Source organism: Nocardioides marmoraquaticus (assembly GCF_054777915.1).
In genome coordinates this window covers 169,077-224,373 of sequence record NZ_BAAHAA010000002.1, presented here as the reverse complement: position 1 = coordinate 224,373, position 55,297 = coordinate 169,077, and the positions used below count along the sequence as shown (strand labels likewise).

57 protein-coding genes (2 of these 57 only partly in view) are annotated in these 55,297 nt (G+C 74.3%); 39 read left to right on the top strand and 18 right to left on the bottom strand.

Translation table 11 applies throughout. The annotated features are described in order from the left end of the window. Positions 1-2,089 carry the 3' portion of an ATP-dependent Clp protease ATP-binding subunit gene (locus ACYU8I_RS02680; protein ID WP_460837149.1) on the top strand. 461 nt of this gene lie to the left of the window's left edge, so 2,089 of the gene's 2,550 nt are visible here — the last part of the coding sequence; the start codon falls outside the window, past its left edge; the stop codon is at positions 2,087-2,089. 74 nt (positions 2,090-2,163) lie between these two features. On the opposite strand, the gene ACYU8I_RS02675 is transcribed toward ACYU8I_RS02680, so the two are convergent. Both ACYU8I_RS02675 and ACYU8I_RS02670 read right to left on the bottom strand, forming a co-directional pair. Beyond that, positions 2,164-2,820 carry a hypothetical protein gene (locus tag ACYU8I_RS02675; RefSeq protein WP_460837146.1) on the bottom strand — a complete coding sequence of 219 codons (657 nt, stop codon included), beginning with the start codon at positions 2,818-2,820 and terminating at the stop codon, positions 2,164-2,166. After that, positions 2,817-3,701: an HhH-GPD family protein gene (locus tag ACYU8I_RS02670; protein ID WP_460837142.1), complete on the bottom strand. Its 885-nt coding sequence runs from the start codon at positions 3,699-3,701 to the stop codon at positions 2,817-2,819. The genes ACYU8I_RS02675 and ACYU8I_RS02670 overlap by 4 nt, the downstream gene beginning before the upstream one ends. Before the next feature lie 66 nt (positions 3,702-3,767). Here ACYU8I_RS02670 and ACYU8I_RS02665 point away from each other — a divergent pair, with 66 nt between their 5' ends. After that, complete coding sequence (locus ACYU8I_RS02665) at positions 3,768-4,511, top strand: hypothetical protein (protein ID WP_460837139.1); 744 nt, start codon at positions 3,768-3,770, stop codon at positions 4,509-4,511. A gap of 185 nt (positions 4,512-4,696) precedes the next feature. Here ACYU8I_RS02665 and disA read toward each other — a convergent pair whose 3' ends face one another. Together disA and radA are read right to left on the bottom strand one after the other, a co-directional pair. Next, positions 4,697-5,782, bottom strand: a complete 1,086-nt coding sequence (gene disA, locus ACYU8I_RS02660) for a DNA integrity scanning diadenylate cyclase DisA (protein WP_460837137.1) — start codon at positions 5,780-5,782, stop codon at positions 4,697-4,699. A gap of 21 nt (positions 5,783-5,803) precedes the next feature. Beyond that, positions 5,804-7,246, bottom strand: coding sequence for a DNA repair protein RadA (gene radA / locus ACYU8I_RS02655; RefSeq protein ID WP_460837135.1), 1,443 nt, complete (start codon positions 7,244-7,246; stop codon positions 5,804-5,806). 101 nt (positions 7,247-7,347) lie between these two features. On the opposite strand from radA, the gene ACYU8I_RS02650 reads away from it, so the two are divergent. Then, positions 7,348-8,442, top strand: a complete 1,095-nt coding sequence (locus ACYU8I_RS02650) for a LacI family DNA-binding transcriptional regulator (protein ID WP_460837132.1) — start codon at positions 7,348-7,350, stop codon at positions 8,440-8,442. Here ACYU8I_RS02650 and ACYU8I_RS02645 read toward each other — a convergent pair. Next, a complete protein-coding gene (locus ACYU8I_RS02645; protein ID WP_460837129.1) occupies positions 8,439-9,305 on the bottom strand; it encodes an alpha/beta fold hydrolase in 867 nt (288 codons plus the stop codon). The two genes, ACYU8I_RS02650 and ACYU8I_RS02645, sit on opposite strands and share 4 nt — an antisense overlap. A gap of 56 nt (positions 9,306-9,361) precedes the next feature. Between ACYU8I_RS02645 and ACYU8I_RS02640 the strand changes: the two genes are divergently transcribed. After that, entirely contained in the window at positions 9,362-9,754 is a 393-nt protein-coding gene (locus tag ACYU8I_RS02640) for a MerR family transcriptional regulator (RefSeq protein ID WP_460837127.1), read from the top strand. Here ACYU8I_RS02640 and ACYU8I_RS02635 read toward each other — a convergent pair. The 3 genes from ACYU8I_RS02635 to ACYU8I_RS02625 all read right to left on the bottom strand — a co-directional run bounded on the left by ACYU8I_RS02635 (position 9,721) and on the right by ACYU8I_RS02625 (position 11,931). Continuing rightward, positions 9,721-10,308 carry a class I SAM-dependent methyltransferase gene (locus ACYU8I_RS02635; RefSeq protein ID WP_460837232.1) on the bottom strand — a complete coding sequence of 196 codons (588 nt, stop codon included), beginning with the start codon at positions 10,306-10,308 and terminating at the stop codon, positions 9,721-9,723. The two genes, ACYU8I_RS02640 and ACYU8I_RS02635, sit on opposite strands and share 34 nt — an antisense overlap. A gap of 124 nt (positions 10,309-10,432) precedes the next feature. Continuing rightward, entirely contained in the window at positions 10,433-11,071 is a 639-nt protein-coding gene (locus ACYU8I_RS02630) for a VOC family protein (RefSeq protein WP_460837126.1), read from the bottom strand. Between the two features lie 89 nt (positions 11,072-11,160). Further along, positions 11,161-11,931 carry a hypothetical protein gene (locus ACYU8I_RS02625; protein ID WP_460837124.1) on the bottom strand — a complete coding sequence of 257 codons (771 nt, stop codon included), beginning with the start codon at positions 11,929-11,931 and terminating at the stop codon, positions 11,161-11,163. Between the two features lie 44 nt (positions 11,932-11,975). Here ACYU8I_RS02625 and ACYU8I_RS02620 point away from each other — a divergent pair, with 44 nt between their 5' ends. The 3 genes from ACYU8I_RS02620 to ACYU8I_RS02610 are packed head-to-tail and all read left to right on the top strand — an operon-like array spanning position 11,976 to position 15,421. After that, positions 11,976-12,917, top strand: coding sequence for a Ppx/GppA phosphatase family protein (locus ACYU8I_RS02620; RefSeq protein WP_460837122.1), 942 nt, complete (start codon positions 11,976-11,978; stop codon positions 12,915-12,917). Beyond that, complete coding sequence (locus ACYU8I_RS02615) at positions 12,914-13,705, top strand: sugar phosphate isomerase/epimerase family protein (RefSeq protein WP_460837120.1); 792 nt, start codon at positions 12,914-12,916, stop codon at positions 13,703-13,705. The genes ACYU8I_RS02620 and ACYU8I_RS02615 overlap by 4 nt, the downstream gene beginning before the upstream one ends. 9 nt (positions 13,706-13,714) lie before the next feature. After that, a complete protein-coding gene (locus ACYU8I_RS02610; protein WP_460837118.1) occupies positions 13,715-15,421 on the top strand; it encodes a dihydroxyacetone kinase family protein in 1,707 nt (568 codons plus the stop codon). Here ACYU8I_RS02610 and ACYU8I_RS02605 read toward each other — a convergent pair. After that, a complete protein-coding gene (locus ACYU8I_RS02605) occupies positions 15,418-16,329 on the bottom strand; it encodes an aldo/keto reductase (protein ID WP_460837117.1) in 912 nt (303 codons plus the stop codon). The genes ACYU8I_RS02610 and ACYU8I_RS02605 overlap by 4 nt on opposite strands. A 92-nt stretch (positions 16,330-16,421) precedes the next feature. On the opposite strand from ACYU8I_RS02605, the gene ACYU8I_RS02600 reads away from it, so the two are divergent. The 7 genes from ACYU8I_RS02600 (at position 16,422) to ACYU8I_RS02570 (ending at position 22,297) form a co-directional block, all read left to right on the top strand. Then, positions 16,422-17,351: a proline dehydrogenase family protein gene (locus tag ACYU8I_RS02600; protein WP_460837115.1), complete on the top strand. Its 930-nt coding sequence runs from the start codon at positions 16,422-16,424 to the stop codon at positions 17,349-17,351. 22 nt (positions 17,352-17,373) lie between these two features. Then, positions 17,374-18,177 carry a pyrroline-5-carboxylate reductase gene (gene proC / locus ACYU8I_RS02595; RefSeq protein ID WP_460837113.1) on the top strand — a complete coding sequence of 268 codons (804 nt, stop codon included), beginning with the start codon at positions 17,374-17,376 and terminating at the stop codon, positions 18,175-18,177. Positions 18,178-18,184: 7 nt separating this feature from the next. Beyond that, the gene (locus tag ACYU8I_RS02590; RefSeq protein ID WP_460837110.1) at positions 18,185-19,372 is read left to right on the top strand and encodes an acetoin utilization protein AcuC; all 1,188 of its coding nucleotides are present in this window, start codon (positions 18,185-18,187) and stop codon (positions 19,370-19,372) included. Between the two features lie 182 nt (positions 19,373-19,554). Next, positions 19,555-19,761 carry a helix-turn-helix domain-containing protein gene (locus ACYU8I_RS02585; protein ID WP_460837107.1) on the top strand — a complete coding sequence of 69 codons (207 nt, stop codon included), beginning with the start codon at positions 19,555-19,557 and terminating at the stop codon, positions 19,759-19,761. Positions 19,762-19,889: 128 nt separating this feature from the next. Then, positions 19,890-19,991 carry a 30S ribosomal protein bS22 gene (locus ACYU8I_RS02580; protein ID WP_081683056.1) on the top strand — a complete coding sequence of 34 codons (102 nt, stop codon included), beginning with the start codon at positions 19,890-19,892 and terminating at the stop codon, positions 19,989-19,991. A 12-nt stretch (positions 19,992-20,003) separates the two neighbouring features. After that, on the top strand, positions 20,004-21,149 hold the full coding sequence (locus ACYU8I_RS02575) for an NAD-dependent epimerase/dehydratase family protein (protein WP_460837103.1): 1,146 nt from the start codon (positions 20,004-20,006) through the stop codon (positions 21,147-21,149). After that, positions 21,146-22,297 (top strand): lysophospholipid acyltransferase family protein, encoded by a 1,152-nt coding sequence (locus ACYU8I_RS02570; RefSeq protein ID WP_460837101.1) that lies wholly within the window; start codon positions 21,146-21,148, stop codon positions 22,295-22,297. Before ACYU8I_RS02575 ends, ACYU8I_RS02570 begins: the two co-directional genes overlap by 4 nt. 177 nt (positions 22,298-22,474) lie before the next feature. On the opposite strand, the gene ACYU8I_RS02565 is transcribed toward ACYU8I_RS02570, so the two are convergent. The 3 genes from ACYU8I_RS02565 to ACYU8I_RS02555 form a co-directional block, all read right to left on the bottom strand. Beyond that, positions 22,475-23,689, bottom strand: a complete 1,215-nt coding sequence (locus ACYU8I_RS02565; RefSeq protein WP_460837099.1) for a DUF5667 domain-containing protein — start codon at positions 23,687-23,689, stop codon at positions 22,475-22,477. 127 nt (positions 23,690-23,816) lie between these two features. Next, positions 23,817-24,560: a sigma-70 family RNA polymerase sigma factor gene (locus tag ACYU8I_RS02560; protein ID WP_460837097.1), complete on the bottom strand. Its 744-nt coding sequence runs from the start codon at positions 24,558-24,560 to the stop codon at positions 23,817-23,819. Between the two features lie 122 nt (positions 24,561-24,682). Beyond that, positions 24,683-25,603, bottom strand: a complete 921-nt coding sequence (locus ACYU8I_RS02555) for an HAD family hydrolase (RefSeq protein WP_460837094.1) — start codon at positions 25,601-25,603, stop codon at positions 24,683-24,685. Between the two features lie 27 nt (positions 25,604-25,630). On the opposite strand from ACYU8I_RS02555, the gene ACYU8I_RS02550 reads away from it, so the two are divergent. From ACYU8I_RS02550 to hemB, 7 genes are all read left to right on the top strand, one after another. Then, entirely contained in the window at positions 25,631-27,250 is a 1,620-nt protein-coding gene (locus ACYU8I_RS02550; protein ID WP_460837092.1) for a class I adenylate-forming enzyme family protein, read from the top strand. Beyond that, complete coding sequence (locus tag ACYU8I_RS02545) at positions 27,247-27,483, top strand: glutaredoxin family protein (protein WP_460837091.1); 237 nt, start codon at positions 27,247-27,249, stop codon at positions 27,481-27,483. The genes ACYU8I_RS02550 and ACYU8I_RS02545 overlap by 4 nt, the downstream gene beginning before the upstream one ends. A 96-nt stretch (positions 27,484-27,579) precedes the next feature. Then, entirely contained in the window at positions 27,580-28,296 is a 717-nt protein-coding gene (locus ACYU8I_RS02540) for a redox-sensing transcriptional repressor Rex (RefSeq protein WP_460837088.1), read from the top strand. Next, a complete protein-coding gene (locus ACYU8I_RS02535; protein WP_460837086.1) occupies positions 28,293-29,588 on the top strand; it encodes a glutamyl-tRNA reductase in 1,296 nt (431 codons plus the stop codon). Before ACYU8I_RS02540 ends, ACYU8I_RS02535 begins: the two co-directional genes overlap by 4 nt. Continuing rightward, the gene (hemC, locus tag ACYU8I_RS02530; RefSeq protein WP_460837084.1) at positions 29,585-30,538 is read left to right on the top strand and encodes a hydroxymethylbilane synthase; all 954 of its coding nucleotides are present in this window, start codon (positions 29,585-29,587) and stop codon (positions 30,536-30,538) included. The genes ACYU8I_RS02535 and hemC overlap by 4 nt, the downstream gene beginning before the upstream one ends. Before the next feature lie 66 nt (positions 30,539-30,604). Continuing rightward, on the top strand, positions 30,605-32,275 hold the full coding sequence (locus tag ACYU8I_RS02525) for a bifunctional uroporphyrinogen-III C-methyltransferase/uroporphyrinogen-III synthase (protein WP_460837082.1): 1,671 nt from the start codon (positions 30,605-30,607) through the stop codon (positions 32,273-32,275). A gap of 8 nt (positions 32,276-32,283) precedes the next feature. Next, positions 32,284-33,270: a porphobilinogen synthase gene (gene hemB, locus ACYU8I_RS02520; RefSeq protein WP_460837080.1), complete on the top strand. Its 987-nt coding sequence runs from the start codon at positions 32,284-32,286 to the stop codon at positions 33,268-33,270. Between the two features lie 66 nt (positions 33,271-33,336). On the opposite strand, the gene ACYU8I_RS02515 is transcribed toward hemB, so the two are convergent. After that, positions 33,337-34,569: a lytic transglycosylase domain-containing protein gene (locus ACYU8I_RS02515; RefSeq protein ID WP_460837078.1), complete on the bottom strand. Its 1,233-nt coding sequence runs from the start codon at positions 34,567-34,569 to the stop codon at positions 33,337-33,339. A 302-nt stretch (positions 34,570-34,871) separates the two neighbouring features. Here ACYU8I_RS02515 and hemL point away from each other — a divergent pair, with 302 nt between their 5' ends. Genes hemL through ACYU8I_RS02480 form a run of 7 tightly spaced genes read left to right on the top strand, consistent with a single transcriptional unit; the run spans position 34,872 to position 41,088 of the window. After that, on the top strand, positions 34,872-36,230 hold the full coding sequence (gene hemL, locus ACYU8I_RS02510) for a glutamate-1-semialdehyde 2,1-aminomutase (protein ID WP_460837077.1): 1,359 nt from the start codon (positions 34,872-34,874) through the stop codon (positions 36,228-36,230). Continuing rightward, entirely contained in the window at positions 36,227-36,937 is a 711-nt protein-coding gene (locus ACYU8I_RS02505) for a histidine phosphatase family protein (RefSeq protein ID WP_460837075.1), read from the top strand. Before hemL ends, ACYU8I_RS02505 begins: the two co-directional genes overlap by 4 nt. Continuing rightward, the gene (locus tag ACYU8I_RS02500) at positions 36,934-37,512 is read left to right on the top strand and encodes a TlpA disulfide reductase family protein (protein WP_460837072.1); all 579 of its coding nucleotides are present in this window, start codon (positions 36,934-36,936) and stop codon (positions 37,510-37,512) included. The genes ACYU8I_RS02505 and ACYU8I_RS02500 overlap by 4 nt, the downstream gene beginning before the upstream one ends. Further along, entirely contained in the window at positions 37,509-38,279 is a 771-nt protein-coding gene (locus ACYU8I_RS02495; protein ID WP_460837070.1) for a cytochrome c biogenesis CcdA family protein, read from the top strand. The genes ACYU8I_RS02500 and ACYU8I_RS02495 overlap by 4 nt, the downstream gene beginning before the upstream one ends. Beyond that, a complete protein-coding gene (resB, locus tag ACYU8I_RS02490) occupies positions 38,276-39,910 on the top strand; it encodes a cytochrome c biogenesis protein ResB (protein WP_460837067.1) in 1,635 nt (544 codons plus the stop codon). The genes ACYU8I_RS02495 and resB overlap by 4 nt, the downstream gene beginning before the upstream one ends. Beyond that, entirely contained in the window at positions 39,907-40,896 is a 990-nt protein-coding gene (ccsB, locus tag ACYU8I_RS02485; protein WP_460837065.1) for a c-type cytochrome biogenesis protein CcsB, read from the top strand. The genes resB and ccsB overlap by 4 nt, the downstream gene beginning before the upstream one ends. Before the next feature lie 57 nt (positions 40,897-40,953). After that, entirely contained in the window at positions 40,954-41,088 is a 135-nt protein-coding gene (locus ACYU8I_RS02480) for a hypothetical protein (protein WP_460837064.1), read from the top strand. Between the two features lie 40 nt (positions 41,089-41,128). Here ACYU8I_RS02480 and ACYU8I_RS02475 read toward each other — a convergent pair whose 3' ends face one another. Beyond that, positions 41,129-41,389 carry a DUF4229 domain-containing protein gene (locus ACYU8I_RS02475; RefSeq protein WP_460837062.1) on the bottom strand — a complete coding sequence of 87 codons (261 nt, stop codon included), beginning with the start codon at positions 41,387-41,389 and terminating at the stop codon, positions 41,129-41,131. A gap of 62 nt (positions 41,390-41,451) precedes the next feature. On the opposite strand from ACYU8I_RS02475, the gene ACYU8I_RS02470 reads away from it, so the two are divergent. Further along, positions 41,452-41,766: a hypothetical protein gene (locus tag ACYU8I_RS02470; RefSeq protein WP_460837060.1), complete on the top strand. Its 315-nt coding sequence runs from the start codon at positions 41,452-41,454 to the stop codon at positions 41,764-41,766. A gap of 45 nt (positions 41,767-41,811) precedes the next feature. On the opposite strand, the gene ACYU8I_RS02465 is transcribed toward ACYU8I_RS02470, so the two are convergent. Next, the gene (locus ACYU8I_RS02465) at positions 41,812-42,708 is read right to left on the bottom strand and encodes a 1,4-dihydroxy-2-naphthoate polyprenyltransferase (RefSeq protein ID WP_460837057.1); all 897 of its coding nucleotides are present in this window, start codon (positions 42,706-42,708) and stop codon (positions 41,812-41,814) included. Positions 42,709-42,750: 42 nt separating this feature from the next. On the opposite strand from ACYU8I_RS02465, the gene ACYU8I_RS02460 reads away from it, so the two are divergent. Genes ACYU8I_RS02460 through ACYU8I_RS02435 form a run of 6 tightly spaced genes read left to right on the top strand, consistent with a single transcriptional unit; the run spans position 42,751 to position 49,544 of the window. Continuing rightward, on the top strand, positions 42,751-43,704 hold the full coding sequence (locus tag ACYU8I_RS02460; protein ID WP_460837055.1) for an AMP-binding protein: 954 nt from the start codon (positions 42,751-42,753) through the stop codon (positions 43,702-43,704). Then, positions 43,694-44,725, top strand: a complete 1,032-nt coding sequence (locus ACYU8I_RS02455) for an enolase C-terminal domain-like protein (RefSeq protein ID WP_460837054.1) — start codon at positions 43,694-43,696, stop codon at positions 44,723-44,725. Before ACYU8I_RS02460 ends, ACYU8I_RS02455 begins: the two co-directional genes overlap by 11 nt. Further along, positions 44,725-46,311 (top strand): 2-succinyl-5-enolpyruvyl-6-hydroxy-3-cyclohexene-1-carboxylic-acid synthase, encoded by a 1,587-nt coding sequence (gene menD / locus ACYU8I_RS02450; protein ID WP_460837051.1) that lies wholly within the window; start codon positions 44,725-44,727, stop codon positions 46,309-46,311. Before ACYU8I_RS02455 ends, menD begins: the two co-directional genes overlap by 1 nt. Before the next feature lie 6 nt (positions 46,312-46,317). Continuing rightward, positions 46,318-48,210: a Na+/H+ antiporter gene (locus ACYU8I_RS02445; RefSeq protein ID WP_460837048.1), complete on the top strand. Its 1,893-nt coding sequence runs from the start codon at positions 46,318-46,320 to the stop codon at positions 48,208-48,210. A gap of 25 nt (positions 48,211-48,235) precedes the next feature. Continuing rightward, positions 48,236-48,874, top strand: coding sequence for an MBL fold metallo-hydrolase (locus tag ACYU8I_RS02440; protein ID WP_460837046.1), 639 nt, complete (start codon positions 48,236-48,238; stop codon positions 48,872-48,874). 28 nt (positions 48,875-48,902) lie between these two features. Beyond that, entirely contained in the window at positions 48,903-49,544 is a 642-nt protein-coding gene (locus tag ACYU8I_RS02435) for a hypothetical protein (protein WP_460837045.1), read from the top strand. A gap of 4 nt (positions 49,545-49,548) precedes the next feature. Here the strand turns inward: ACYU8I_RS02435 and ACYU8I_RS02430 are convergent, their stop codons facing one another. The 3 genes from ACYU8I_RS02430 to ACYU8I_RS02420 form a co-directional block, all read right to left on the bottom strand. Continuing rightward, positions 49,549-50,847: an isochorismate synthase gene (locus ACYU8I_RS02430; protein ID WP_460837043.1), complete on the bottom strand. Its 1,299-nt coding sequence runs from the start codon at positions 50,845-50,847 to the stop codon at positions 49,549-49,551. Between the two features lie 75 nt (positions 50,848-50,922). Then, entirely contained in the window at positions 50,923-51,840 is a 918-nt protein-coding gene (locus ACYU8I_RS02425; protein WP_460837042.1) for a L,D-transpeptidase family protein, read from the bottom strand. Between the two features lie 306 nt (positions 51,841-52,146). Then, positions 52,147-52,836, bottom strand: coding sequence for a demethylmenaquinone methyltransferase (locus tag ACYU8I_RS02420; protein ID WP_460837039.1), 690 nt, complete (start codon positions 52,834-52,836; stop codon positions 52,147-52,149). Between the two features lie 225 nt (positions 52,837-53,061). On the opposite strand from ACYU8I_RS02420, the gene ACYU8I_RS02415 reads away from it, so the two are divergent. The 4 genes from ACYU8I_RS02415 to ACYU8I_RS02400 form a co-directional block, all read left to right on the top strand. Then, entirely contained in the window at positions 53,062-53,421 is a 360-nt protein-coding gene (locus tag ACYU8I_RS02415; RefSeq protein WP_460837037.1) for an NADH-quinone oxidoreductase subunit A, read from the top strand. 60 nt (positions 53,422-53,481) lie between these two features. Next, a complete protein-coding gene (locus ACYU8I_RS02410; RefSeq protein ID WP_460837035.1) occupies positions 53,482-54,036 on the top strand; it encodes a NuoB/complex I 20 kDa subunit family protein in 555 nt (184 codons plus the stop codon). A 77-nt stretch (positions 54,037-54,113) separates the two neighbouring features. Continuing rightward, the gene (locus ACYU8I_RS02405) at positions 54,114-54,812 is read left to right on the top strand and encodes an NADH-quinone oxidoreductase subunit C (protein WP_460837231.1); all 699 of its coding nucleotides are present in this window, start codon (positions 54,114-54,116) and stop codon (positions 54,810-54,812) included. A 76-nt stretch (positions 54,813-54,888) separates the two neighbouring features. Beyond that, on the top strand, positions 54,889-55,297 hold the beginning of the coding sequence (locus ACYU8I_RS02400) for an NADH-quinone oxidoreductase subunit D (RefSeq protein ID WP_460837033.1). The gene runs 932 nt beyond the window's last position; 409 of the gene's 1,341 nt are visible here — the first part of the coding sequence; its start codon is at positions 54,889-54,891; the stop codon falls past the right edge of the window.

Sequence of the window (55,297 nt, the reverse complement as noted above, 5' to 3'; positions counted from 1 at the left end):
CACCGCCCCCGAGGCGACGCCGTCGAGCTCGCTCGTGCTCGACCAGTTCGGCCGCAACCTGACCCAGGCGGCCAAGGAGGGCAAGCTCGACCCGGTCATCGGTCGCGCGCAGGAGATCGAGCGGGTCATGCAGATCCTCTCCCGCCGCACGAAGAACAACCCGGTGCTCATCGGTGAGCCCGGCGTCGGCAAGACCACCATCGTCGAGGGTCTGGCCCAGGACATCGTCAAGGGCGACGTGCCGGAGACGCTCAAGGACAAGCAGATCTACACCCTCGACCTCGGCGCGCTCGTCGCCGGCTCCCGCTACCGCGGTGACTTCGAGGAGCGGCTGAAGAAGGTCCTCAAGGAGATCCGCACCCGCGGCGACATCGTGCTGTTCATCGACGAGATCCACACCCTCGTCGGCGCCGGCGCGGCCGAGGGCGCCATCGACGCCGCCAGCATCCTCAAGCCGATGCTGGCCCGCGGCGAGCTCCAGACCATCGGCGCCACCACGCTCGACGAGTACCGCAAGCACCTGGAGAAGGACGCCGCGCTCGAGCGCCGCTTCCAGCCGATCCAGGTCAACGAGCCGTCGATCGCGCACACCATCGAGATGCTCAAGGGCCTGCGCGACCGCTACGAGGCGCACCACCGGGTCACCATCACCGACGACGCGCTGGTCTCGGCGGCGACGCTGGCCGACCGCTACATCTCCGACCGGTTCCTGCCGGACAAGGCGATCGACCTCATCGACGAGGCCGGCTCGCGGCTGCGGATCCGCCGCATGACCGCGCCGCCGGACCTGCGCGAGTTCGACGACAAGATCAGCGACGTCCGCAAGCGCAAGGAGGGCGCGATCGACGGCCAGGACTTCGAGGCCGCCGCCCGTCTGCGCGACGAGGAGAAGCAGCTGATCCTGGCCAAGGGCGAGCGCGAGAAGCAGTGGCGCGCCGGCGACATGGACGTCGTGGCCGAGGTCGACGAGGAGCTGATCGCCGAGGTGCTCGCCGTGGCGACCGGCATCCCGATCGTCAAGCTCTCCGAGGAGGAGTCCTCGCGACTGCTCAAGATGGAGGACGAGCTGCACAAGCGGGTCATCGGCCAGGAGGAGGCCGTCAAGGCCCTCAGCCGCGCCATCCGGCGCACGCGTGCCGGCCTGAAGGACCCCAAGCGTCCCGGCGGCTCGTTCATCTTCGCCGGCCCCTCGGGCGTCGGGAAGACCTGGCTGTCCAAGACGCTCGCCGAGTTCCTCTTCGGCGACGAGGACGCCCTGATCCAGCTCGACATGTCGGAGTTCAGCGAGAAGCACACCGTCTCGCGGCTCTTCGGCTCGCCCCCCGGCTACGTCGGCTACGAGGAGGGTGGCCAGCTCACCGAGAAGGTGCGGCGCAAGCCGTTCTCGGTCGTGCTGTTCGACGAGGTCGAGAAGGCCCACCCCGACATCTTCAACAGCCTGCTGCAGATCCTGGAGGAAGGTCGCCTGACCGACTCCCAGGGCCGGGTCGTGGACTTCAAGAACACCGTCATCATCATGACGACCAACCTCGGCACGCGAGACATCTCCAAGGGCGTCTCGCTGGGCTTCGGCAACGCCAACGACGCCCTCGGCACCTACGAGCGGATGAAGACCAAGGTCTCGGAGGAGCTCAAGCAGCACTTCCGGCCCGAGTTCCTCAACCGCGTCGACGAGATCATCGTGTTCCCGCCGCTGACGCAGGAGCAGATCATCTCGATGGTCGACAACATGATCGCCTCCGTGGAGCTCCGGCTCCGCGACCGCGACATGTCGCTGGAGCTCACCCAGAACGCCAAGGACCTGCTCGCCAAGCGGGGCTTCGACCCGGTGCTCGGCGCGCGGCCGCTGCGCCGCACGGTGCAGCGCGAGATCGAGGACGTCCTGGCCGAGAAGATGCTCTTCGGCGAGGTCGGCCCGGGCCAGATCGTCCTGGTCGACGTGGAGGGCGAGGGTCAGGGCGCGAGCTTCACCTTCTCCGGCACCAGCAAGGGCGAGCTGCCCGACTCCCCGCCGCTCGAGCCCGTCGGCGGTCCCGACGACTCCGACGGCCCGGTCGACGTGCCCAAGGGCGACGCCCCGACCGAGTAGTCCCGCACCACCCACGAGGAGCCACGCCGCGCCAGCGGCGTGGCCCCTCGTCGCGTCTGCGCGGCGACCCTGGCTCAGCGCCAGGGGCGGTCGACGGTGGTGCGCGCCGGCGGCAGGCTGGGGTCGTCGTACGTCACCCGGACCAGGTCGTCGGGACCCACCGCGAGCTGCCGCGGGCTGCGGGCCAGCTCGACGCGGGCCCGGCTGAGGTCGTGGTCGACCCGGTCGAGGTCGGCCTCGGTGCGCAGCGTGCCGAGGACGAGGTGGGCGTCGGGGTCGGCGTGCTCGGCGTCGAGCGGGTAGCGGTGCCGGCCCCCGGCCGCGACCAGCTCGCGGCGCAGCCGGTCGAGGCGGGTGGTGGGTGAGCCGTCGTCGTCGACCGGCCAGGCCAGCAGCACCACGGTCCGCCCGAAGCGGCTCAGGGTCCGCTCGTGCAGCCGCCGGTCGCGGCTGCTCACCGGCAGGTCGGCGTCGGGCCAGCCACCCGCCTGCAGCACCAGCGGGTCGTCGGCGAGGTGGTCGCGCACCAGCCGCCCGAGCCGGGCGTGGGCGTCGGCCGGGGTGTCGTCGAGGCCGAGCACCGTCGAGTGCACCGTAGCGGGGTCGCGCGGCTCGAAGACCGTCCCGAGCGCATCGACCACCTCGCGCTGGACCGACTCCGCCAGCTGCCACAGCGGCGACCCGGGCGCCGAGCCGTAGTGCACGACGAGGGCGGACGTCGGGGCGCTCACGACGTGATCCCGGGCAGGGCGAAGCGCTCGCCGTGGCGCACCACGAGCCCGTCGTCGAGCAGCCCGGCCAGCGCTCGCTCGCGCTGCACGGGCTCGTGCCAGGCCCGCGCCAGCCGCTCGGCCGACACCGAGCCCTCGGCCTCGCGCAGCACCGCCATCAGCCGGCCCCGCACCTGGCGGTCGGTGCCGGCCCAGGCCTGGCCGCGGCGGGGCGGGCCGTCGTACGCCGGCTTGCCCGCCGCCACCCACGCGCACGCGTCGACGACCGGGCAGTCGGCGCACCTCGGCGCGCGGGCCGTGCAGACCAGGGCGCCGAGCTCCATCACCGCGACCGCCCAGGTCGGCGCGTCGTCCTCGTCGGGGAGCAGCGCCTCGGCGCGGTCGCGCTCGGCCCGCGTCACCGACGTCCCCGGCTGCTCCTCGCCCCCCACGGCGCGGGCGAGGACCCGGCGCACGTTGGTGTCGAGCACGGCGTGCCGCGCGCCGAAGGCGAACGAGGCGACCGCGCTCGCGGTGTAGTCACCGACCCCGGGCAGCGCGATCAGCTCGTCGTAGGTCGCCGGCACCTCGCCCCCGTGCCGCTGCACGATGGCGGTGGCCGCGGCGTGCAGCCGCAGCGCGCGGCGGGGGTAGCCGAGTCGGCCCCACTCCCGGACCGCCTCCCCGCTGGGGGCGGCCGCGAGGTCGGCGGGGGTCGGCCACCGCTCGAGCCAGGCCTCGAAGACCGGCAGCACCCGGGCGACGGGGGTCTGCTGCAGCATCAGCTCGCTGACCACGACCCGCCACGGGGTCGCGCCCGGCCCGCGCCACGGCAGCTCGCGGGCGTGGTCGGCGTACCACTGCAGGACGGGCGCGTGCAGCGTGCTGGCGGCGTCGTTCATCGCGCCCGATGATGCCCCGGCGTTGCTCCCGGGGCAGGGCCGGGTCGGCCACTAGCGTGGGGCCACATGGGTGCCGTACGTCGACCTCGGGGCCGGCTGCCCCGTCGCGTGTACTGGGTCAGGCGCGCTCTCGTGCTGCTCGTCGTCGCCGGCGTGGTGCTGGGGGTGGCCCGGCTCGTCGGTGGCACCGGCAGCGACGAGCCGGCCGAGCAGGCCGCCCCGGCCGCCGCCCAGGCCGTGCCCCAGGTCGACCAGCGCACCTACGGCCCGCTGCGCGCGGTGCCGGTCAAGCCGCGCAAGGTCAGGGGCGCCGCGCCTGCCGAGCCCAACGGCCCCTGCGCCGTGCAGGACATCTCGGCGGTCCCGGTGCTCGACGAGCCAGAGGCCGGCAGCCGCGTCAAGATCGGCGTCGAGCTGACCGGCACCCAGCCCGCCTGCACCTTCGAGGTCACCCCCGACACGCTCGTGGTGAAGGTCGTCGACGACAAGGGCCGCGACTTCTGGCTCTCCGCCGACTGCGAGGACGTCGTGCCGGAGCAGACCGTCGTCGTGCGCAGCGGCGAGCCGACCACGGTCGCCGTCCGGTGGAACGCCCGCGCCTCCGACCGCGGTTGCGACGTCTACTCCCGCTGGGCCATGCCCGGCTTCTACGACGCCCTCGCCTCCGTGCCGGGCTCGCTGCCCGGCGAGACCCGTTTCGAGCTGCTGCCGCCCGGCGTCCAGTACGTCACCGAGACCCCGTCTCCCACCGCGACCCCCACCAAGAAGTCGACCGCCGAGCCTTCCGAGTCCCCCTCGCCGCAGGGCTGAGCGCCTCGCCGGTCGAGCCTGTCGATCTCGCGGGTCGAGCCTGTCGCTCTCGCTGGTCGAGCCTGTCGAGACCTCGGCGGCCGCCTCACCGGGTCTCGACCCGCGGTCGCGACCTCGTGCCTCGGTCGCGCGCTCGCTCGACCTCTTCGCGTTCGTGGTGCGCTCGTGCCTCGCGCGCCACGAGCTCAGACGTAGCGCTCGAGGATGCTCGACTCGGCGAGCCGGGACAGGCCCTCGCGGACGCTGCGGGCGCGCAGCTCGCCGACGCCGTCGACGGCCTGCAGGTCCTCGACGGTGGCCGACAGCAGCTTCTGCAGGCTGCCGAAGTGGTCGACGAGCCGGTCGACGACCGTGGCCGGGAGCCGCGGCACCTTGGCCAGCAGCCGGAAGCCGCGCGGGGCGACAGCGCCGTCGAGGTGCTCGCCCTGACCGAGCCCCAGCGCCCGGGCGACCTGGCCGATGTCGACGAGGTCGGCAGGCGAGAGCGCCTCGAGGTCGGCGAGCACGGTGCCCACCTCTGCGGAGCGCCGGCCGCCGGCCTGGTAGTCGCGGACGACGAGCGCACGGTCGGCGTCGACGCCGGTGACGAGCTCCTCGAGCTGCAGCGACAGCAGCCGGCCGTCGGTGCCGAGCTCGTTGACGTAGTCGTCGATCTCGCGGGCGATGCGGCTGACCATCTCGAGGCGCTGCGCGACGACCGCGACATCGCGGACGGTGACGAGGTCCTCGATCTCCAGCGCCGACAGCGTGCTGGAGACCTCGTCGAGGCGCACCTTGTAGCGCTCCAGCGTCGCGAGCGCCTGGTTGGCGCGAGCCAGGATCGACCCGGAGTCCTCCAGGGTGTAGCGGATCGCGCCGACGTAGATCGCGATGATCTGCATCGACTGCGACACCGAGATCACGGGGGCGCCGGTCTGCTTGGCGACCCGGTCGGCGGTGCGGTGGCGGGTGCCGGTCTCCTCGCTGGGGATGGTGTGGTCGGGCATCAGGTGCACGTTGGCGCGGTGGATGCGGGTGATGCCGCCGTCGAGCACGATCGCGCCGTCCATCTTGGCCAGCTCGCGCAGCGCCGTGGGGGAGAAGGGCACGTCGAGGGTGAAGCCGCCCGTCAGGAGGTTCTCGACCTCCTTGTCGAGGCCGAGCACGATCAGCGCGCCGGTGCGGCCGCGCAGGATCCGCTCGAGGCCGTCGCGCAGGGTGGTGCCCGGCGCGATGCGCGCGAGAGTCGTGCGCAGCCGCGCGGCGTCGTCGGCTCGGTCGGGGGAGGCCACGGGCCCCAGCCTAGTGGCAGGTCAGCGCCCGGCCGGCGCCTCGAGGCCGGCGAGCGGCGTGCCCTGGTCGACCTTGAGCGCCGACAGTGCCGCGCGCAGGTCACCGACCTCGAGCACCCGCAGCCCGTCGACGACCATGCTGGCGCCCTCGGCCCGGCGCTCGGTGCTGCGCTCGACCGGCACCAGGGCGGAGCGGAAGCCCATGCGCGACGCCTCACCGAGCCGGGCACCGAGGTCGCGCACCCGGCGCACCTCGCCCGAGAGCCCGACCTCGCCGACCGCCACGGCCTGCCGGGACAGCGGGCGGTCCCACCACGCCGAGACCACCGCGAGCGCGATGGCGAGGTCGTTGCCGGGGTCGGTCAGGCGGGCCCCGCCGACGCTGGAGACGAAGACGTCGTGCGCGTGCAGGCGTACGCCGCACCGCTGCTGCAGCACGGCGAGGATCATCGCGAGCCGTGACCCGTCGACGCCGGAGGTCGCGCGCCGGGGCCGCTCGGCCGCGCTCGCGGTCACCAGCGCCTGCACCTCGCCGAGCATCGCGCGACGGCCCTCCATGCTGACGGTCACGCAGCTGCCCGGGACAGGGCTGGTGCGGTCGTCGAGGAACAGGCCGGTCGGGTCGGTGATCGGCACGATGCCGCCGGCCGAGAGGTCGAAGCAGCCGATCTCGTCGACGGGACCGAAGCGGTTCTTGACGGCGCGGACCAGCCGCAGCCGCGAGGTGCGCTCGCCCTCGAAGTGCAGCACCACGTCGACGAGGTGCTCGAGCACGCGGGGCCCGGCGATGCCGCCGTCCTTGGTGACGTGGCCGACCATGACCACGGTGGTGGCGTGGAGCTTGGCCATGCGCACCAGCGCGCTCGCCACCTCCTTGACCTGGGTGACGCCGCCGGGGACCCCCTCGACGTCGGCGGCGCCGATGGTCTGCACGGAGTCGACGACGACCAGGGTGGGCCGCACCTGCTCCACGTGACCGAGCACGGCGGCGAGGTCGGTCTCGGCGGCGAGGTAGAGCTCGTCGTGGATGCCGCCCGTGCGGTCGGCGCGCAGCCGCACCTGCGCGGCGGACTCCTCGCCGCTGACGTAGAGGACGCGTTGCCCCCGGCGCGCCGTCTGCGCAGCCACCTCGAGCAGCAGCGTCGACTTGCCGACGCCGGGCTCGCCCGCGAGCAGGACCGCGGCGCCGGGGACCAGGCCGCCGCCGAGCACGCGGTCGAGCTCCTCGACGCCGCTCGTGCGCGAGCGGGTGTCCTCCACCGGCACCTCGCCGATCGGCCGGGCCGGGCTGGTCACCGGACCCGCCTGCACGCGGCTGCGCGGCGCGCCCTGCTCGACGACGCTGCCCCACGCCTGGCACTCGCCGCAGCGCCCGACCCACTTGGCGGTCTGCCAGCCGCACTCGGCGCACTGGTAGGTCGATCGGGAGCCTGACCGGGTGCCGGGACGAGCGCTGGGAGCCATGGGGGAAACGTAGGCGCGAGCACCGACAAGACCCCTGAGCGACAGGCGGCGGGGAGCAGATGGCCTATGGTTTGGATCGTTCCAGTCCGACGAGGTCGCCCATGTCCAGCATCAGTGGTCGTACGCCGCTGGGTCGCCGCGCGCGCGGCGGCGAGCCGCGTCGCGCCGTGCCCGAGGGCCCGCCCACGCTCGCGACCGTCGCCGACGAGGCGGGGGTGTCGCGGCAGACGGTGTCCAACGCGCTGAACAACCCCGAGCTGCTCCGGCCCGAGACGCTGGTGCGGGTCCAGGCGGTCATCGACCGGCTCGGCTACTCGCCCAACCGCGCCGCCCGACAGCTGCGCACCCGCTCGTCCCACCTGGTGGGGCTGCGCTTCGAGCCCGCGCAGGAGGGCACCAGCAACGCGCTGATGGACCGCTTCCTGCACAGCGTGGTCGAGGCGGCCTCGGCGACCGGCCACCACGTGCTGCTGTTCTCGGGCGACCCGGCCGACCCGCTCGACGGCTACGACGACCTGCTGCGCTCGACCGCGGTCGACGCCTTCGTCGTCACCGACACCTACGCCGGCACGCCGCAGGCGGGGTTCCTGCAGGAGCGCGACGCGCCGTTCGTCGCCTTCGGGCGGCCGTGGGACGACCCGCGGGCCGACCACGCGTGGGTCGACGTCGACGGCGCCGCGGGTGCCCGGCTGGCGACCGAGCACCTGATCGAGCAGGACCACCGCCGGGTCGCCTGGATGGGCTGGGAGCGCTCGTCGCGCATCAGCCAGGACCGACGCTCCGGCTGGCAGGAGGCGATGCGGGCGGCCGGCCACGACACCGACGGCCTGACGATCCGCACGACCGACAACGTCGACGCCGCCCGCATGGCCGCGCACCGTGCGCTGGAGGATCCCGCGGTCACGGGCTTCGTGTGCGCCAGCGACACCCTCGGCATCGGCGTGCTCCACGCCCTGGCCGAGCGGGGGCTGCGGCCCGGCACCGACGTGGGCGTGGTGGGCTTCGACGACTCGGCCGCCGCCCAGGTGACGTGGCCGGGCCTGACCTCGGTGCGCCAGCCGCTCGAGCAGGTCGCGCGCGAGCTGGTCGACCTGCTGGTGCGGGTGCTGGCGCACAAGCCGGTGGAGGAGCCGGGCCTCATGCTCGAGCCGTCGCTCGTCGTGCGCCGCTCCAGCCGTCGCGACCAGACGCCCTAGCCACCGCTCGCGCGGTCCTGCGTGCGGGTGAGCCAGCGCTCGACGGCGGCCGCCACCTCGTCGGGCCGCTCCACCATCGCCAGGTGGCCGGCGGCTGCCACGACCTCGACCTCGGTGCCGTCGGGGAGCGCCTCGCGCAGTCGTGCCGCCTGCTCCACCGGCAGCCAGGGGTCCTGTGCACCCCAGCCCACCCGCACCGGGCAGCGGACGTCGGGGAGCAGCGGCACGAGCGGCCGGGTGTGCGCGGGCGAGAGCGAGGCGACCTGCCGGTAGAAACGCTGGGCGCCATGGTGGCCGAGCCACGGGGCGACGAGCTCGTCGACCCGGTCGGCCGGCAGCGGGGCGACGGCCGCACCGCTGACGTACTCGCGGACCAGCGCCCGGTGCAGCGGGGCGGGCAGCGCCGCGAGCACGTCGCCGTGCTCGGCGGCGTGGGCGAAGAACGGCGAGCCCCAGGGGTCGAGGACGACCGCGTCCCACAGGAACAGGCTGGCCAGGTCGCGGCCGTGGAGCAGGTGCGCCCCCAGCGCCACGGCCGCACCGACGTCGTGCGCCACCACGTGGGGCGGCGGGCCGTCCCACTGCTCGAGCAGCCGGGCGAACCGCGCCGCCTGGCTCGCCAGGTCGAGGTCGGGGTGCGACGGCGAGGCGCCGTACCCGGGCATGTCCCACAGCCGCACCCGGTGGCGGACCGCCAACCGCCGGGCGACGGGTGACCACGTGGCGGCCGACCACGGGGTGCCGTGGCAGAGCACCACGTCGACGGCCGGTCGGTCTCCGGGCGGACCGACCTCCCACGTCGCCACGTCGACGCCGTCGCACCCGACGACCACAGGAGGCGGAAGGACGAGGACTTCGCTCATGGCGTGGACGCTAGGACCTCAGGTCGACCTGAGGTCAAGGTGGCAGCATGGGCGCGGTGAGGATCGGGGAGGTCGCCGACCGGCTCGGGGTCGCCGTGCACGTGCTGCGCCACTGGGAGGACGTGGGTGCCGTCGTCCCGGACCGCACGGCCGGCGGCCAGCGCGACTACACCGAGGAGCACCTCCACCGGCTGCGGGTGCTGCGCGCCTGCCAGGCGGTCGGGATGACCCTGGCGGAGGTGCGCCAGGTGCTGCACCGCAGCGCCCCGGGTCGCGCGGAGGTGATCGAGCACCGGCTGGCCGCGGTCCGCGAGCAGCGCGAGGCGCTCGTGGCCGTCGAGGCCTTCCTCGGCCACGTCGTCGACTGCCGCCACGACCTGCTCACCCGCTGCCCGGACTGTGCCGGGTTCGCGGCTCACCAGGCCCGGCTGCGCACCACGACCGCGTAGTCGACCTCGAGACCGTCGTGCTCGGCGAGCACCTCCTCGGCGACGGCGGTCGGCAGCTCGATGCGCACGACGGCCTCGAGGTCGTCGCGGGTGTCGAAGGTCCAGGCGGTGACGACCCGGTGCTCCTCCCACCCCTGCGTCCGCCAGAACGCCTCGATGCCGGCCTGGTCGACCTCGGGGTAGCCGCGTCGGAACCACGCCCCGAAGGTGGAACGGGACGGGTCGTTGTCGATGACGAACGCCCGGCCGCCCGGTCGCACCACCCGCTCCAGCTCGGCGAGCCCGGGCTCGCAGCCGGGCCCGAAGAAGTAGGCCCACCTGGCGTGCACCACGTCGACCGACGCGTCGTCGAGGGGCAGGGACTGGGCGGTGCCCTGGAGCACCTCGACGCGCTGGTGCCGACGGGTACGCCGCCTCGCCAGGCGCACGAGGTCGGGGTGCGGCTCGACGCCGACCACCGAGCGCGCCTCGGCGGCGAAGAAGGGCAGGTGGAAGCCGGTGCCGCAGCCGACGTCGAGCACGTCGCGGTCGGTCCAGCCGCCGAGGGAGCGCATCACGGCCGCCAGGTGGCCGGCGCGGTCGACGGCCTTGTTCTCGGTCTCGTAGACGCCCGGGTGGTGCCAGATGTTGGGGCTGGGGCGCGCCCCGTCGGGGAGGTCCAGGTCGCTCAGGAGGCGCTCAGAGCCGGACGGGACCGTTGGCGGTCAGCAGCTGCGCCGCGACGATGCCGGGCGTGCCGTGGGGGGCGACCCAGTCGACCTTGACGCCACCGAGCGGCTGGTCGACCGACTGGCCGAGCCACTCCGAGACGCGCGCCGGGTCGCCGGCGATCTCGAGGCACTCGAGCGCGAGCGACCCGGACGGGCCGGCGCTCGGGTGGTCGCCGTTCGGGCTGTCCCACTGCACGAAGAACGGCAGCTGCGGGTCGGCCTGCAGGCCCTTGACGCCCAGCTGGCGCCAGCGCAGCTCGACGCCGTCGGGGCGGTGACGGTTGCCGTTGACGGCCTCGCGGCCCAGGCGCTGCTCGTGGGGGGAGATGTCGTCGACCGCCACGACCCAGCCCATCCAGCCGCCGCCCAGCGCGGAGCGGGCACGGACGGCCTGCCCGAAGGGTGCCTTGTCGGAGGCGGGGTGGTCGAGCACCTCGACGACCTCGAGGTAGACCTGGTCGAGCAGCGGCATGATCGCGTTGCGGGTGCCGAAGCGGGGGTGGATGCCCCCGGCGCGGAACTCCTCGCCCAGCACGGCGGCGAGGCGCTCGGTGGTCGCCGTGAGCCCGTCGGGTCCGGCCGCGAAGACGAGGTGGTCGAGACGCATGAGGCATTCTGACCCGTGTCGGGTATCCGTCACGTCACCGGGGTGCGACCGGGCCCGGGTGGTTGAAACCGATCGTTCTCCGCGGCGGCTCAGTCGGTGTGGCGCGACGCGGGATGGATGGCCAGCGCGGAGCGCGAGCGCAGGTGCTCGGCGCAGGCGCCGGCCAGGGCGTCGTACGCCGCTCGGCCCATGAGCTCGACGAGCTCGCGTTCGTTGGTGACGTAGAGGGGCTCGGGGGCGACGTGGGCCTCGGTGTTGCCCGAGCAGTACCAGTCGAGGTCGTGACCGCCCGGGCCCCAGCCGCGCCGGTCGTACTCGCCGATGGTGGTCTCGAGGTAGGTGGTGCCGTCGGGGCGCTCGACGTCGCGGTAGGTGCGTCGCAGCGGCAGCTGCCAGCACACGTCGGGCTTGGTCTCGACGAAGTGCACGTCCTCGTCGAGCGCCAGCGAGTGCAGGGCGCAGCCGTAGCCGGCGGCCGAGCCGGCGGGGTTGTGGAAGATGCAGGCGCCGTCGACGACGCGGGTCTTGCGCTCGCCGTCGGCGTCGGTGTCGACCCAGCCGCGGCGGCGCACCTGACCGCGCTTGCCGAGCGCGGCGTCGCGGTGGTGCCAGCGCTCTGGGCCGAGCCGCTCGACCCAGGCGGCCACCCGCTCCTCGTCGTCGCGGTCGGAGAAGTGGGCGCCGAGGGTGCAGCAGCCGGCGTCGGGAGCGGTGTCGTAGATGCCCTGGCACCCGGAGCCGAAGATGCACGTCCAGGCCGACGTCAGCCAGGTCAGGTCGCAGCGGAAGACCTGGTCGGGGTCGGCGGGGTCGGCGAGCTCGAGCCAGGCGCGGGGGAAGACGAGGTCGACCTCGGGCACGTCGGCCAGGGTAGGTGGTGCGGCGCGACCGGTAGCCTCGGGCCATGCGCCTGGGCGTCCTGGACATCGGCTCGAACACCGGGCACCTGCTGGTGGTCGACGCCTACCGGGGCGCCGCCCCGCTCCCGGCCTCCTCGGTCAAGGAGCCGCTGCGCCTCGCCGAGCACCTCGACGCCGACGGCGCCGTGACCACGGCCGGCGTCGACGCCCTCACCGACTTCGTCGCCCGGGCGCTCGAGCTCGCCGAGGGCAAGGGCTGCGAGGAGGTCTACTCCTTCGCGACCTCGGCCGTCCGCGAGGCCGTCAACGGCGACGCCGTGCTCCAGCACGTGCTCGACGCGACCGGCGTCGAGATCCAGGTGCTGCCGGGCGAGGACGAGGCGCGCCTGACCTTCCTGGCCGTGCGCCGCTGGTTCGGCTGGTCGTCGGGGCGGCTGGCCGTCTTCGACATCGGCGGCGGGTCGCTCGAGGTCGCGGCGGGTGACGACGAGGCGCCCGCGGTCGCCTGGAGCGTGCCGCTGGGCGCCGGTCGGCTGGCCCGGCGCCACTTCGCCGACGGGGCCCCCTCCGACAAGCGGCTGCGCACCCTCAAGGCCGAGCTCCGCACCGAGATCGCCCGCGACGCCGGTGCCGTGCTGCGCGGCGGGGCGCCCGACCACGCCGTCGCGACCTCCAAGACCTTCCGGTCGCTGGCCCGCATCTGCGGGGCGGCGCCCTCCTCCGAGGGCCCCTTCGTACGACGGGTGCTGCCGGCGGCCGAGCTGTCGGGCTGGGTGCCCAAGCTCGTGACGATGGACCGCGACGAGGTCGCCGACCTGCCCGGTGTCTCCTCCGGCCGCGCCCACCAGGTGCTCGCGGGGGCGCTCGTGGCCGAGGCGGTGCTCGACGTCTTCGACCTCGCCGAGCTCGAGATCTGCCCCTGGGCGCTGCGCGAGGGCGTCATCCTCGACCGGCTCGACGCGTTGAGCGCGGCCCGCCCGTCGTGACGGGGCCGCTGTTCGGGCTCTCGACGGCGTCGGTCTACCCCGAGCCGACCGCGCACGCCTTCGACTACGCCGAGCGGCTCGGCTACGACGCGGTCGAGGTGATGGTCGGCATCGACGTGGTCAGCCAGGACACCGAGCGGCTGCTGTCGCTGCGCGACCACCACGGCGTGCGCGTGTGCGCCGTCCACGCGCCGACGCTGCTCATCACCCAGCGCGTCTGGGGCACCGACCCGTGGGTCAAGCTCGAGCGCAGCGCCGAGATGGCCGGGGCGCTCGGGGCCGACGTCGTGGTGGTGCACCCGCCCTTCCGCTGGCAGCGCGAGTACGCCGCCGGGTTCGTCGAGGGGGTGGCCGAGCTGGAGCGGCGCACCGGGCTCGCGTTCGCGGTGGAGAACATGTACCCGTGGCGGGCCACGTCGCGGCGCGGCATGGTCGTCTACCAGCCCGGGTGGGACCCCTCCGAGGAGACCTACGCCAACACGACCATCGACCTGTCGCACGCCGCGACCGCCCAGTCCGACCCCGTCGACATGGCCCGGCGCCTCGGTGACCGGCTGCGCCACGTGCACATGACCGACGGCAGCGGGTCGGCCAAGGACGAGCACCTGGTGCCGGGTCACGGCGTCATGCCGTGCGGGCCGTTCCTCGAGCACCTCGCCGCGACCGGGTTCGCCGGCCACGTCGTGGCCGAGGTCAACACCCGCCGGGCCGCCGACCCCGAGGAGCGCGAGCGCGACCTCCTCGAGACGCTGGCCTTCTCCCGGCTGCACCTCGCCGCGCCCGACTAGGCTCCGGTCATGAAGAAGCTGCTCAACGACGTCGGCGCCGTGGTCCCCGAGATGCTGGAGGGCCTGGTCGCGGGTGACCCCGGACTGGTGCTGCTCGAGGGGCAGACGGTGGTGCTGCGCCGCGACCACGCCGCGCTCGACGGTGCGGTCGCGATCGTCTCGGGCGGCGGTGCCGGGCACGAGCCCGCCCACGGCGGCTACGTCGGGCCCGGCATGCTGACCGGCGCCGTGGTCGGCGACGTCTTCACCTCGCCCTCGACCGACGCCGTGCTCGCCGCGGTGCGGGCCATCAGCCAGGGCGACGCGGCGGGCGTGCTGCTCGTCGTCAAGAACTACACCGGCGACCGGCTCAACTTCGGCCTCGCCGCCGAGATCGCCCGCGCCGAGGGCACCGACGTCGAGATGGTCGTCGTCGGCGACGACGTCGCGCTGGCCGCGGAGGGCGAGCACGCCGGTCGCCGCGGCATCGCCGGCACGGTGCTGGTGCACAAGGCCGCCGGCGCCGCCGCGGCGCGTGGCGACGACCTCGCCGGCGTCACCGCGGTCGCGCGCCGGGTCGCCGAGGGTGTGCGCTCGATGGGGGTCGCGCTGGGCGCCTGCACGGTGCCGGCCGTGGGCGAGCCCGGCTTCGAGCTCGGCGACGACGAGGTCGAGTGGGGCCTCGGCATCCACGGCGAGGCCGGGGTCGAGCGGGGCCGGTTGGTCAGCGCCGACGACTCCGCGGCACGACTGGTCGACGCGGTCGCCGACGACGCCGGGCTCGGCGAGGGCGACCGTGCGGTGCTGCTCGTCAACGACCTCGGCACCACACCGCCCAGCGAGCTCGACGTCGTGGCCCGCGGCGCCCTGGCCCACCTGCGCGGCCGCGGCGTGACGGTCGAGCGGAGGTGGGTCGGCCGCTTCCTGACCGCCCTCGACATGCCCGGCTGCTCGGTCTCGGTGCTGGCCGTCGACGACGAGCTCCTCGCGCTGCTCGACGCGCCGACCGAGACACCGGCCTGGCCCGCCGCCCACCGCGGCCGGGTCGCTCCCCAGGACGCGCCGACCGAGGTGGCCGCCGTCGACGACGACGAGCCGGTCGGTGAGCGCCTCGCCGGGGGGAGCGTCGTACGACGCGCGCTGGAGGCCGCCACCGCGGCCCTGGTCGAGGCCGAGCCCGAGCTGACCCGGATGGACTCCCAGGTCGGCGACGGCGACCTCGGCACCGGTCTCGAGCGCGGTGCCACCGCGGTGCGCGACGAGCTCGACGGCTACCCCGCCGACGCGCCCGACGCGCTGCGGGCCACCTCCGCGACGGTCCGCCGGGCCATCGGCGGCACCTCGGGCCCGCTCTACGCCGTGCTGCTGCTCCGGGCCGCCGCCTCGCTCGACGAGTCGGGCGCGCAGGACGCCGCCGCGTGGGCCGCGGCGCTGCGGGCCGGCACCGACGGCATCGCCGAGATCGGTGGTGCCTCGGTCGGCGACCGCACGATGCTCGACGCCCTGGTGCCGCTGGCCGACACCGTCCGGGAGCGCCTCGAGGCGGGCGACCCCGCGGCCGAGGCGTTCGCCGCTGGCGTCGAGGCCGCCCGCGAGGGCACCGCCGCGACCGCCGACCGGGTGGCCCGCATGGGTCGCTCGAGCTACCTGGGCGAGCGCGCCAAGGGCACGCCCGACCCCGGCGCCCACGCCGTGGTGCTGTGGGCCGAGGCCGTGCTCCGCGAGCTGGGGGGCTAGGTCCAGCCGAGCCCCTTGCGGGTCCTCCAGTACGCCGCCGGCGCCTCGGGCTGGAGGTGTGGCACCTCGGCGACGTCGAGCGCGCCGAGGTTGGAGCGCAGCTGTGCGACCGAGCTGGCGCCGCTGAGCACGACGTCGGCCCACGGCTGCGCCAGCACGCCGGCGATCGCGAGCGCGTCGGGCGTGGTGCCCAGACGCTCGGCGTCGGCCGCCAGCGGCGAGCCCGGGCCGGCGAGCCGACCGTTGGCGACGGCCTCCTTCACCACGACCGACCAGCCCGCGTCGTGCGCCTCGGCCAGCGCGGGGCCGGCGGAGGGCTCGAGCAGGTTCCACGTCGACTGCACGGTCGAGAAGGGCGAGCCGTCGAGGTGCAGCGCGCGGCGCAGCACCTCGCCCTGGGTCGGCCCGCTCGTCGACAGCCCGACCCGCACCCCGTCGGCGGCCAGTCCGCGCAGCCGGTCGAGCAGCACCGGGTCGTCGAGGGCCGGCGAGTCGTCGGTGAGGCTGTGCACCAGGTAGAGGTCGGGCGGCCCGCCGAGCGCCGCCATCGTCTCCTGCCACTGCCGGTCGAGGGTGGCGACGCCGTGGTCCTTGACCTCGTGCTCCTCGGCGCCCGGGCGGAAGTCGGCGACGTAGGTGTAGCCCCACTTGGAGCCGACCCGCACCTCCTCGCGCCGCCCGGGGGTCGCGGCGAGCCACCGGCCGACGAACTCCTCGCCGGCGCCGTAGGAGCGGGCCGCGTCGAGGTGCCGCACGCCCGCGGCGTACGCCGCGTCGAGCACGGCGTGCGCGTGCTCGCGCAGCCGGTCGCGGTCGTAGCGCGCGTCGCCCAGCTCGGGGGCGAGGTCGCGGTGGAGGTTGAGGTACTCCGGGCGACCCAGCGCCGCCGTGCCCAGTCCGATCCGCATGCCCGGGGAGTGCCCCGCCCGGCGGTCCGCCACCCGGGGATACCGTGGCGGACGACACACCCCGGCACCCACCCGGTCGAGAGAGGTCGTTCGTGCTCCGCCAACCCATCCTGCTGCTCGCCCGCAGCCCGCACGCCGAGCGGCTGGTCAGCAACCTGCCGCTGAGCCGGGCCGTCGTACGCCGCTTCGTCCCCGGCACGCAGACCGACGAGGCGGTGCGCGCGACGCGGGAGCTGGTGGGCGACGGGCTGCTGGTCACCCTCGACCACCTCGGCGAGGACACCCTCGACCGGGCGCAGGCCGACGCGACGGTGGCGGCGTACCTCGACCTGCTCGAGGCGCTCGGAGCCGCCGGGCTGGCCCGCTCGGCGGAGGTGAGCGTCAAGCTCTCGGCGATCGGCCAGGCCCTCGACGACGACGGTCCCGCCCTCGCGACCGCCAACGCCCGCCGCATCTGCGAGGCCGCCCGCACCGTCGGCACCACGGTCACCCTCGACATGGAGGACCACACCACCGTCGACCTGACCCTGGCGACGCTGCGCGAGCTGCGCCGCGACTTCCCCGAGACGGGCGCGGTGGTGCAGGCCTACCTGCACCGCACCGAGGCCGACTGCCGGGAGCTCGCGCACGAGGGCAGCCGGGTGCGGCTGTGCAAGGGCGCCTACGACGAGCCCGAGTCGGTCGCCTTCCAGTCGCGCGAGGAGGTCGACAAGTCCTACGTGCGCTGCCTCAAGGTGCTGATGGCGGGCTCCGGCTACCCGATGGTGGCCAGCCACGACCCGCGCATGATCAAGATCGCCTCGGCGCTGGCCGTGCGCGCCGGCCGGGTCGCGGGCACCTACGAGTTCCAGATGCTCTACGGCGTGCGGCCCGACGAGCAGCGCCGGCTGGCCGAGGCCGGCGAGCAGGTCCGCGTCTACCTCCCGTACGGCGAGCAGTGGTACGGCTACCTCATGCGCCGGCTGGCCGAGCGCCCGCAGAACCTCGCCTTCTTCGCCCGCGCCCTGGTGTCGCGGTCCTAGGCCCCGAGACAGGAGACCGAGCATGACGGTGGCGATCATCGGGGCCGGGGTGATGGGGGAGACCCTCCTCTCCGGCCTGGTCCGGGGCGGCCACGACCCCGCGGAGCTGCTCGTGGTCGAGAAGCGGCCCGACCGCGCGCTCGAGCTGACCGAGCGCTACGGCGTCGCCGTGGTGCACGACGTCGCCCTCGTGGCCGACGCCGACACCGTCGCGCTCGTGGTCAAGCCGCAGGACATGGCCGACGTGCTGGCCGAGGTCGCGCCCCACCTGCGCCCGGGCCGCCTCGTGGTGAGCCTGGCCGCCGGCATCACCACCGGCTTCATCGAGTCGCTGCTGCCCGAGGGCGTCGCCGTCGTGCGGGTGATGCCGAACACCCCGGCCCTCGTCGACGAGGGCATGGCCGCGATCTCGCCCGGCAGCCACTGCGACGCCGACCACCTCGCCCGCGCCGAGTCGATGCTGGCCGCGACCGGCCGCGTGGTGCAGGTGCCCGAGAAGCAGCAGGACGCCGTCACGGCGATCTCCGGGTCGGGTCCGGCCTACCTGTTCTTCGTGGTGGAGTCGATGATCGAGGCCGGCGTGCACCTCGGCCTGCCGCGCAGCACCGCCACCGAGCTGGTCGTGCAGACGGTGGTCGGCTCGGCCAAGCTGCTGCGCGAGACCGGCGACCACCCGACGGTGCTCCGCGAGCGGGTCACCTCCCCGGGCGGCACCACGGCCGCGGCGATCCGCCAGCTCGAGGACCACAAGGTGCGCGCCGCCTTCATCACCGCCATGGAGGCCGCGCGCGACCGCTCCCGCGCGCTCGCCTCCGAGGACCAGTGAGCCGGCGGTGACCGAGCCTGCCGGCTGCCGCTCCGCGCTGGTCTTCGACGACTCGCTGACGGCCTACGACTTCGGACCGACGCACCCGATGAGCCCGATCCGCGTCGACCTCACCGTCGCCCTCGCGCGCGCCACCGGCACCCTCGACCGGATGCTGGTCGTGCCCGCGCCCGACGCCACCGAGGACGACCTGCTGACCGTCCACGAGGAGCGGCTCGTCGAGGCCGTGCGCCAGGCGGGCACGCCCGGCGGGCGCGTCGACGCGGCGTACGGCCTCGGCGGCGACGACAACCCGGTCTTCGCCCACATGCACGAGGCCGGGCGCCACGTCGTGGGCGCCAGCCTCGAGGCCGCGCGACGGGTCTGGCGCGGCGAGGTCGACCACGCCGCCAACGTCGCCGGCGGCCTGCACCACGCGATGCCCGACCGGGTCAGCGGCTTCTGCGTCTACAACGACGTGGCCGTCGCGATCCGCTGGCTGCTGGCCAACGGGGCGCGCCGCGTGGCGTACGTCGACGTCGACGTGCACCACGGCGACGGGGTCGAGCGGGTCTTCTACGACGACCCCCGGGTGCTGACGGTGTCGCTGCACGAGACCGGGCAGATGCTCTTCCCCGGCACCGGCTTCCCGGCCGACAACGGCGGGCCCGACGCCCTCGGTACGGCGGTCAACGTCGCGCTGCCGCCGGGCACGGGCGACGCCGGGTGGCTGCGGGCCTTCCACGCGGTCGTGCCCGACCTCGTGCGGGCGTTCGCACCCGACGTGCTGATCACCCAGGGCGGCTGCGACAGCCACCGCGACGACCCGCTCGCGCACCTCTCGCTCAGCGTCGACGGGCAGCGCGCCGCCCACCTCGCGCTGCACGACCTGGCCCACGAGGCGGCCGGCGGCCGCTGGGTGGCGCTGGGCGGTGGCGGCTACGCCGTGGTCGACGTCGTGCCCCGCTCGTGGACCCACCTGCTGGCCGCCGTCTCCGGGCAGCCCCTCGAGGCCGACGTCGAGGCCCCGGCGGCCTGGCGTGACGACGTGCTCTCCCGCTACGACGTGCGGGCGCCGTCGCGCATGACCGACGGCCGGCCCCCGGTCTTCCGGTCGTGGGAGGAGGGCTACGACCCCGGCACGTGGCTCGACCGAGCGGTCCAGGCGACCCGCGAGGCGGTCTTCCCCGAGCACGGTCTGGACCCGTTCGGATAGGGCACACGGGCAGGGGTCGAGTGCGTCCGAGTGGCTCGGATCAAGCGGACACGCCGATTCACATGCGTCACTTTGGGGGAAACATGGCCCACTGGTCACAGTGAGCCCTATATTTCTGCCAGCGCGCGCGGAGGGTCAGGGGACCCGCCTGGGGGGCGTGCCACGAGAAAGCTTGGTGTGACATGCCGACCGACATTCCCGGAGACATCTCCGAGGTCAAGTTCCTCACCGTCGCCGAGGTCGCCGCGATCATGCGCGTCTCGAAGATGACCGTCTACCGCCTGGTCCACAACGGCGACCTCGACGCCGTGCGGGTCGGTCGCTCCTTCCGGGTCAAGGAGGACGACGTGCACGCCTACCTGCGCAAGAGCTTCTTCGACGCCGGCTGACGCCTGCGAGCGCCCGTCGGTCCGGGCCCCGACCACGATTCGGTCGGGTGCCTACCTGCCGGTTAGGCTGATCCTTCGGACCGGGACTCCCCGGTCCTCACCAGTCTCCCAGCAGGAAGCAGGCCGACGTGGGTTCTGTCATCAAGAAGCGCCGCAAGCGGATGGCGAAGAAGAAGCACCGCAAGCTGCTCAAGAAGACGCGCGTGCAGCGTCGTCGTCTGGGCAAGTAAGGACCCTCCCCGATGGGGCAGGTCGTGCTGGTCACCGGTGTCGCCGGTGATCTCGGGCGTCGCGTCGCGGCGCAGCTGTCCACCGCCCCCGGTGTCGACCGGGTCGTCGGTGTCGACGTGCTGCCCCCACGCGGCGACCTCGGCGCGGCCGACTTCGTGCGTGCCGACATCCGCAACCCGGTGATCGCCAAGGTCATGGTGCGCGAGCGGGTCGACACGGTCGTGCACACGAGCGTCAACGCGACGGCGGCCGCCGCCGGTGGTCGGGCCTCCACCAAGGAGCTCAACGTCATCGGCACGATGCAGCTGCTCGCTGCCTGCCAGCAGTCGCCCGAGGTGCGCAAGCTGGTGCTGAAGTCGAGCGCGTCCTTCTACGGCGCCTCGCACCGCGACCCGGCGATGTTCACCGAGCAGATGACCGCCAAGCGGCTGCCCGGCGGCGGCTACGCCAAGGACGTCACCGAGGTCGAGTCCTACACCCGCGGCTTCGCGCGTCGGCGACCCGACGTCGGTGTCACCACGCTGCGCCTGGCCAACGTCATCGGCCCGACCATCACCTCGGGCATGAGCGGCTACTTCGGCCTGGCCGTCGTGCCGACCGTGCTGGGGTTCAACCCCCGCATGCAGTTCCTGCACGAGCAGGACGCCCTCGACGTGCTCCAGCACGCCACCACCCGCGACGTGACCGGCACCTACAACGTCGCCGGCGACGGCATGCTCACCCTGTCCCAGGCCGTACGCCGCCTCGGCCGCCCGACGCTGCCCCTGCCCGGTGCGCTGGTGCCGACCTTCGGGCAGACCCTCCGCCAGACCAAGGTCGCCGACTTCTCGCCGGACGCGGTGGCCTTCCTGACCTACGGCCGCGGCCTCGACACCACCCGCATGCGGAGCATGCTGGGCTTCGAGCCGGCCCACACCAGCGCGGAGGCGTTCGAGAGCTTCGTGGCCTCGCTGCGCCCGGGCCCCCTGGCGCCCCCGCGGGTGCGCGCGGTCGAGCAGGGGCTCGTGGGGGCGATGCGTGGTCTCGGCCCCCAGCCCGGCCCCGAGGCCCTGCCGGCCTGGCGCGACGACGAGGCCGACGAGCGACCGGCCCACGAACCGGCCGACGAACCGGCCGGGCGGGCCGACGTGCCCCGTGACGTGGAGGAGCTGCGATGAGCGGCGACGCCGAGATCATCCCGCTGGGCACGCGCGGGCGTCCCGGACGTGGGTCCGGGTCGAGCCGGCCGTCGAGCGGCTCACGAGGGCTCGCCCCGGGCCGGGCCGCGCGCCGTGAGCCCGCGGAGCAGGCCGTCGCCGAGCCCGCCGAGGGTGCACCCGCCCTCGAGGCCGCGGCCTTCGCACCGCCGGCACCGGAGCCGGCCGAGCCCACCCGGGCCCCCGCCCGCACCGAGCACCGCCAGCCCGGCCCGTCGATCTCGCCGGCCGAGTGGCTCTCCGCGATCACGCAGGGTGCCCGCGAGGTCTTCGGCGAGCAGTGGGAGCCGCGCCTGGCCGAGCTGCTGGCGTTCCTGCGGCGGCGCATCACGGGTGACTACGAGGTCGACGACTTCGGCTTCGACCCCGAGCTGACCGACAGTCTGCTGCTGGCGATCGTGCGACCGCTCGCCGAGAAGTGGTTCCGCGTCGAGGTGCTCGGGCTCGACAACGTGCCCACCCACGGCGGCGCGCTCGTGGTCTCCAACCACTCCGGCACCGTCCCGATCGACGGCGTCATCACCGCCTTCAGCGTCCGCGAGCACACCGGCCGCCACCTGCGCGCCCTGGGCGCCGACCTGGTCTTCCGGCTGCCCGTCGTCAGCGACGTCTTCCGACGCGGCGGCGCCACCCTGGCCTGCCACGAGGACGCCGAGCGGATGCTGCGCAGCGGCGAGCTGGTCGGGGTCTGGCCCGAGGGCTTCAAGGGGATCGGCAAGCCCTTCAGCGAGCGATACAAGCTGCAGCGCTTCGGTCGCGGCGGCTTCGTCTCGGCCGCGATCCGCACCGGCGTCCCGATCGTCCCCGTCTCCGTCGTCGGCGCCGAGGAGATCTACCCACTGATCGGCAACGTGCCGTCACTGGCCCGCCTGCTCGGCCTGCCGTACCTGCCGATCACGCCGCTGTTCCCGCTGCTCGGCCCGCTGGGCGCCGTACCCCTGCCCTCGAAGTGGCTGATCGAGTTCGGCGAGCCCATCCGCACCGACGACTACGAGCCGGGTGCCGCCGACGACCCCATGCTGGTCTTCAACGTCACCGACCAGGTCCGCGAGTCGATCCAGCAGACTCTCTACACCCTGCTGATGAAGCGCCGCTCCGTCTTCTCCTGAGCCGAACCGCCTGGGGACGCGTCTTCTCGTCGCGCACGAGCGGAAGTGCCAGCCGCGGTTCCTCGTGCGACGAGCCTCCGGGCTGGCTCTCGCGTGAGACCGGGACGTCGAGTCGCCGGGGGTCTGATCTCGCGGAAACAGCCGACGACCAGGCCGTGCCGAACCGGGCGGGGAGGGTCAGCGCGTGAGGCCGCTGACGCCGTCGATCGCCTCGTCGACGGTGTCGGTGAGGCCGCCGACGGTGCCGCCGAGGGCGGTGTCGCGCGGCACCACGGAGCGCACGGTGCCGGTGAGGCCGCCGACGAGACCGTCGACGGCGTCGGTGGCGCCCTTGACGGTGCCGCCGACCGCACCTCCGACGGCACCTCCGACCGCGTCGGTCGTGGTCAGCAGGGTGCTGGCGACGGGGCCGCGCGGTGACTCGGTGAGGACCGGCCACGCCTCGCCGCTCGGCAGCACGGGCGTGGTGTCGGCCTGCGACTCCGCGGCGCGCCCGAGGGCGCGCACCTGGGCGGGGTCGAGCCCCGACAGGGCGTCGGCGTCGATGCGGGCCTGCTGCGCGGGCGCGACGAGGAGGCTGGCCAGGCTGGCGGCCGCGGCGCCGTCGCCGAGGGAGGCCGGCAGCGAGACCGCGGAGCCGGGGCCGCAGGCCGGGCAGACGCGAAGGGCCTCGGCGTCGATGGCCCCGAGGCTGTCGGCCACCTGCACCAGCGTGCCCTCGAGGTCGGCGTCGCCCCGGGCGAGGTCGTCGAGGCGGGGCATCGAGGTGGCGGTGAAGTCGCGGACGTCGCTGACGGCCGCCGGGTCGCCCGACGCGGCGTAGTCGGCCAGCAGCTCGGTCGAGCCCTGCTCGGAGAAGCTGCGGAACTCCTCGATCGTGCGCGCCACCAGCGCGGTGTCGGCGCCGCGCTCCTGCAGCGCCAGCGCCTCGTCGAGCCGGGTGGTGGCCCGGCGCAGGTCGGAGGAGCCGTCGGACCCGGGCTGCACCGCCGCGACGACGGCCTCGCCGCCGCGCTTGATCGGGTAGAGCGGGTCGCCGGGCAGCGCGCCCTGGGCCGCGGCGGCCATGCCGGCGGTGCCGCCGACGACGACGAGCGACGCGGCCACGGTGGCCAGGCGACGCCGCACGGGCGACGACGACGGAGCGGTGGCGGGCGACGTGAGCCGCTGCGGTGCCGGGGCGGCGACCAGCTCGGTCTCGGCCGCGGCCATGAGGCGCTCGCGCAGGTCGGCGGAGAAGTCGGGACGGGGCGAGACAGCGGGATGGGAGGTCAGCAGGGACACCGTGCGCACCAGCTCGGCGTGGCGCTCGGCCACGTCGGGCGCGGCCCGGCCGGTGAGGGCGTCGTGCAGCTCGTCGGCGTGCTGCCGCGAGCGGAAGAGGGAGGTCATGCGCCTGGTCCTGAGGTCGAGAGGGTCGAGACGAGGGAAGACCCGCTGCTGGAGAACCACCCCGTCAGCTGCACCAACGACTCCGAGCACCGACGGGTCATGCCCGTCTCACATTCCGACATCCCGGTCATCGCAGCTCCTCCGGGATGGCCTTGGCGAGGTTGCGCACGCCGCGCAGCTGCAGCTGCTTGACGGCCCCCGCGGAGCGACCGAGCACCTCCGCGGTCTCGGCGATCGACAACCCCTGCAGGAACCGCATCACCAGGCACTCGCGCTGCTCGGTCGGCAGTCCCTCGAGCGCCTCGAGCAGCACCTCGTTGGTGAGCGAGGCCAGCACCTCGGTCTCGGGCCCCTCGGTGCTGCTGTCGAGCGTGCGGGTGTCCTCGGTGGTGTGCTCGAGCCGGGTGCGGCTCGCCTTGAAGTGGTCGGTGGCGAGGTTGCGGGCGATGGTGGTCAGCCAGGCGCCGAAGTCCTTGCCCTGCCACCGGAACGACGACATCGAGCGCAGCGCGCGGAAGAACGTCTCCGAGGTGAGGTCCTCCGCCAGCGTCACCGACCCGACGCGGTAGTAGAGGAAGCGGTAGACGCTGCCGTGGTAGTGGTCGTAGAGCGCGCCGAACGCCGCGGAGTCACCGCCGCGGGCCAGCTCGACCAGGGCGATGAGCCGCCGGCCCTCCGCCTCGTCGTCGGCCGACGACGCCGCCTGGTCGTGGTCGTCGGGCCGGGTCCCACCGCCGCTGCCGGGGCCGCTACCGGGGGTGACGCGGGCGGTGGTGCCGCCGGAGGCCTGGCTGAGCAGCCACGCCGCGTCGAGCACGGCGACGCGCAGCGCGTCCAGGCCGCTGCTGCGCAGCCCCTGCTCGACAGCCATGTGGTCTCCCCGCCGGCGGGGTGCCGGCTCCCTCGTCTCCTCCGCGAGGATACGTCGTCGGTGCACGCCCGTGGACCCGAACGTGAACCTGGACACATCGGACCCTCACGCAGGTCAGGGCGCTACTGCACCTTGCGTCGTACGGCGGCTCCGGCCGCAGCGGTGCCCGCGAGGGCCCCGGCCAGGCCGGCGGCGACCATGCCCGCGCGGGCCGCCTTGCGGCCGGTGCGGTAGTCGCGGACGCGCCAGCCCTCCTTGCGGGCGTGCTCGCGCAGCCGGGCGTCGGGGTTGATGGCGCAGGGGTCGCCGACGATCGTGAGCATCGGGAGGTCGTTGTAGGAGTCGGAGTACGCCGAGCAGCGCTCGAGGTCGAGGTCGAAGCGGTCGGCGAGCTCCTGCACCGCGACCGCCTTGGCCGAGCCGTGCAGCATCTCGCCGACGAGGCGGCCGGTGTAGACGCCGTCCTCGTGCTCGGCGACGGTGCCGAGCGCGCCGGTCAGGCCGAGCCGCTTGGCGATGATGGTGGCGATCTCGATCGGCGCCGCGGTCACGAGCCAGACCCGCTGTCCCTGGTCGAGGTGCAGCTGGGCGAGCGCCCGGGTGCCCGGCCAGATCCGGTGCGCCATCCGCTCGTCGAAGATCTCCTCACCGAGCGCCTCGAGCTCGGAGACGGTGTGGCCGGCGATGAAGGCCAGCGCCGAGGCCCGGGCGTCGGCGACGTGCTCGGGGTCCTCGACGCCGACGACGCGGAAGTAGGCCTGCTTCCAGGCGGCGCCCAGGATGTCGCGGGTGGTGAAGAACTCGCGGCGGTGCAGGCCACGGGCGAGGTGGAAGATCGATGCACCCTGCATGACGGTGTTGTCGACGTCGAAGAAGGCGGCGGCGTCCGGGTCGGGGGCGACGGTGAGCGCGCTCTCGACCTCGGCGACGGCCGCGGCGGCCTCGCCCGCGAGCTGCGAGCGGCGCTGCAGGTCGGGCGGTCGGGCCGGTCGCTTCGGGGAGCGGGACCGGCGACCGCCTGCTCGATCGCGCGGGGGTGTCACGCGGGCCACTGTGACAGACTCCGGCGGATGGAGCCGAACCTGGCCGAGCTGCTGACCAGGGCGCGGGGCGAGGAGCCGCACAAGACCGCCCTCTCGGAGGCTGCGACCGGCCGCAGCGCCACCTGGCTCGAGCTCGACGAGCTCGCCTGGGGCGTCGCTCGCGGGCTGTACGCCGCCGGGTTGGTCGCCGGGGTCCGGGTCGCGCTCCTGGTCACCCCGTGCGTCGAGTCCGTGGCGGCGTACCTCGGCACGCTGCGCGCCGGGATGGTGGCCGTGCCGGTCGACCCCGCGGCGCCGACCGGCGAGCTGGTGCGGGTGCTGGTCGACTCGGGCGCGCGCCTCGTGGTCTGCGACGGCGTCGGCGCCGACACCGTGCGGGCGGCGGTGCAGGGGCTGGGCGAGGCGCTCACGGCCGCGGGCCGCGACGCGACGAGCCGGCCGCGGGTCGTCACGGTCGGGGTCGAGCACGACGCCGGCGAGCGCTCCTGGGACGACCTCGTCGGCTCCGGCGCCGACCAGGCCGTGCCGTTGCGCGCCGACCCCGAGGCGCTCGCCGCGCTGCTCTACACCAGTGGGGCCTCCGGCCGGCCGCGCGCGGCGATGCTGACCCACCGCGCGCTGGTGACCAACGTCGACCAGGTCGCTCGGGGCGGGCCCTTCCTGCACGGCAACGACGTGGTGCTCGGCGTGGTGCCGCTGCACCACACCTACGGCCTGTGCGCCGTGCTGGGCCAGGTGCTGCGCCAGCACGCGCGACTGGTGCTCGTGCCGGAGTTCCACGCGGAGGGCTCGCTCGACATCGTCGAGGACGAGGCCGTCACCGTGGCGCCGCTGACGCCGTGGGCCGTCGAGGCGTGGCTGGGCGTGCCGGGGCTCGACGACCGGGTGGGTCCGCTGCGCCACGTCGTCAGCAGCGCGGCGGCGCTCGCCCCCGAGGCGGCCGCCGCCTTCACCGCCCGCACCGGCCTCCCGGTCCACCAGGGCTACGGCCTGACCGAGTGCGGACCGGTGGTGACCTCCACCCTGGTGCCCCCGCCCGGCGACCGGCCCGACGGCAGTCCCGACAGTGTCTCGAGGTCGGTCGGACGCGCGCTGCCCGGCGTCGAGCTCCGGCTGGTCGACGAGCGGGGCCACGACGCGGCACCCGGTGACCCGGGCGGGCTGCTCGTGCGAGGCCCGCAGCTGTTCTCGGGCTACTGGCCCGACGGGCGCGGCGGGCCGCGTGACGACGGGTGGTGGCCGACCGGCGACGTCGGGCTGCTCGACGAGTCCGGCGAGCTCCACCTGGTCGACCGCGAGCGCGACACCGTGCTGGTGGCCGGCTTCACCGTCTTCCCGGTCGAGGTCGAGGAGGTGGTCGGCGAGCTGGCGGAGGTCGGCGCCGTCGCCGTGGTCGGCGCGGAGGACCCCGACGGCCCGGGCGAGGTGGTGGTCGCCTTCGTCTGCCGCGCCGACGGCACCGAGCTGCTCGACGGCGCCGACCTCGCGCAGCAGGTGGTGCGCCACTGCGAGCAGCGGCTGGCCGGGTTCAAGGTGCCCGTCGCCGTCCACGTCGTCGACGACCTCCCCCGCACCGCGACCGGCAAGGTCCAGAAGGGCCGGCTGCGCGCCTGGGCCCGGGGCCGCGACGCGGAGCCGCTGCCGTGAGCGCGCGGGTGCTGGTCTACTCGCGGCAGGGCTGCCACCTGTGCGAGGTGGCCCTGGAGACGGTGGCGCGGGTCTGCGCCGACGTCGGGGCGACGTACGAGGTGGTCGACGTCGACACCGACCCTGCCCTGCAGCAGGAGCACGGCGAGCAGGTGCCGGTCACGCTGGTCGACGGACGGCGCCACGACTTCTGGCGCGTCGACGAGCGACGCCTCCGAGCCGCCCTCGCCTGAAGGGTCGGGGCCGCGTCGCGTGTGACTTCTCACATGTGCTAGCGCACCTCGGCCGCTGGTTTGTTCGCACGTTCACAAACTCCTACAGTCGGCCTGGTGAGCGGTTCGAGGATCCCCGAGGCGACGGTCGCCCGGCTCCCGGTCTACCTGCGGGCGCTCAACGCGATGCACGACGCCGGCACCGCCACCTGCTCGAGCCTCGAGCTCGCTCGAGCAGCCGGCGTCAACAGCGCCAAGCTGCGCAAGGACCTCTCGCACCTCGGCTCCTACGGCACCCGCGGCGTGGGCTACGACGTCGGCTACCTGCGCTACCAGATCGCGCGCGAGATCGGCCTGACGCAGGACTGGCCCGTGGTCGTCGTCGGCATCGGCAACCTCGGCCACGCGCTGGCCAACTACTCCGGCTTCAGCTCGCGCGGGTTCCGCACCGTCGCACTGCTCGACGCCGACCCCGCCCGGCGGGGCGAGCAGGTCGCGGGCCTGGCCATCCGGGGCTTCGACGAGCTCGACGACGTCGTCGCCGAGCACGGCGTCGTCATCGGCGTCATCGCCACGCCGGCCGCCGGGGCGCAGGAGGTGGCCGACCGGATGGTCGGTCTCGGCGTGCGCAGCATCCTCAACTTCGCCCCGACCATCCTCACGGTGCCCGAGGGCGTCGACGTGCGCCGCGTCGACCTGTCGAGCGAGCTGCAGATCCTCGCCTACCACGAGCAGCGCAAGGCCGGGCAGACGCCGGTGCCGGTGCCTGCGGCGGAGTCGCTGGCCGGGCCGGTTCCGGGGCCCGTCTCCGCCGGTGTCGGGGGTGGCGCATGAGCGTCCTCGTGGTCGGCATGTCCCACAAGACCGCGCCGCTGCCGCTGCTCGAGCGGGTCGCCCTCGACGGCGACGGCGCCGCCAAGCTGATCCGCGAGGTCAGCGACCTCGAGCACGTCACCGAGGCCACCGTGCTCTCGACCTGCAACCGCACCGAGGTCTACGCCGACGTCGACCGCTTCCACGGCAGCGTGGAGGAGATCAGCCGGCTCCTCGGCGAGCGCACGGGCCTCGACGTCGACCTCGTCAGCCACCTCTACGTGCTCTACGAGGACGGCGCGGTCTCCCACCTGTTCAACGTCGCCGCGGGCCTCGACAGCATGGTGGTGGGCGAGAGCCAGATCCTCGGCCAGGCCCGCGAGGCGCTGCGTGCGGGCCAGGAGGCCGGCACCATCGGCCCCGCCCTCAACGTGCTCTTCCAGCAGGCGCTGCGCGTCGGCAAGCGCTCGCACGCCGAGACCGACATCGACCGGGTCGCCCCCAGCGTGGTCGCCGCCGCGCTGGAGCGTGCGGAGCGGCACGTCGGGACCGTCGCCGGCAAGCACGTGCTGGTCGTCGGGGCCGGCTCCATGGCCGGGCTCACGGTCGCCACGGTCAGCCGCGCCGGCGCCGCCTCGGTGACCGTCGCCAACCGCACCCCCGAGCGCGCCGAGCGGCTCGCCCGGCAGTACGCCGCCCGCGCGATCTCGCTCGCCGAGCTCGGCTCCTACGACGGTCCGGTCGACGTGCTCGTCTCGTGCACCGGCGCGGCCGGCCAGGTGATCAGCGCGGCGGCTCTGGCCGAGCGGCGTACCCCCGCCTCCACGCCGACCGCCGTGCTCGACCTGGCGCTGCCGCGCGACGTCGACCCGGCCGTGGCGGCGCTCCCGGGCGTCCTGCTGGTCAGCCTCGAGACGCTCGCGGCCGAGCTGGGCGAGGCGCCCGGCGCGACCGACGTCGACGGGGTGAGGGAGATCGTGGGCCAGGAGCTCGCGGCCTTCCTCACCGCGCGTCGCAGCCGCAGCGTCACGCCGACCGTGGTCGCGCTGCGCACCATGGCCACCGGCGTGATGCAGCAGGAGCTCGCCCGGCTCGAGAGCCGGCTGCCCGGGCTCGACGCGACCTCGCGCGCCGAGGTCGAGGCGTCGCTGCGCCGCGTGGTCGAGAAGCTGCTCCACCAGCCGACCGTGCGGGTCAAGGAGCTCGCCAACGAGTCCGGCGCGATCTCGTACGCCGCTGCGCTCGCCGAGCTCTTCGCCCTCGACCCCGAGGCCGTGCAGGCCGTGACCCGGGCGGAGGTGGAGCGACCGTGACCGCCACGACCAGCCCCACCACGACCGGCACCCGCACCGTCCGGGTCGGCACCCGCGCCTCGGCGCTGGCGCGCACCCAGAGCGGCTGGGTGGCCGACCTGATCACCGAGCGCACCGGCCTGGCCACCGAGCTCGTCCACGTGCGCACCGAGGGCGACGTCAACGCCGCCCCGCTGGCCCAGATCGGCGGCACCGGCGTCTTCGTCAGCGCGCTGCGCGACGCGCTCCTGCACGGCGACGTCGACCTCGCCGTGCACTCGCTGAAGGACCTCCCGACCGGCGTCGCCGAGGGCATCGAGCTCGCCGCGGTGCCGGTGCGCGAGGACCCCCGCGACGTCGTGGTCGCCCGCGACGGCCTGACGCTCGGCGAGCTGCCGGCCGGCGCCCGCGTCGCCACCGGCTCCCCACGCCGCGTCGCCCAGATCGAGGCGCTCGGCCTCGGCGTCGCGCTCGTCGGCATCCGCGGCAACGTCGACAGCCGCATCGGCAAGGTCCGCTCGGGCGCGGTCGACGCCGTCGTGCTCGCCCGCGCCGGCCTGTCGCGGCTCGACCGGCTCGACGACGTCACCGAGGTGCTCGACCCGATCCAGGTGCTGCCGGCCCCCGGCCAGGGCGCCCTGGCGATCGAGTGCCGCACGGGCGACGACCTCGCCGCCCTGGTGCGCGACGCGCTCGACGACGCCGACTCCCGGGCCTGCGTCACCGCCGAGCGCACGCTGCTCGCGACGCTCGAGGCGGGCTGCTCCGCCCCGGTCGGCGCGCTCGCCGAAGTTGCGATGGGCGAGGTCGATGACGAACTCTGGGTGCGTGCAGTGGCGCTCGCGCCCGACGGCGGCGTCGCCGTGCGCCGCTCGGCCTCCGGGCCCCTGACCGAGCCCGAACGGCTCGGTCGGACCCTCGCCGAGGAGATGTTGGCCGAGGGCGCGGCCGACCTCATCCGGTCGGCCTGAGGCCCCCGGACCCGCCCCGCCCGAGATCCACCAGCCCCACCGAAGCTCCACCAGAAGAAGGCGATTGTGACCAAGCAGAAGACGTCCCGCTCGACCGGCACCGACCCCGCGTCGGGGCGCCCGGCGACCTGGGTCTCGTTCGTCGGCAGCGGCCCCGGTGACCCGGGCCTGCTGACCGTGCGTGCCCTCGAGCTGCTCCAGGCCGCCGAGGTGGTCGTCACCGAGGTGCCCGACCACGAGCCGCTGGTGCGTGCCCTGCTCGCGACGCCGGGCGACGACACGGCCGACGACACGGCCGGCCCGGTCTTCGTCGACGGTGGCTTCGGCGAGGACGGCCAGCCGCTGACCCACGCCGCCCGCGCCAAGGTCGTGGTCAAGCAGGCCAAGACCGGCAAGCGCGTGGTCCGGCTGATGGCGGGCGACCCCTTCCTCTACGCCTCCGGCCCCGAGGAGGCGCAGGCCTGCGTCAAGGCCGGTGTCGGCTTCGAGCTCGTGCCCGGCGTCTCGTCGGTCTCGGCCGTCCCGGCGTACGCCGGCATCCCGCTCACGACCAAGCACCACCGCGAGGTCGCCGTCGTCACCTGCGGCGACGCCAAGATCGACTGGTACGCCTACTCCTCGCACCCCACGCTGGTGCTGCTCTCGGCCGTCGGCTCGATCGGCGAGGTCGCCCAGCAGCTGATGGCGGCCGGCCGGGACGAGAGCACCCCGGTCGCGATGACGCGCACCGGCACGCTCACCACCCAGGAGACCGTCGTCTCCACCCTCGCCGACATCGCCGACGACGCCGCCGCGGCCGGCATGACGCCGCCCGCCGTCACCGTGGTCGGCCCCGTGGTCGACCTGCGCGAGACGCTGTCGTGGTTCGAGACCAAGCCGCTCTTCGGCTGGCGCGTGCTGGTGCCCCGCACCAAGGAGCAGGCGGGCTCGCTGTCGGCCTCGCTGCGTGGCTACGGCGCCGTGCCTGAGGAGGTCCCGACCATCTCGGTCGAGCCGCCCCGCAACCCCCAGCAGATGGACAAGGCCGTCCGCGGCCTCGTCGAGGGCCGCTACGAGTGGATCGCCTTCACCTCGGTCAACGCCGTGCGTGCCGTGCGCGAGAAGTTCGAGGAGTACGGCCTCGACGCCCGCGCGTTCTCGGGCCTGAAGATCGCCGCGGTCGGCGAGAAGACCGCCGGCTACCTCGCCGAGTGGGGCCTCAACGCCGACCTGGTGCCCTCGGGCGAGCAGTCGGCGCGCGGCCTGCTCGACGACTGGCCGCCCTTCGACGACGTGCTCGACCCGATCAACCGGGTCTTCCTGCCGCGCGCCGACATCGCCACCGAGACCCTGGTGGCGGGCCTGGTCGAGCTGGGCTGGGAGGTCGACGACGTCACGGCCTACCGCACCGTGCGGGCGGCGCCGCCGCCGGCGCCGACCCGCGAGGCCATCAAGACCGGCAAGTTCGACGCCGTCGTCTTCACCTCGTCCTCGACCGTGCGCAACCTCGTCGGCATCGCCGGCAAGCCGCACACCGCGACGATCATCGCGGTCATCGGTCCGGCCACCGCCAAGACCGCCGAGGAGCACGGCCTGCGCGTCGACGTCATGGCGCCGAACCCGTCGGTGGAGGAGCTCGTCGACGCGCTGGCCGACTTCGGTGCCGCGCGCCGCGCGTCGCTGCTCGAGTCGGGCCAGCCGGTGACCAAGCCGTCGCAGCGCCGCACGCCGACGCGGCGTCGTACCGGCTCGAAGTAGGCGCCCGGGTGCGCGAGTTCCCCGTCGTCCGCCCGCGTCGGCTGCGCCGCACCCCGGCGCTGCGGCGCCTGGTCTCCGAGACCGCGGTGCGCCCCTCGCAGCTGGTGCTGCCGGTCTTCGTCGCCGAGGGCCTGACGGAGCCACGCCCGATCGGCTCGATGCCGGGCGTGCTGCAGCACAGCCGCGACAGCCTGCGCGCGGCGGCCGCCGAGGCCGTCGAGGCGGGGCTCGGCGGCATCATGCTGTTCGGTCTGCCCGAGGAGCACACGAAGGACGCCACCGGCTCGCAGGCCCTCGAGCCCGGCGGCATCCTCAACGTCGCGATCTCCGACGTCGTGGGCGAGGTCGGTGACGACCTCGTCGTCATGGCCGACCTGTGCCTCGACGAGTTCACCGACCACGGCCACTGCGGCGTGCTCGACCCCGACGGCTGGGTCGACAACGACCGCACGCTGGCGGCGTACCAGCAGATGGCGGTCGTGCAGGCCGAGGCCGGCGTCGACCTGGTCGGCCCCAGCGGGATGATGGACGGGCAGGTCGCGGCCGTGCGCGAGGCGCTCGACCACCACGACCACTCCGGGGTCGGCGTGCTCGCCTACTCCGCCAAGTACGCCTCGCCCGCCTTCGGGCCCTTCCGCGAGGCCGTCAACTCCTCGCTGCAGGGCGACCGGCGCACCTACCAGCAGGACCCCGCCAACGGCCGCGAGGGCGTGCGCGAGGCGCTGCTCGACGTCGCCGAGGGTGCCGACCTCGTCATGGTGAAGCCGGCGATGTCCTACCTCGACGTCGTCGCCGCGGTGCGGCAGGCCGTGAGCGTGCCGGTCGCGACGTACCACGTGTCGGGGGAGTACGCCATGGTCGAGGCCGCCGCCGAGCGCGGCTGGATCGACCGCGACGCCGTGATGCTGGAGCAGCTGACCGCCTGCGTGCGGGCCGGCTCCGACGTCGTGCTCACCTACTGGGCGATGGACGCCGCCCGGCTGCTGCGCGGCTGAGACCCGCCTGACGCACGAGGACCCCCGGCCACCGGCCGGGGGTCCTCGTCGTTGCTGTCAGGTGCTTCAGCCGCCGAGCAGCTTGGTGACACAGGCCGCGACGTTCAGCGGGTTTGAGACAGTGCATCGAGCCGTCGCTTCGGCACGGGTGAGGGTCTCCCGGACCGGCTCTGTGACCGGGGCGGTCGCCCCGCCGGTCGCGTCGTCGACGCCCTTGGTGACATCCTTGACGGCGTCACCGGTCTTGCCGACGACGTCGCCCACGACACCACCCGAACCGCCGCTGGTGCCACCCGTGTTTCCACCCGTCGAGCCACCCGGGATGAGGCCACCGCCGGTCGAACCGCCGGTGCTGCCGCCGGTGGAGCCGCCGGTCGAGCCGCCGGTGCCACCAGCCTGCTGCTGCTGACGCTGCTTGCGCTCGCGGACCTCGCGCTGCTTCTTGGCCTGGTAGCCGCGCTCGATGGTCGAGGAGTAGCTGGGCGAGAAGGTGCCGCCGCCCTGGGTGCCGGAGGGCACGGCGGTGAAGTCACCGGAGGAGTAGGCCTCCATGATGCGCAGGACGAGCTGGCCGTACTCGGTGCTGCGGTTGTAGCGCATCAGCGCGGTCTCCTGGCCGGCGCGCTCGGAGAGGTCCTCGTCGCCGGAGCAGAGGTAGACCGCGGCGGCGAGAGCGGCGTCGTTGATGTCCTGGGGGTTCCGCTCGCCGTCGCCGTTGGCGTCGACCTTGACGACCTGCCAGGTCGAGGGGATGAACTGCATGCCGCCGACGGCGCGGTCCCAGACCTTGTCCTTGTCGAGCAGACCGGCGTCGGTGTCGTTGATGGCCGCGGTGCCGTTGCTGCCGTTGAGCGGGATGCCGTAGATGCCGGGCTTGCTGACGCCCTCGTCGGAGAGGGTGTTGCCGCCGTAGCGACCGTGGTCGGACTCGACGCGGCCGACCGCGGCGATGAGCTCCCACGGGATCCCGCAGCCCTTGTCCGCGCTGTCGATGATCTGGGCGGCGCGCTGGTAGGCCGAGAGCGCCGCGGCGGGGATGCCGTTGCTCGAGGCGCCGGCGACGACCGAGTCGGCGGCACCCTCGGGCACGGCAGGCGCGACGACGCCCGGCTGCGGCACGCTGGCCGGGGCCTCGATGGCGTCGCTCGGCACCGTGGTGCCGTCGGGCAGCGACGCCGCCTGGGTGGTCTCGTCGGCGGTGGCGCTGCTGCTGAACAGGCTGGCGGTCCACACGCCCGACAGCAGGGCCAGCGGCGCGAGCGTGAGCGCCTTGCTGCGCGGTGACAGGACAGACGGCATTGCTAGGACGTTCCTCCCCTTTGGTGCTTCCGCGCCGTTGTCCCCGAGAGACGCGATGTGACCTCAACGACACCCTGCCCGTGGAGTCACGGGGCAAACCTCGTGTGAAGCCCGTCACGTCGGACGACGCGGACCCAACTCTACGGCCGTTCCGGACAGGTGTCCGGCGACCGGTGGCAAATTCTTACCTGTGGGTAGCACGCCTGTGCACCCCACGTGGTGGAGATCACGTCGGTGACCTGCCGCACCCAGGGTGCTCCCGCCGCCTGCGGCCCCAGGGGCCGTCGGCGACAATGGGACACGTGGCAGCTCACGACGACCGACCCGCCCCGGGTGGCCCCTCCCCGGCCCCCGTCTCCGCCGAGTGGTTCGACCGGGCCCAGGTGGTCACGCCCGGAGGGGTCAACTCACCCGTGCGGGCGTTCAACGCGGTGGGCGGCACGCCCCGCTTCATGGTGTCGGGCGAGGGTGCCTGGCTCACCGACGCCGACGGGCGCCGCTACGTCGACCTGATCTGCTCCTGGGGCCCGCTGCTCCTCGGCCACGCCCACCCCGAGGTGCAGGCGCGCGTCGCCGAGGCCGTCGCGCGGGGCACGTCGTACGGCACCCCGACGCGCAGCGAGGTCGAGCTCGCCGAGGAGATCGTCGCGCGCACCCCGGTCGAGAAGGTGCGGCTGGTCTCGTCCGGCACCGAGGCGACCATGTCGGCGATCCGGCTGGCCCGCGGCTTCACCGGCCGCGACGTCGTGGTCAAGTTCGCCGGCTGCTACCACGGCCACGTCGACTCCCTGCTGGCCGAGGCCGGCAGCGGCCTCGCCACCCACGCCGTGGCCGGCACCCCAGGGGTGCCCGCCGCGTCCGTCGAGGCGACCGTGGTGCTGCCCTTCAACGACCGCGAGGCCGTACGCCGCCTCTTCGCCGAGCGCGGCGCCGAGATCGCGTGCCTGGTCACGGAGGCCTCGCCCGGCAACATGGGCGTGGTGCCGCCCGAGCCCGGCTTCAACGCCTTCCTCGCCGAGACCTGCGCCGCCCATGGCGCGCTGTTCGTCAGCGACGAGGTGATGACCGGCTTCCGGGTCTCGCGCTCGGGCCAGTGGGGCCGCGACGGCGCGGTCGAGGGCTGGCGGCCCGACCTGGTGACCTTCGGCAAGGTGATGGGCGGCGGCTTCCCGGCGGCGGCCTTCGGCGGCCGCGCCGACGTCATGGGCCGGCTCTCGCCCGAGGGGCCCGTCTACCAGGCCGGCACGCTGTCGGGGAACCCCGTGGCGACGACGGCCGGGCTGACGACGCTGCGGCTGGCCACCGACGAGGTCTACGCCCACGTCGACGCGGCGGCGAGCGAGCTCGGCACCGCCGCGGGCGAGCACCTGACGAAGGCCGGGGTGCCCCACGTGGTGCAGGCCCAGGGCAACATGTTCTCGGTGTTCCTGGGCGTCGAGGGGCCCGTCCGCGACTTCGCCGACGCCTCCGCGCAGAGCACCGGCGCCTACCGGGCGTTCTTCCACAGCATGCTCGAGCAGGGGGTCTACCTGCCGCCGAGCGCCTTCGAGGCGTGGTTCCTCTCCGCCGCGCACGACGACGCCGCGATCGAGCACGTCGTCGCCGCGCTGCCGCGCGCCTGCGAGGCAGCGGCTCGCGAGCTCGAGGGGGTGTCGGCATGAGCGGCCCGCTGAGCGGTGGCGACCGCACCACCGTCCACCTGCTGCGCCACGGCGAGGTCTACAACCCCGACGGCATCCTCTACGGCCGCGCCGACGGCTACCACCTCTCCACGCTCGGCCGCCGCATGGCCGACCGCGTCGCCGACCGCGTGGGGCACCGCGACATCGTCGCCGTCGTGTCCTCGCCGCTCGAGCGCGCCCAGGAGACGGCCGCTCCGCTGGCCCGGGCCCGCGGGGTCGAGGTCGAGACCGACGAGCGCGTCATCGAGTCGACCTCGGTCTTCGCGGGCCAGCGCTTCGGCGTGCGGCGCTCGATCCTGCGCTCGCCGGAGGTCTGGAAGCACCTGTGGAACCCGATGCGCCCGTCGTGGGGCGAGCCCTACCGCGACATCGCCGAGCGGATGCTCGCGACCGTCGCCGACGTGCGCGACCGGGCCCGCGGCCACGAGGCGGTGATCGTCTCCCACCAGCTGCCGATCTGGACGACGCGACTGGCCGCCGAGGGACGCTCCTTCCTGCACGACCCGCGCAAGCGCCACTGCACGCTGTGCAGCCTCACCTCCTTCACCTACGACGGTGACCGGCTGGTGCAGATCGGCTACAGCGAGCCCGCCGGCGACCTGATCCCCGTCGCCGACCGGGGCAAGGTCTTCTCCGCAGGCGGCAAGGGGGAGACGCCGCCGCCCCGGCCCGGGCCGGCGTCGTGAGGCGCGCCCTCGCCGTCCTGTTCGCCGTCGTGCTGCTCGCGCTCGCCGGCTGCTCCGACGACACCCCGAGCGCCGGCGACAAGGGCTACGTCGACGGCAAGGGCATCGTCACCCGGCTCGCGCCCGACGAGCGCCGCGAGCTCGCAGGCCCGCTCGAGGGCGAGACCCTCGAGGGCGAGGAGGTGACGCCCGCCGACCTCGAGGGCAAGGTCACGGTCGTCAACGTCTGGTACGCCACCTGCCCGCCGTGCCGCAAGGAGGCGCCGCTGCTCGCGGAGGTCGCCGACCAGCTGGCCGACGACGACGTGGTCTTCCTCGGCATCAACAACCGCGACACCGACCAGAGCCAGGCGCTGGCCTTCCAGCGGCGCTTCGAGGTGCCCTACCCCACGCTGTGGGACCCGACCGGCCGCACGCTGCTCTCCTTCGCCGGCACGCTGCCGCCCAACGCGGTGCCCAGCACGGTCGTGCTCGACCGCGAGGGCCGGGTGGCAGCCAGCATCATCGGCGAGGTCACCAGCGCGAGCACCCTGACCGGGCTCGTCGAGGACGTGCGCGACGGGGTGCGCCCGTGACGCTGGTGCCGTACGACGTGGGGTCCTGGTTCGCCGGCCAGGCCCTCGACGGCACGCTGCTGCTCGCGGTGCCGGTCGCGCTGGTCGCCGGGCTCGTGTCCTTCCTCAGCCCCTGCGTCGTCCCGCTCGTCCCGGGCTACCTCTCCTACGCCACCGGCCTGTCGGGCGCCGACCTGGCCGACGCGAGGCGCGGGCGGATGCTGGCCGGCTCGCTGCTCTTCGTGGCCGGCTTCACCGCCGTCTTCGTCTCCTACGGCACCCTCTTCGGCGCCGTCGGGCTGTGGCTGCAGACCTACGACCAGCAGCTGACCTACGTGCTCGGCGGCGTCACCATCGTGCTCGGCCTCGTCTTCATGGGGGCGGTGCCGTTCCTGCAGCGTGACGTCCGGGTCCACTCCGTGCCCCGGGTCGGCGTGGCCGCCGCGCCGCTGCTCGGCGCGCTGTTCGCCATCGGCTGGGCGCCCTGCCTGGGGCCGACGCTGAGCGCGGTCCTGGCGCTGTCGTTCAGCGAGGGCTCGGCCGGTCGCGGTGCCTTCCTCACGGCCGTCTACTGCTTCGGCCTCGGCCTGCCCTTCGTGCTGGTGGCCCTGGGCTACCGGCGCATGATGGGCCGGTTGGCGTGGCTGCGACGACACCAGCGGGCCATCACCGTGGCCGGGGGAGCCATGCTGGTGGCGACGGGCGTGCTGCTCGTGACCGGCGTGTGGTTCGAGCTCATCGACACCGTGCGCGGCCTCTTCCCCGACGACTTCACCACGGCGGTATGACGATGGCGGTCGACACCACCACCCCCACCTCGGCCCCGGCGCCCCCGCCGTCGGAGCCCCCTTCGCTGTCCCCGCGCGAGCTGGCCCGGTGGGCGTGGCGGCAGCTCACCTCGATGCGCACCGCGCTGATCCTGCTCTTCCTGCTCGCCCTGGCCGCCGTGCCCGGATCGGTCGTGCCGCAGGAGGACGTCGACCCCGGCCGGGTCTCGCGCTGGCAGGAGCAGCACCCCACGCTGACGCCGGTCTACGAGTGGCTGGGGCTGTTCTCGGTCTACGACTCGGTCTGGTTCTCGGCCGTCTACCTGCTGCTCATGGTCTCGCTGGTGGGCTGCATCGTGCCGCGCACCCGCGTCTACTGGCGGGCGCTGCGCGCCCAGCCGCCCCGCACCCCGCGACGCCTCGAGCGCCTGCCCGACCACCGCGAGGTCGAGGTCGACGCCTCGCCCGAGGAGGTGCTCGCCGCAGCCCGCCAGCGGCTGCGGGCGCGGCGCTACCGCGTGCGCAAGGACGACGACGGCGCCGACTCCGTCTCGGCCGAGCGCGGCTACTCGCGCGAGGCCGGCAACCTCGTCTTCCACCTGTCGATCATCGTGGTGCTCGTCGGCTTCGCCATGGGCTCGCTGCTCGGCTTCCGCGCCGGCAAGATCGTCGTGGTCGGCAGCGGGTTCTCCAACAACCTCAGCCAGTACGACGAGTTCTCCGCCGGCGCCTTCTTCGACCCCGGCTCCCTGGCCCCCTTCGACGTCACCATCGACGGCTTCGACCTCGACTTCATCGAGGAGGGCCGCCAGCGCGGCATGGCCTCGCAGTTCCGCGCCGAGACCACCTACCGGTCCTCGCTCGACGCCCCGCCCGAGCAGCGCGAGCTGGCCGTCAACCACCCGCTCAAGGTCGACGACACGAACGTCTTCCTCATCGGCCACGGCTACGCCCCCCAGATCACCGTGCGCGACGGCGACGGCGACGTCGTCACCTCCGGCCCCCGTGTCTTCCTGCCCGACGACGCGACCTTCCGCTCCTTCGGCGTGCTCGAGGTGCCCGACACCACCGACGCCGAGGGCGAGCCGGTGCAGCTCGGGCTGCAGGGCGAGTTCTACCCGACCTTCGCCCTCGTCGGCGGCGACCCCCAGACGCTCTTCCCCGACGCCCGCAACCCGGTCGTCTCGATGCTCGTCTACACCGGCGACCTCGGCATCGACGGCGGCGTCCCCAAGTCGGCGTACGCCCTCGACCTCGACGGCCTCGAGCAGGTGACCGACCCCGACGGCAAGCCGCTGCGCATCGACCTCGCCCTCGGGCAGACCGTGGAGCTGCCCGACGGCCTCGGCACGGTCAGCTTCGACGGCCTCGACCGGTTCGTGCGGCTCGACGTCGCCGAGACCCCCGGCCAGACCACCGCGCTCGTCGGCGTCGTGCTGGCCCTGCTCGGCCTGCTCGGCTCGCTCTACGTGCGCCCGCGCCGCGTGTGGGTGCGCGTGCGCCGCCTCGACGGCGCGGCGGGCGGCGAGCAGGCCGGGCGTACGCTCGTCACCGTCGCAGGACTCGACCGCAGCTCCGGTGGTGACCTGACCGACGAGCTCGACGAGCTCGTCGCCCACCTGCGCCGTCACACCCCCGAGGAGTCGTCGTGACCCACACGCAGTTCGAGGTGCTCAGCAACCAGGCCGTCGCGGCCTGCGCCGTCGTCTACTTCCTGGCCTTCCTGGCCCACATGTGGCAGTGGGCGGTCGGGCGGCGCGTCGCCGAGGCGCCCCAGCGCGAGCTCGTCGGCACCGACGGCGCGACCGTGCCCGACGGGCCGGCCGCCGGCCCGGCCGAGGGGGCGGCGTACCTCTCCGAGGACGCGGAGCCGGTCATGCGCGCCCGCCGCGTCGGCATCGCGCTGACGGCCGTCGCGGCCGTCGGCCACCTCGTCGCGGTCTTCACGCGCGGCCTCGCGGCCGACCCGGTGCGGGTGCCCTGGGGCAACATGTACGAGTTCACGCTCACCGGCACGCTCGTGGTGACGCTGCTCTACCTCGCGCTCTACCGCCGCTACTCGCTCGGCTGGCTCTCGCCCGTCGTGACCGGCTTCGTGCTGGTCACGCTGATGGTCGACGTGCTCGCGCTCTACGAGCCCGTGGTGCCGCTGCAGGACTCCCTGCAGTCGCCGTGGCTGGTCATCCACGTGATCGCGGCGATCATCGCCACCGGCGCCTTCACCATCGGTGGCATGTGCTCGGCGCTCTACCTGGTCAAGTCCCGCTGGCAGGACAAGCACGGCGGCGTCCCCGACAACGGCGGCTACCTCTCGCGACTGCCCTCGCTCGCGGTGCTCGACCGGATCGCCTACCGCACCCACGCCTTCGGCTTCCCGATCTGGACCTTCGCGGCCCTCATCACCGGCCCGATCTGGGCGCACTACGCGTGGGGCCGCTACTGGGGCTGGGACCCCAAGGAGGTGTGGGCCTTCATCACCTGGGTGGTGTACGCCGCCTACCTCCACGCCCGCGCCACGTCGGGCTGGAAGGGCTACTCGGCCGCCCTGATCGCCCTGGTCGGCCTCGCCACCCTGTGGTTCAACTTCGTCGGGATCAACTTCTTCTTCGGCTCCGGCTCGATGCACTCCTACGCCTGAGCGCACCGGCCCGCGCCGCGCCCGTCCCGGTGAGGGGCGGGCTGTCACATTGGGGGCATGTGGTTGATCGTGCTGCTCGTGATCGTGGGTGCCTGTGCGGCGGCGTACCGCTTCCGGGTGCCGCTGCTGGCGAAGGTGCTGGGGCAGTCGGAGACCCGCATCAACCGCCAGCTGAAGCGCCGGGGGCACTAGACCCGTCGGCTGCCACCGTCGGTCGTCACCGTCGGCCGGCTCAGTCGACGTCCTCGCGCGCCTTGCGCTCCTCGAAGCGGGCGGAGGCGGCCTCGGCACGCTGCTGCACGCGCAGGGCGAGGGCCTCGCGCTGGCGGGCCAGCAGCTTGTAGGACAGCCCCGCCGAGACGACGACGGCCAGCAGCAGCGCCCAGATCAGCGAGCCCTCGCCGAAGACGAGGACCCCGATGCCGCCGAAGACGGCCATGGTCGACAGGAACAGGCCGAAGCGCAGCAGGGTGTAGTGCAGGAACTCCTTCACCCCTCCCAGGGTAGGAGGCACTCCCAGCCCGCCCGTCACCGGTCGCGGCCTACGCTGGGGGCATGCTCCGCTTGGCCTTCTTCCTGCTGCTGCTGGCGGCGGTGGTCTACGCCGTGTTCTGGCTGCTGGAGCAGCGCGGCAAGCGACGTGCGGGCGGACCCGGAGGACCGGGCGGGAGCGGCCCCACCGGCGGCCGTCCGACGCCCCGCGCGCCGCGCGGTCCCGACGACGACGACGACTTCCTGCGCGACCTCGAGCGCAAGCGTCGCGAGCGCGAGCGCAAGGCCAAGAAGGACGGGGCGCCGCCGCCCCCGCCGAGCGGCGAGCAGGAGAAGCGCGGCGACGACGCGACCGGCCAGCCCGGCGCCCAGGCGTAGCGCTCAGGCCTGGCTCTCGGGCGCAGCGCTCGGGTGCAGCGCCCCTCAGGCGTAGGTGGCGAGCAGCGTCCCGACGACGCAGCCGAGGAAGATCCCGAGGCCGTAGAGCAGCGTGGCCGCGCCGGTCTGCTGCAGCACCGGCACCAGCTCGCGCCCGGTGACCTTGTCGCCGAGCACCCGGTCGAGCGCCCGCAGCGCGGGGGCGGCGGCGGCCAGCGCGAGCAGGGTGTACCAGCTGGTCGTCAGGCCGACGCCGACGAGCATCACCGCGGCGAGGTCGACGAGCAGGCCGTAGGCATGGCGGGTGCGCTCCTCGCCGAGGCGCACCGCGAGGGTGTGCTTGCCGGCGAGCTCGTCGGTCGGGATGTCGCGCAGGTTGTTGGCGACCAGGATCGCGCAGGTCAGGGCACCGACGCCGATCGCGGCCCAGAGCGAGCCGAGCACGAACCGCTCGGTCTGGACGTACGTCGTGCCGACGGTGGCGACGAGCCCGAAGAACACGAACACCATGACCTCGCCGAGCCCGGCGTAGCCGAAGGGCCGGGCCCCGCCGGTGTAGAACCACGCGGCCAGGATCGCCAGGGCCCCGACCGCCACCAGCCACCACGCGGTGGTCGCCGCCAGCACCACCCCGACGACCGCCGCGAGGCCCAGCGAGGCGAACGCCGCGGCCTTGACCGCACCGGGCGACGCGGCTCCGCTCCCGACCAGGCGCATCGGCCCGACCCGGTCGGCGTCGGTGCCGCGCACCCCGTCGGAGTAGTCGTTGGCGTAGTTGACGCCGACCTGCAGCAGCAGCGCCACCGCCAGGGCCAGCAGCGCCTTCCACCACACGGCCTCGCGCTCCCAGATCGCGACGCCGGTGCCCGCCAGCACGGGCGCGACGGCGGCGGGCAGGGTCCGCGGACGGGCGCCCGCGACCCACTGGGCAGGAGTGGCCATGCGCGGATCCTGCCAGCACGACCGCTGGCTACCGTGGTGCGGGTGAGCCCCTCCCTGCGCCCCGTGACGGGTACGGCGGAGCAGGTGCGTGCGCTGCTCGAGGCCTGGGAGGCCGCCGCCGACCCCGAGCCGCTGGTCGTCGCGACGTCGGGCTCGACCGGTCGCCCCAAGCGCGTGGTGCTCTCGCGACGGGCGATGCGCGCCTCCGCCGACGCCACCCACGCGCGGCTCGGCGGTCCCGGCACGTGGCACCTCGACCTGCCCCCGACCTACGTCGCCGGTCTGCAGGTGCTGTGGCGCGAGGTGCGGGCAGGCACGGGTGCTCGCCGCTACACCTCGATGGTGCCGACACAGCTGGTGCGGGCGCTGCGCGACGGGCGCGACCTCACGTCGTACGACGCGGTGCTGGTCGGCGGCGGCCCGCTCGCGCCCGCCCACCGGGTGGAGGCCGAGCGTCGAGGGGTGCGCGTGGTGCAGACCTACGGCATGAGCGAGACCTGCGGTGGCTGCGTCTACGACGGCGTCCCCCTCGACGGCGTCGAGGTCCGGGTGCGCGACGGCGAGGTGCAGCTGCGCGGCGCGGTCGTCTTCGACGGCTACGAGGGGGAGCCCGAGCGCACCGCGCGGGTCCTCGACGACGGGTGGTTCCGCACCGACGACCTCGGGACCCTGGAGGCGGGCCGGCTGCGGGTGACGGGCCGGCGCGACGACGTCATCCTCAGCGGCGGCGTCAACGTGCCCGCCGCCGCGGTCGAGCAGCTGCTCGCGGCCGACGTCGCCGTCGACGAGGTGTGCGTGGTCGGCGTGCCCGACGACGAGTGGGGCGAGCGGGTCGTCGCCGTCGCCGTCACACGGGCCGGCCTCGACCGCCTGCGCGGCGTCGTCGAGCCGCGCACCTGGGCGCCGCGCCAGCTCGTGGTGGTCGACGCGCTGCCGCGGCTGGCCAACGGCAAGCCCGACCGCGTCGCGGTGAGGGAGCTGGCCCGTGGCGCCTGACGTCTACGCGCTCCCGCTGCGCACCCGCTTCCGCGGGCTGACCGTGCGCGAGGGCGTGCTCCTCGAGGGCCCGGCGGGCTGGGGCGAGTGGAGCCCGTTCGCCGAGTACGACGACGACGTCGCCCTGCCCTGGCTCCGGGCCGCGCGCGAGGCGGCGTACGACGGGTGGCCGACGCCGCTGCGCGACACGGTGCCCGTCAACGTCACCGTGCCGGCCTGCGACCCCGAGCGGGCCGCCGCGATCGTGCGGGCGGGCGGTTGCCGCACCGCCAAGGTCAAGGTCGCCGAGCCGGGCCAGGACCCCGGCGAGGACGAGGCCCGCCTCGAGGCGGTGCGCGACGCCCTTCGTGACGCCCTTCGTGACGCCCTTCGTGACGCCCCCTCGTCCCTCGGGGGCTCCTCAGGGAGCGGAGGGGGCCTCGGGGACTCGTCAGGGAGCGGTGGGGGTGGCCTGATCCGGATCGATGCCAACGGCGCGTGGGGGGTCGACGAGGCGGTCGAGCGGATCCGGGTGCTGGAACGCGCTGCCGGCGGCCTGGAGTACGTCGAGCAGCCGTGCGCGTCGGTGGAGGAGCTCGCAGCCGTGCGCAGGAGGGTCGACGTGCCGGTCGCGGCCGACGAGTCGATCCGTCGGGCCGACGACCCCTACCGGGTGCGCGACCTCGAGGCGGCCGACGTCGCGGTGCTCAAGGTGCAGCCGCTGGGCGGGGTGCGGGCGTGCCTGCGCATCGCCGAGGACATCGGGCTGCCGGTGGTGGTCTCGAGCGCGGTCGAGTCGAGCGTCGGGATCGCGATGGGGGTGGCGCTGGCGGCCGCGCTGCCCGAGCTCGAGCACGCGTGCGGCCTCGCGACCGTGCAGCTGCTGACGGGCGACGTGACGAGCGCGCCGCTGCTGCCCGTCGACGGCGCGCTGCCCGTGCGCCCGGTCGTGCCGGACCTCCGCGACGCGGTGGCGGCCGATCCCGACCGGGCGGCCTGGTGGCACGCCCGGCTGGCACGGGTGGAGGATCGGCGCTCGTGATGTCCCAGCGACTGGCGACCATGGTCGTCGACGCCCTGGTCGCCCGCGGCGCCACCGACGCGGTGCTGTGCCCGGGCTCGCGCAACGCCCCGATCGCGTTCGCGCTGGCCGCCGAGCCCCGGCTGCGGCTGCACACCCGCATCGACGAGCGCACCGCGGCCTTCCTCGCCCTGGGCCTGAGCAAGGCGTCGCGCCGCCCGGTGCCGGTGGTGTGCACCAGCGGCACGGCCGCCGCCAACCTGCACCCCGCGGTGCTGGAGGCCTCCCACGCGGGGGTGCGGCTGGTCGCGGTGACCGCCGACCGTCCGGCGCGGCTGCGGGGCACGGGCGCCAACCAGACCACCGAGCAGGTCGGTCTCTTCGGCGGGGCCGCGCCGACCGTCGACCTCGACCGCGACGACGACGTCGACTGGCCGGCCGAGGGGCCGGTGCACCTCAACCTGCAGCTCGACGACCCGCTCGTGCCGCCGTCGACGACGCTCGACGTCGTCGACGCCCCTGTGCTCGACCGCGTCGTGCGCGGCCCGGGTCCGCACCCGTGGGCCACCGACGGTGCGACCCCGGTCGAGCTGCCCCTCGGGCCGCGCACCGTCGTGGTCGCGGGCGACGACGCGGGCCCGCCCGCCCGTCGGCTCGCGCAGGCCGCCGACTGGCCGCTGCTGGCGGAGCCGAGCTCGGGGGCCCGCACCGGGTCCCACGCCCTGCGCACCTACCGGCTGCTGCTCGGCACCGACCTGGCCGCCGAGGTCGAGCGGGTCGTCGTGCTCGGCCACCCCACGCTGAGCCGCCCGGTCGCACGGCTGCTGGCCCGCGACGACGTCGAGGTCGTCGAGGTGCCGCCGCGCGGCCGGTGGCCGCACCGCCCCTTCCCGGTCGCCGCCTCCCACCCGGCCCTCGTCGCGGCCGCTGACGACCCCGCCTGGCTGGAGCGCTGGCGCGCCGCCGACCGCGAGCTCGCCGGTCGCGTCGACGCCCACCTGGCCGCGCAGCCCGGCCTCACGCCCCACGAGGTCGCCCAGGTGGTCGACGCCGCCAACCCGCCGGGCGGGCTGCTCGTCGTCGGCGCCAGCAACCCGGTGCGCGACCTCGACCTCATGGCCGGCGCGCACCCCGCCGGCGAGCACCGCCTCGTGCTCGCCAACCGCGGCCTCGCCGGCATCGACGGCACGTTGTCGACCGCGATGGGAGCGGCCCTGGCCCGGGCGGGCAGCTCGCGCGCGACGGCGTACGTCGGCGACGTGACCTTCCTGCACGACATGACCGCCCTGGTGCTCGGCCCCGACGAGCCGCGGCCCGACCTGACGATCGTCGTGGCCAACGACGACGGCGGCTCGATCTTCGCCACCCTGGAGCAGGGCGCGGCGGCGTACGCCGACCGCTTCGAGCGGCTCTTCGGCACCCCCCACGGCGTCGACCTGGCCTCGCTGTGCGCGGCCACCCGCACCCCGCACTGGCGCGTGGACAGCCGGGCGGAGCTCGAGCACGCCCTCGCCAGCCCCAACGGCGGCGTCGAGGTCGTCGAGGCCCGGATCTCGCGTCGGGACCGCCGGGCCCTGGAGGAATCCCTGCGCGCCCTGGCACATTAAGGACCCGTGCACCTCGTCGTCCTCCTCGTCGGCATCGTCACCGTCGTGGTGGTGGTCGCCAGCCTCTGCGAACGCCTCGACCTGCCCGCGCCGCTGATCCTGACGGTGGTGGGGGTCGTCGGCTCGTTCCTGCCGTTCGTGCCGGAGGTGGCGCTCGAGCCCGAGGTGGTGCTGCTCGGGCTGTTGCCACCGCTGCTGTACGCCGCCGCGCAGCAGACCAGCCTGGTCGACTTCAACGCCAACCGGCGCGTCATCCTGCTGCTCTCGGTGGGCCTCGTCATCGCGACCACGGTGGCCGTCGGTGTCGTGGTGCACGCGCTGCTCCCGGGCGTGGGCTGGCCGGCCGCCCTCGCCATCGGCGCTGTCGTCGCCCCGCCCGACGCCGTCGCCGCCACCGCGATCGGCCGGCGCATCGGCCTGCCGCGGCGCATCGTGACGATCCTCGAGGGCGAGTCGCTGCTCAACGACGCGACCGCCCTGGTCGCCCTCAACACCGCGATCGCGGCGGGCGTCGCCTCGCTGGCGTGGTTCGTCGTCGGGCTCGACTTCCTCGTCGCGGCCGTGGGCGGCGTGGTCGTCGGGCTGCTGTTCTACCTCGTCGTCGCGGCGGCTCGCCGGCACGTCTCGCTCACCCCCGTCGACGTCGCCCTGGGCCTGCTGACGCCCTTCGCGGCGTACGTCGCCGCCGAGGAGATCGCCATCCCGACGGGGCCCGACCACTCCTCCCACCCGAGCGGCGTCGTCGCGGTGGTGGTCGCCGGGCTGCTGCTCGGCCACAAGGCGCCGATCCTGCAGTCGGCGCAGTCGCGCATCGCCGAGACGCTCAACTGGCGCAGCATCCAGTTCCTGCTCGAGAGCGCGGTCTTCCTGCTGATCGGGCTGCAGGCCGCGAGCATCATCGAGGGGGCCTTCGGCAACGGCGTCGGGGCCGGCCGGGTGGTGCTGGTCTGCCTGGCGACGCTGGCGACCGTCGTCGTGGTGCGGCTGGCCTGGGTCTTCGCCAACCGGGTGCTGCTGATGAGCCGGCTGCCGAGCGGGCGCAAGCCGCCGCGGCGCTTCACCTTCCTCGTCGGCTGGGCCGGCATGCGTGGCGTCGTCACGCTGGCTGCCGCGTTCGTCATCCCGCCCGACGCGCCGTACCGCGACGTGCTGCTGCTCGTGGCCTTCGTCGTGGCCTTCGGCACCCTGTTCGGCCAGGGGGCCTCCCTGCCGTGGGTCGCGCGCCGGCTGGCGGTGCCCTCGCCCGACCCCGCCGCCGACGCCCTCGCCCGGGCCAACCTGCTGCACCAGGCCTCCCAGGCGGGCCTCGCGCGGCTCGACCAGCTCGCGGCCGGCGACCAGCGGGGCGACCCGCTGGGGGTCGCGGCCCAGATCCGCGAGAAGGTCGAGCGCCGCGACTTCGCCGCCTGGGAGCGGGTCGGGCCGCAGACCGAGGAGAACCCCAGCGACCTCTACGCCCGCTGGCGCCGCGAGCTGATCGACGTCGAGCGGGCCCGGGTGCTCGAGGTGCGCAGCACCGGCACGGTGCCGCACGAGGTCGTGGCCGAGGTGCTGGCGATGCTCGACATCGAGGAGTCGATGCTCGCCTACAGCGAGGCCGAGCGCGACCGGGTGCAGGCCGCGACCGCGCGCCTGCTCGAGGGCGACTGCGACCACCTGCGCGAGGCCCGGCCGGCCGTCGACGCCGACACCCCCGGCGCCTGCGCCGACTGCCGGCGCGACGGCACCGCGTGGGTGCACCTGCGGCTGTGCACCACCTGCGGCCACGTCGCCTGCTGCGACTCCTCGCCGTCGCGCCACGCCTCGCGCCACTTCGAGGAGACCGGCCACCCGGTGATGCGCTCGGCCGAGCCGGGCGAGGACTGGCGCTGGTGCTTCGTCGACCAGCTCACGGGCTGATCGACGACGGACTAGGTTCGGTGCCATGAGGATCACCAAGCTCGGCCACGCCTGCGTCCGCGTCGAGAGCGAGGGCACCGTGCTCGTGCTCGACCCCGGTGCCTTCACCGAGGAGGCCGACGCCACCGACGGCGCCACGGCCGTGCTCGTGACCCACCAGCACCCCGACCACTGGAGCGTCGAGCACCTGCGCCGCACCGACGCGCCGGTCGTGACCATCCAGGCCGTCGCCGACGCCATCGCCGAGGCCGACCCCGAGCTCGCCGCGCGGGTGCGCGTCGTACGGCCGGGGGAGCGGTTCGACGACCTCGGGCTGCCCGTCGAGGTGGTCGGCGAGAAGCACGCCGTGATCCATCCCGACCTGCCGCACTTCGACAACTCCGGCTTCCTTCTCGACGTGGAGGGGAGCACGCTGTTCCACCCCGGCGACGCGCTCACCGTGCCCGAGCGCGACGTCGACCTGCTGCTGCTCCCCGCCAGCGCGCCGTGGCTGAAGTTCGAGGAGCTCGTCGACTACGCCCGGGCCGTCGGGGCGCCCCGCAACGTGGCGGTGCACGACGCGATCTACTCCGAGGTCGGCCACTCCGTGCTCGGCCGCCAGCTGCCCGGGCTGCTGCGCGACGGGGCGACGTACGACCGGGTCGCCGCCGGGAGCGAGGTCTGAGGCGCGCGGTCTCGGGCACGATGGGTCCGTGATCGACTGGTTGACGAGCCTCACCGCCTGGCAGGTGGTGTGGCTCGTCGTCGGTGTGCTGCTCGCGCTCACCGTCGTGTCCTGGGTGCTCGGCCGGTGGTTGGTGCGCCGAGGCCTGCGCGCCCCGTGGGTGGTGCGCCGCATCAACGCGGTGCGCGAGCGGCTCATCGACGTCGTCAAGCGCCCCATCACCATCGCCGTGCTCGACGAGGTCGCCGACGTCATCGCGACCGGCCACTACACCAAGAACATCTCCGCCGCGCTGGTCGAGAACCACGACGAGCTGATCGGGCTGGTGCAGGAGAAGGTCAAGGAGGACCCCTCCTCGCGGGTGGTCAACCGGCTGCCCGGCTACGACCTCATCGTCACCCAGGTCACCGAGACGACGCTGCGGGTGCTCATCGAGATGCTCGGCGACCCGCGCATGGACGAGCTGGTCTCCGACCTGCTGCGCAACAACCTCACCCAGATCAAGCTGGCCGTGCGCGAGCGGGCGCACGAGGAGGTCGCCTTCCCCCCGCCCGACCCGGTGCCGTCGCGTCGGCGGGGGCGCCGCGAGCAGTCGGCCGCCGCCCCGGCGCCGGAGCCTGCGTCCGGTCCCGCGCCGCGCCGCAACCCGCCCGGGCCCGGCGCCTACTAGTCGCTCAGCCGCCCTCGAGGGCGTCGCGCACCGGCAGCAGCTTGGCCTGCGCCTCCGCCAGCTCGGCGGCCGGGTCGGAGCTCGCGACGATGCCGCAGCCCGCGAAGAGCCGCACCGAGCGGGCGTCGTCGGGGTCGAGCTGGGCCGAGCGCAGGGCGATGCCGAGCTCGCCGTCGCCGTGGGCGTCGATCCAGCCGACCGGGGCGGCGTAGCGGCCGCGGTCCATGCCCTCGATCTCCTCGATCAGCCGCACCGCCGCCGTCGTCGGGGTGCCGCCCACCGCGGCCGAGGGGTGCAGCGCCGCCGCGAGCACCAGCAGCGCCGCCGGGTCGGGCCCGGCGCCGGCCTCGTGGTCGTGCGTCACCCCGGTGACGTCGGTGGCGAGGTGCATGACGTTGGGCAGGTGCAGCACGAACGGCACCTCGGGCACGTTGGTCGACGAGCAGTACGGCGCCAGCGCGTCGGCGACCGAGCGGACGGCGTACTCGTGCTCCTCGAGGTCCTTCGAGGAGCGGGCCAGCTGGCCGGCGAGCGCCGCGTCGCGGGCGTCGTCGCCAGTGCGGCGGATGGTGCCCGCCAGCACCCGCGAGGTGACCAGGCCGCGCTCGCGGCGCACCAGCAGCTCGGGGGTGGCGCCGAAGAGCCCCTCGACCAGGAAGGTCCAGCACATCGGGTAGCTCGACGCGAGCCGCGCCAGCGGCCAGCGCACGTCGAGGTCGGCGCCCAGGGTCGCGAGCAGGTCGCGGGCGAGCACGACCTTCTCGAGGTCGCCCGCGCCGATGCGCTGCACCGCGTCGGCGACCACGCCCTCCCAGGCCGCACCGCTCATGGCGCCGTCGGCGAAGACCACCTCGCCCGGGGCGGACGGCGGCGAGGTGCGGGCCAGCTCGGGCACGGGGGCGAGCTCGCCGTGCCCGACGACGGTCACCCACGCCCGCCCGTCGCGCCGGCCGACCACGACCTGAGGCACCACCAGCACGCTGTCGCCCGGGTCGTCGGCGAAGCCGAAGCTGCTCAGGCACACCAGCCCGGTGCCCGGCCGCTGCACCTCGTCGCGGACGACGGCCGCCCCCACGGTGGCGCGCCACCACTCGGCGGCGTCCGCGAAGCGGTCGGGGCCCGCGCTGCGCAGCACGGCGGCCTCGCCCCAGGCGACGAGGCCGTCGCCCCGGCGCACCCAGGCGGTGGCACCCTCGGGGGGCAGCAGCGAGAGCAGGTCGCCGGGCAACGACTCCGGGTCGATCGCCGAGGTGCGCGCGACCAGCCGGGTCACCGGCAGGTCGGAGGCGCGCGTGCTCGTCACGTCGGTCGAGCCTACGGCGCGGGTGGTCCCGACCGGGTGAGAGGTCGGCCACGTCGGGGCGTGGCCCGGGCCCGGTCAGCTCCAGTAGACGACTACGCGGTCGCCGACCTGCACCTGGTCGAAGAGCCAGGTGATGCCGGGCAGGTCGCGCACGTTGACGCAGCCGTGGGAGGCGCCGGCGTACCCGTTGGCGGCGAAGTCGGGGGAGTAGTGCACCGCCTGGCCGCGGGAGAAGAACATCGCGAACGGCATCGGGGTGTCGTAGATCGACGAGACGTGGTCGCGTGACTTGGAGTCCACCTGGAAGGTCCCCTCGCGGGTGGGGGTCAGCTCGGAGCCGAAGCGCACCGCCACCGTGCGGCGTACCTGGCCGTCGACGACCCAGCGCAGCGTGCTGCTCGACTTGTCGACGCAGAGCACCCGGCCGGTGAGGCACCGGGGGTCGAGCGGGGCGTCGGTGTCGACATCGCCCGGGAACCGGTTGGCCAGCTCGTCGGAGGTCGGCTCGCGGGTCATGGCGTCGAGCCGGTCGAGGGTGGGCTGGTCGACCACCCCGGTCACCGCGATGCGGCGCTTCTCCTGGAACCCCCGCACGGCCTGCACCAGCTCGGCGTCGAAGACGTCGTCGACGTCGCCGTAGACCCAGGCGATCTGGCGCAGCCGGGCCTGCAGCTCGCGCACCTGCGGCCCGGTGTCACCGCGACCCATCAGCCGCGGGCCCGGCGGCGGTGCGGCGTACGGCCTCAGCAGCGGGAGCGGTGCGGTGACGGGGCGCTTGACGGTGCCGGTCCACGGGCGGGTCGCGGTGCGGACGGGCGCGGTCGTGGGATCGGTGGTGGGGTCGGTGCGGCTCGACGCGCCGGCGGCTGCGGCGTCGGCGGTGGCACTGGTCCCGCCGTCACGACCGGTGGCGGCCCAGCCCAGCCCGCCGACGAGGACCACGGCGGCTGCGAGCGCGGTGAGCTCCCAGCGGCGGGAACGACGACGGGACATGGGCGGATCCTCTCCGGACGCGGCGGCGGGCACCACGTACGACGCGCCCAGCGACGGTCCGGTTCTGGCGGGGTGCCGCCAGGTCTGCCCGAGTCGGGCGTCGTGGGGCCGGAGGCTGCCTGCGGGGGGACTTTTCGAACGAAAAGCAGGAGCGGCCGCAGGTTTCCGACCGATCCGCCCCCGACACGCCGAGCGCTGAGGAGCGAATCGGTGGGAAAGTTCCGGCAGCGAGGTCGCAGGTGCTTCTCGAACGAAAAGCACCGGCTCCCGGCGGGCGACCCGGCGCGACCCGGCGCGACCCCAGGCTCAGGCAGTCGCGCGGTGGAGCGCGACGATGCCGCCCGAGAGGTTCTGCCACTCGGGGGCGCGCCAGCCGGCCGCGGCGAGACGGGCGGCGAGGGCCGGTTGGTCGGGCCAGGCGCGGATCGACTCGGCGAGGTAGACGTAGGCGTCGGGGCTGGAGGAGACGGCGCGGGCGATGGGGGGCAGCGCCTTCATGAGGTACTCGAGGTAGACCGTGCGGAACGGCGCCCACGTCGGGCTGGAGAACTCGCACACCACGAGCCGGCCACCCGGTCGGACCACGCGGAGGATCTCGCGCAGGCCGGCGTCGGGGTCGACGACGTTGCGGAGGCCGAAGCTGATGGTGGCGGCGTCGAAGCTGTCGTCGGCGAAGGGCAGCCGGGTGGCGTCGCCCGCGGTGAAGGGCAGGGAGGGGCGGGCGCGCTTGCCGACCCGCAGCATCCCGACCGAGAAGTCGCACGGCACCACGACGGCGCCGCGCTCGGCGAAGGGCACCGACGAGGTGCCGGTGCCGGCGGCGAGGTCGAGCACGCGGTCGCCCGGCTGCGGGTCGACCGCGCGGAGCACGGCGGTGCGCCAGCGACGGTCCTGGCCGAGCGAGAGCACGTCGTTGGTGAGGTCGTAGCGCTTGGCCACGGCGTCGAACATCGCCTGCACCTCGGCGGGGCGCTTGTCCAGGGTCGCGCGGGTCACGACCGAAGCCTAGGCGGCCCGTCAGCGACGCCGTCCGGCCGACCAGGTCTCGTAATTACGCAACGACAGTGTGCGGTAAATCCGCAGGTCAGCGCGCCGACCACGCGGAGTTCCCCACGCGGGAGGGGGGTTAACGCGGTGTGACCCAGGCCTCTATGCTGGGGCGCTGTCGGAGTTTTGTGAACCAGTTCACAAAGGCACGAGACAGCTGTTCGAGGAGGACCCATGGAGCTCTACACGCCGATCCTGGCGCTGATGGCCCTGGCCCTCGGCTTCGCGGTGTTCTCGGTCGTGGTGAGCTCGCTGACCGGGCCCAAGCGCTACAACCGCGCCAAGCTCGACTCCTACGAGTGCGGCATCGAGCCGACCCCGCAGGCCCACGGCGGCGGCCGGATCCCGGTGAAGTACTACACCGTCGCGATGACCTTCATCATCTTCGACGTCGAGATCATGTTCCTCGTGCCGTGGGCGATCTACTTCGACGAGCTCGCACTCTTCGGCTTCCTGGCGATGCTGCTCTTCCTGGTCAACATCACCGTCGCCTACGTCTACGAGTTCAAGCGCGGCGGCCTCGACTGGGACTGACCCCGTCGGCCACCGCATCCCCAGCACCACCGAGCACGACAGCCACGAAGGGACCATGAAGTGGGACTCGAGGAGAAGCTCCCCAGCGGGGTGCTCCTGACCACGGTCGAGGGCGTCGCGGGCTACATGCGCAAGGCGTCGTTCTGGCCCGCGACCTTCGGCCTCGCCTGCTGCGCCATCGAGATGATGACGAGCGGCGGGCCCAAGTACGACCTCGCGCGCTTCGGCATGGAGGTGTTCCGGGCCAGTCCGCGCCAGGCCGACCTGATGATCGTGGCCGGTCGCGTCAGCCAGAAGATGGCCCCGGTGCTGCGCCAGATCTACGACCAGATGGCCGAGCCCAAGTGGGTGCTCGCGATGGGCGTGTGCGCCAGCTCCGGCGGCATGTTCAACAACTACGCGATCGTCCAGGGCGTCGACCACGTCGTCCCCGTCGACATGTACCTCCCCGGCTGCCCGCCGCGGCCCGAGATGCTCATCGACGCCATCCTCAAGCTCCACGAGCAGGTGCAGGCGACCAAGCTCGGCCCGCACCGCGCGGCCGAGATCGAGGAGCAGGAGACCGCCGCCCTCAACGCCGTGCCCACCAGCCAGATGAAGGGGCTCATGCGGTGAGCCCCCAGGACGACGGCGACGAGCCCACCACCGAGAACGGCCGCGTCGCCCGCACCGAGGCCGACGCCACCGACCGGATGCCCGAGAACACCCCGGCCGTCCCGACCCGCGACCCGGCCCTGGCCGAGCCCCTGGGCCGGCGCCGGGGCATGTTCGGAGTCCGGGGCTCCGGCGACACCTCCGGCTACGGCGGCCTCGTGCGCGAGCTGTCGATGCCCGACGCGGCGCAGGCGCCGTACGGCGGCTGGTTCGACGAGGTCGCCGACGCGATCGTCGACGTGGCGTCCGGCGAGGGCATCGACGGTCCCTGGGAGAAGGTCGTCGTGCACCGCGGCGAGATCACCTTCTTCGTGCGCCGCGAGCACCTGTCCGTGCTGGTCCGCCACCTGCGCGACGACCCGCGGCTGCGCTTCGAGCTGTGCTCGGGCGTCAGCGGCGTGCACTACCCCGACGACACCGGGCGCGAGCTGCACGCGGTCTACCACCTGCTCTCGATGACCCACAACCGCCGGATCCGCCTCGAGGTCACCTGCCCCGACGCCGACCCGCACGTCCCGAGCGTGGTGGCGACCTACCCCACCGCCGACTGGCACGAGCGCGAGACCTGGGACTTCTTCGGCATCGTCTTCGACGGCCACCCCGCCCTCACCCGCATCCAGATGCCCGACGACTGGCCGGGCCACCCGCAGCGCAAGGACTACCCCTTGGGCGGCATCCCCGTGGAGTACAAGGGCGGCACCATCCCGCCGCCGGACACGCGGAGGTCCTACACGTGATGGTCTCGACAAGCTCGACCAACGACCGCCCGAGCTCGACCCACGACCGCCTGAGCTCGACCGACGAGGTGGACCGATGAGCACCGACCAGGACGCCTACGCCCCCGGCAGCGACACCAGCCAGGGCCGGGTCTTCACCGTGACCGGCCAGGACTGGGACTCGATCACCCAGGGCCTCGCCGAGGAGTACGACGACAAGGTCGTCGTCAACATGGGCCCGCAGCACCCCTCCACGCACGGCGTGCTGCGGCTCATCCTCGAGCTCGAGGGCGAGACGGTGACCGAGGCCCGCTGCGGCATCGGCTACCTGCACACCGGCATCGAGAAGAACATGGAGTTCCGCTCCTGGGTGCAGGGCACGACCTTCTGCACCCGGATGGACTACCTCAGCCCGTTCTACAACGAGGCCACCTACTGCCTGGGCGTCGAGCGGCTGCTCGACATCGAGGACGACGTCCCCGAGAAGGCCCAGGTCATGCGGGTGC

What these genes read in the sequence shown, in the direction of transcription:
- ACYU8I_RS02575 (WP_460837103.1), top strand. Translation starts at nt 20,004, where the DNA reads ATGGGGCAGGTCGTGCTGGTCACCGGTGTCGCCGGTGATCTCGGGCGT.
- ACYU8I_RS02465 (WP_460837057.1), bottom strand. Translation starts at nt 42,708, where the DNA reads ATGGCCACTCCTGCCCAGTGGGTCGCGGGCGCCCGTCCGCGGACCCTG.
- ACYU8I_RS02630 (WP_460837126.1), bottom strand. Translation starts at nt 11,071, where the DNA reads ATGCGTCTCGACCACCTCGTCTTCGCGGCCGGACCCGACGGGCTCACG.
- ACYU8I_RS02585 (WP_460837107.1), top strand. Translation starts at nt 19,555, where the DNA reads ATGCCGACCGACATTCCCGGAGACATCTCCGAGGTCAAGTTCCTCACC.
- ACYU8I_RS02415 (WP_460837037.1), top strand. Translation starts at nt 53,062, where the DNA reads ATGGAGCTCTACACGCCGATCCTGGCGCTGATGGCCCTGGCCCTCGGC.
- ACYU8I_RS02535 (WP_460837086.1), top strand. Translation starts at nt 28,293, where the DNA reads ATGAGCGTCCTCGTGGTCGGCATGTCCCACAAGACCGCGCCGCTGCCG.
- ACYU8I_RS02670 (WP_460837142.1), bottom strand. Translation starts at nt 3,701, where the DNA reads ATGAACGACGCCGCCAGCACGCTGCACGCGCCCGTCCTGCAGTGGTAC.
- ACYU8I_RS02405 (WP_460837231.1), top strand. Translation starts at nt 54,114, where the DNA reads ATGCCCGAGAACACCCCGGCCGTCCCGACCCGCGACCCGGCCCTGGCC.
- ACYU8I_RS02650 (WP_460837132.1), top strand. Translation starts at nt 7,348, where the DNA reads ATGTCCAGCATCAGTGGTCGTACGCCGCTGGGTCGCCGCGCGCGCGGC.
- proC (WP_460837113.1), top strand. Translation starts at nt 17,374, where the DNA reads ATGACGGTGGCGATCATCGGGGCCGGGGTGATGGGGGAGACCCTCCTC.
- radA (WP_460837135.1), bottom strand. Translation starts at nt 7,246, where the DNA reads ATGGCTCCCAGCGCTCGTCCCGGCACCCGGTCAGGCTCCCGATCGACC.
- ACYU8I_RS02470 (WP_460837060.1), top strand. Translation starts at nt 41,452, where the DNA reads ATGCTCCGCTTGGCCTTCTTCCTGCTGCTGCTGGCGGCGGTGGTCTAC.
- ACYU8I_RS02425 (WP_460837042.1), bottom strand. Translation starts at nt 51,840, where the DNA reads ATGTCCCGTCGTCGTTCCCGCCGCTGGGAGCTCACCGCGCTCGCAGCC.
- ACYU8I_RS02480 (WP_460837064.1), top strand. Translation starts at nt 40,954, where the DNA reads ATGTGGTTGATCGTGCTGCTCGTGATCGTGGGTGCCTGTGCGGCGGCG.
- ACYU8I_RS02515 (WP_460837078.1), bottom strand. Translation starts at nt 34,569, where the DNA reads ATGCCGTCTGTCCTGTCACCGCGCAGCAAGGCGCTCACGCTCGCGCCG.
- ACYU8I_RS02610 (WP_460837118.1), top strand. Translation starts at nt 13,715, where the DNA reads ATGAAGAAGCTGCTCAACGACGTCGGCGCCGTGGTCCCCGAGATGCTG.
- ACYU8I_RS02620 (WP_460837122.1), top strand. Translation starts at nt 11,976, where the DNA reads ATGCGCCTGGGCGTCCTGGACATCGGCTCGAACACCGGGCACCTGCTG.
- ACYU8I_RS02605 (WP_460837117.1), bottom strand. Translation starts at nt 16,329, where the DNA reads ATGCGGATCGGACTGGGCACGGCGGCGCTGGGTCGCCCGGAGTACCTC.
- ACYU8I_RS02560 (WP_460837097.1), bottom strand. Translation starts at nt 24,560, where the DNA reads ATGGCTGTCGAGCAGGGGCTGCGCAGCAGCGGCCTGGACGCGCTGCGC.
- ACYU8I_RS02440 (WP_460837046.1), top strand. Translation starts at nt 48,236, where the DNA reads ATGAGGATCACCAAGCTCGGCCACGCCTGCGTCCGCGTCGAGAGCGAG.
- ACYU8I_RS02635 (WP_460837232.1), bottom strand. Translation starts at nt 10,308, where the DNA reads ATGCGCTCCCTCGGCGGCTGGACCGACCGCGACGTGCTCGACGTCGGC.
- ACYU8I_RS02665 (WP_460837139.1), top strand. Translation starts at nt 3,768, where the DNA reads ATGGGTGCCGTACGTCGACCTCGGGGCCGGCTGCCCCGTCGCGTGTAC.
- resB (WP_460837067.1), top strand. Translation starts at nt 38,276, where the DNA reads ATGACGATGGCGGTCGACACCACCACCCCCACCTCGGCCCCGGCGCCC.
- ACYU8I_RS02645 (WP_460837129.1), bottom strand. Translation starts at nt 9,305, where the DNA reads ATGAGCGAAGTCCTCGTCCTTCCGCCTCCTGTGGTCGTCGGGTGCGAC.
- menD (WP_460837051.1), top strand. Translation starts at nt 44,725, where the DNA reads ATGTCCCAGCGACTGGCGACCATGGTCGTCGACGCCCTGGTCGCCCGC.
- ACYU8I_RS02505 (WP_460837075.1), top strand. Translation starts at nt 36,227, where the DNA reads ATGAGCGGCCCGCTGAGCGGTGGCGACCGCACCACCGTCCACCTGCTG.
- ACYU8I_RS02565 (WP_460837099.1), bottom strand. Translation starts at nt 23,689, where the DNA reads ATGACCTCCCTCTTCCGCTCGCGGCAGCACGCCGACGAGCTGCACGAC.
- ACYU8I_RS02550 (WP_460837092.1), top strand. Translation starts at nt 25,631, where the DNA reads ATGGAGCCGAACCTGGCCGAGCTGCTGACCAGGGCGCGGGGCGAGGAG.
- ACYU8I_RS02570 (WP_460837101.1), top strand. Translation starts at nt 21,146, where the DNA reads ATGAGCGGCGACGCCGAGATCATCCCGCTGGGCACGCGCGGGCGTCCC.